The following is a 56122-nucleotide window of genomic DNA, read 5'->3' as shown; positions in this document are numbered from 1 at the left end:
GTTCGCACCCGCCCCGGGAGTTGTGCACAGCTGTGGACGGTGTCGCGGCACACGGTTATCCACAGGCTGTGGGGACTTTTCCCCAGTGTGGATAACCATGTGGATAAGCCTGACGGTCCGATGGTGGGACCGTCGGATGATGGGCGGGCCGATGGCGTCGCGACCGGTCGCGGGCACGCCGAACCGCCGCTCCGGGACCGTGGTCCCGGAGCGGCGGGAGGACTCGGGACCGAGCCTCAGGACGCGCGGAGCGTCACTTCCACTGGGTGGAGACGCCGAATCCGGCCGCGATGAACCCGAAGCCGACCAGGATGTTCCAGTTCCGCCAGCTCTCCACCGGGTAGCTGCCGCTGGTCACGTAGTAGGTGACGATCCACACCAGGCCGATCAGGAACAGTGCCAGCATCAGCGGTGCGACCCAACTACGGCCCGAGCTGATCTTCACCGCGGTCGTCGCCGGCGGGGTGTAGTCGGACTTCTTGCGGAGTCGAGACTTCGGCACGAGGAGCTCTCCTGTCGATGCGCTGTGAGACCGCGCAGGGGGTGCAGCGGGCGAGACGCCGACGGACGGTCGAGGAGAGTGCTCTGGGACCACTCCCACGCCTGCCACCGGCGTCCGTTAGCGTAGTGGCTCGGCGGGTCTCAAGGAGATAAGGGTACGGTGACTAATTTGTCGATTCCCCCCGGGAAGGCCGTCACCCCCCGTTCCGGCATCCGAATTGTCGGACGTGCCCTGACCTGCACCGTGTTCGCGCTCGCCGGTCTGCTCTTCTACATCAGCGCGCAGACCGCCCGCGGCACCGACCTGCGGACCGACAACTCGCTGCTGAGCCTCGGCGACGTGATCCGCCAGCGCAGCGCGCAGAACCAGCAGGCGCAGTCCCAACTGGCCGACCTCCAGTCCCGGGCGCAGGACCTCACCGAGCAGCAGGGCCACGACCCCGCCGACTCGGCCCGGCTGGACGGCCTGCGGCTCGGCGCGGCCCTGGAGCCGCTCCAGGGCGGCGGGTTGACCGTCACCCTCAACGACGCCCCGCCGAACGCCACCGCGCGCATCCCCGGAGTCCCGGAGCCCGGCGTCAACGACCTGGTCATCCACCAGCAGGACATCCAGGCCGTGGTCAACGCGCTGTGGCGGGGCGGCGCGGCCGGCGTCCAGGTGATGGACCAGCGGCTGATCTCCACCAGCGCCGTCCGCTGCGTCGGCAACACCCTGCTGCTCCAGGGCCGGGTCTACTCCCCGCCGTACGTGGTCAAGGCGGTGGGCCGGACCGACGCCCTGCGGTCGGCCGTCGACGGGGACCCGACGATCCGCAACTACCTGCAGTACGTCCAGGCGTACGGCCTGGGCTGGAAGGTCCAGGAGAGCGGTGACCTCACGCTGCCCGGGTACTCCGGCACGACCGAGCTCCGGTCGGCGGGCGGCCAGCCGTAGCACGGCGACAGGAGGGGTGGACCGGCCTCACGGCCGTGGATACCGGGTCTACTCTTGAGCCCAGTCCGCTACCTAGAGGGAGCACCATGTACGGCTTCATCTGGCGTCACCTCCCGGGGAACGCCCTGGTCAAGGCCGTCATCTCGGTGCTCCTGATCCTGGGGATCGTCTACCTCCTCTTCACCTACGTCTTCCCGTGGGCGGAACCGTTGCTCCCCTTCGGTGACGTCACAGTGGACGGCGGCGACGGCGCCCCGGCCGGCTGACCCGGCCGGCCCGGAACTTCCCCCTAGCACCGCATCCCACGGAGAGCACGCGCGCATGACCACCCAGTCGACCCCGCCCCGCATCCTGGTCGTGGACAACTACGACAGCTTCGTGTTCAACCTGGTCCAGTACCTGTACCAGCTCGGTGCCACCTGCGAGGTGGTGCGCAACGACGAGGTGACCGTCGAGCACGCCGTCCGCCGGGCCGGGGAGGAGGGCTTCGACGGGGTGCTGCTCTCCCCCGGGCCCGGGTCGCCCGAGGAGGCCGGGGTCTGCATCGCGATGGTGCACCACTGCGCGGCGATCGGGCTGCCGGTGTTCGGCGTCTGCCTGGGCCTCCAGTCGATCGCGGTGGCGTACGGCGCGGTGGTCGGCCGGGCGCCCGAACTGCTGCACGGCAAGACCTCACCGGTCGAGCACGAGGACGGCGGGGTGTTCGAGGGCCTGCCCTCGCCGCTGACCGCGACCCGCTACCACTCGCTGGCCGTCGACCCGGCCACCGTGCCGGACGAGCTGGTGGTCACCGCCCGGACCGGCAGCGGCGTGATCATGGGCCTGCGGCACCGCGAACTGCCGGTCGAGGGCGTGCAGTTCCACCCCGAGTCGGTGCTGACCGAGGGCGGGCACCGGATGCTCGCCAACTGGCTGGCGGAGTGCGGCTTCCCGCAGGCCGTGGACCGGTCGGCCGGGCTCGCCCCGGTGATCGGCCGGGGCTGAGCGGCGTGACCGCGGTACGTCCGGAGGGGCGTTACCAGCCGGAGCCGGGCCCGTACGGCGGCCCGCCGCAGTACGCCGACGGCCCGTACCGGGGCGCGGAGCCCGGTGCCCCGCAGTACGGTGCCCCGCGGTACGGCGAGGCGGCCCAGGCCCGGCCGTACCCCGGGGAGCACGCCGCCCCGGGCGCGCCCGAGGACGGCTGGGGCGTCTACGAGCAGGCCGAGCGGCCCGTCGAGGGCGGGCCCGAGTACCCGTGGCTGCCCGACCAGACCCTCCAACTGCGGTTGCCCGTCGAGGACGGGGAGCCGGCGGCAGAGCCCGTCGCGCCCACCGGCGGCCGGGCCGAGCGCCGGCGGGCCGCCCAGGGCCGGACCGCCGTCCGCACCGGCGGCGGCCGGCGCCGGGCCAAGGGCCGGTCGGCCGCGGGCTCCCGCCCCAAGGAGTCCGCGGTCGTGGTGGCGGCCCGCCTCGTCGGCGAACTGTGCATCACCCTCGGCGTGGTGATGCTGCTGTTCGTCGCCTACCAGCTCTGGTGGACCAACGTGCAGGCCGACGCGGCCGCCAACAGCGCCCGGGACCAGCTGGAGCAGCAGTTCGATGCCCAGCCGTCCGGTCCCGGGCAGCCCGCCGCCGATCCGAACAAGCCCGAGGCGTTCGCGCCCGGCAAGGGCTTCGCCATCGTCTACCTGCCCAAGCTGGGGTTGAAGTTCCCGATCGCCGAGGGCACCGACAAGGCGGCGGTGCTCGACAAGGGCCTGGTCGGCCACTACCCCGGCACCGCGATGCCGGGCGACCAGACGGGCAACTTCGCGCTGGCCGCGCACCGCAACACCCACGGCGAGCCGTTCCGGTACATCAACGAGCTGAGCAAGGGTGACAAGGTCGTGGTGGAGACGGCCACCGGGTACTACACCTACGAGATCACCGGGGGGATCCCGCAGACCTCCCCCAGCAACGTGAGCGTGATCAAGCCGGTGCCGAACGGCTCCGGGTACGCCGGGCCCGGCCGCTACATCACGCTGACCACCTGCACCCCGGAGTTCACCTCCAAGTTCCGGCTCATCGTCTTTGGCAAGATGATCGAGGAGCGACCGCGCAGCCAGGGCAAGCCGGCCGCGATCACGGGCGGGTAGCCGCCCGCCGACCGGCTTCGGAGGGGGAACACCACAGATGCAGGACGACGGGACCGCGCGGCCGACGGGTACGGCGGAGGAGGCCTTCCCCCCACCCGGGCGGGACGGCCGGAAGGGCCGCGGCCGGGCACTGGCCGCGCTCGGGGTGTTCGGCGAACTGCTGATCACCGTGGGCCTGGTGCTCGGCCTGTTCGTGGCCTACTCGCTCTGGTGGACCAACGTGCAGGCGGACGCCTCCGCCGCGCACGCCGCGGACCGGCTGCGCGGCTCCTGGGCGGCCGGTCCGACCGCCGGCCGCCCGGGCGGCAGCGACACGGCGCCCGCGCCCGCCGCCGTCCCCGCGATCGGGAACGACGTGGGCTTCCTGCACGTCCCGGCGATGGGCCGGGGCTTCCAGGTGCTGATCCGGATGGGCACCTCCACGGCCGTCCTGGACGAGGGCGTGGCGGGCGTCTACGAGCAGCCCTACCGGTCCGCGATGCCCTGGGACCAGGCGGGCAACTTCGCGCTGGCCGCCCACCGGGACGGGCACGGTGCCAAGTTCCACGACCTGGACGCCGTCCACCGGGGCGACGCGGTCGTGGTGGAGACCAAGGACGAGTGGTACGTCTACAAGGTCGACAACACCCTGCCGGAGACCTCCAAGTACGACACTGGCATCGTCGCGCCCGTCCCGGTGAGCTCCGGGTACACCGGCCCCGGCCGGTACATTACCCTGACCACCTGCACGCCGGTGTACACCTCGCGCTACCGGATGGCCGTCTGGGGGAGCCTGGTGCGGGTGGACCCCATGGACGCCAAGCGCACCCCGCCGCCGGAGCTGCGCTGATCCGACGGCCCGGCCGAACGGAACGCCGGAACGGAACGCCGGAATCGGAACGCCCGAGGGCCCGTCGCGGAGATCGCGACGGGCCCTCGGGCGTTTCACCGTTCCCGCTCCCCGGCGTCAGAACCAGGGGAAGAAGGGCGGCTTAGTTGTTGCCCCCTTTGCCGGGGGGTGTGGTGTTGGGGTCCCCCCCTTTGGCCGGATCGGCCGGGCGGGTGATCAGCTGCACCTGGGTGTTCGGGTCCACCTGGCTGCCGGCGCCCGGGTTGCTCTGCACCACGACCGCGTTCGGGTCCTGCGGGCCCGCGATCACGGTGTAGGTCAGGCCGAGCTTCGCCAGCTTGTCGCCGGCGTCCGACAGCTTGACGTTCTGCAGCGGCGGGATCTGGGGCTTGTCCGGCGTCTTGAAGATCGTCAGGGTGATCTTGGTGCCGGCCGGGACCTTGGTGTTGGGCGCGACCGACTGCTGGGCCACGGTGTTGGCCTTGGTCGGGTCGTTGGTCGTGGTGGTCTTCGAGGCGTCGACCTGGAAGCCGGCGGCCTGCAGCGTGTTTTGCGCGTCGTCCTTCTGCGCGTTGACCACGTTCGGGACGGTCTGCTTGGTCTTGCCCTGGGAGATCGTGAGCTTGACCGGGGCGCTCGGGTCGGCGGAGGCGCCGGCCGCCGGGTCCTGGGAGAGCACGGTGTCCTGCGGCGCGGTGTCGTCGTCCTTGTAGTCAGGCGTGCCGACGTTGGTGAAGCCGGCCGCCGTCAGGGCCTGCATCGCCTGGTCCTTGGTCTTGCCGGTCAGGGCCGGCATCTGGGCCTTGGCCGGACCGGAGGAGACCTGGACGGTGATGTGGGCGTCCTCGGAGACCGAGGTGCCCGCCGTCGGGTTCTGGGTGCAGACCTGGTCCTTCTTGACGTTGGTGTCCGGGCAGGCGATCTTGTCGCCCTCGGTGACCACCAGCTTGGAGCCGGCCGCGGCCGCGGCGGTCTTGGCGTCCGCCAGGCTCTTGCCGACCAGGTTCGGCGCCGTGACCTTCGGGGCGTCCTTGGTGCCCTTGTCGCTGAACATCGCCTGGGCCACGAAGAAGGTGCCGACCAGGACCAGCACGGCGGCCACCGCCAGGACGATCCAGGAGGTGTTGCTCTTCTTCTGCCGGTCGTCGCCGCGCCGGCCGCCGCCCTGGCCGTAGCCGTCGTCGTAGCCGTCGCGGCCGCCCGCGCCACCGGCGGAGGTCCGGCCGTAGCCGTCGTCCTGGTAGCCGGAGGCCTGCGGCAGCATGGTGGTCGGGCCGCCGTGCTGCTGCGGCAGCACGTTGGTCTGGCCGTACGGGTCGTGCTGCTGCGGGTAGCCGTTCTGGTCGTAGCCGTACCCGGCGGCGCCCATGCCGTAGGCGGCCTGCTGGGCGGCGGCGACCGGGAGGCCGTCGAGGAAGCGCTCGATGTCGTCGCGCATCTCGTCGGCGCTCTGGTACCGGTAGTCGCGCTCCTTGGCGAGCGCCTTGAGCACGATCGCGTCGATCTCCGGGCGGACCTCGGGGTCGAAGACCGACGGCGGCTGCGGCTCCTCCCGGACGTGCTGGTAGGCCACCGCGACCGGGGAGTCGCCGACGAACGGCGGCCGGACGGTCAGCAGCTCGTAGAGCAGGCAGCCGGTGGAGTAGAGGTCGGAGCGGGCGTCGACCTGCTCGCCCTTGGCCTGCTCGGGGGAGAGGTACTGGGCGGTGCCGATCACGGCCGAGGTCTGGGTCATGGTCATCCCGGCGTCGCCCATCGCGCGGGCGATACCGAAGTCCATGACCTTGACGTTGCCCTGCCGGGTCAGCATCACGTTGGCCGGCTTGATGTCGCGGTGCACGATCCCGGCCCGGTGCGAGTACTCCAGGGCCTGGAGGATGCCGATGGTCATCTCCAGCGCCCGCTCGGGCAGCAGCCGGCGGCCGGAGTGCAGCAGCTCGCGCAGCGTGGACCCCTCGACGTACTCCATCACGATGTACGGGATGGAGATGCCGTCGATGTAGTCCTCGCCGGTGTCGTACACGGCGACGATCGCGGGGTGGTTCAGGGACGCCGCCGACTGTGCCTCGCGGCGGAAACGGGCCTGGAACGACGGATCCCGCGCCATGTCGGCCCGGAGCGTCTTCACTGCGACGGAACGGCCGAGCCGGGTGTCATGGCCGAGGTACACCTCGGCCATGCCGCCGCGTCCGAGGACGCCGCCGAGCTCGTACCTGCCGCCGAGGCGACGAGGCTCTTCCATAGTTCCGACCCTCTCCCTCACCCGCCGGTGAGGTTGTGACGTAGGTGTCCCCGCACGCTCTGGGTGACGCCGCGCGGGCCGATACCGGTTCTCCGGCCGGGCCGTGCACCGCCTCGCGGGCGGCAACGGGCACACCCGCTGCTGGCGGATACGCTACCGGTCGCACCGCACCGGACCGGAGTCAGCCGTCGGCCGATATCAGACCGGTATCCGGACGGGGGTGCCGATCGTGACTTTCGCCTCACCGCCGCTCTACTTGCCGAGCGCGGCCTGCATCACCGCCTTGGCGATCGGGGCCGCGAGGCGGCCGCCGCTGATGCCGTCGCGGTTCTGGGAGCCGTCCTCGACCACCACCGCGACCGCGACCGACTGGCCGTCCTGGGTCTTGGCCCAGGAGGTGAACCAGGCGAACGGCAGGCCGGCGTTGTCCTCGCCGTGCTGGGCGGTGCCGGTCTTGCCGCCGACCTGGAGGCCGGGGATCTTGGCGTTGGTGCCGGTGCCGTTCTCGACCACCGAGACCATCAGGTCCTGCATCTTCTGCGCGGTGGCCGGGCTCATCGCCTGGGAGAACTGCTTCTCGGTGTGCTTGGAGATGGTGGTCAGCGAGGCCGAGCGCTCCTGGTCGACCAGGTACGGCTGCATCAGGCTGCCGTTGTTGGCGATCGCCGCGGAGACCATGGCCATCTGCAGCGGGGTGGCGCGGGTGTCGTGCTGGCCGATCGAGTCCTGGGCGGTGCCGTCCAGGCTGGGGCTGTCCGGGAAGATGCTCTTCTCGGAGCGGACCGGGGTGTCCACCGTGCTGTTGAAGCCGAACTTCTCGGCCTGCGCCCGCATCTTGTCCTTGCCGAGGTCGGCGCCCATCTTGGCGAAGACCGTGTTGCAGGACTGGTCCATCCCGGACTCGACGGTGGCGTTCTCGCAGCGCTCGTTGGGGCTCTCGTTCTTGAGCACCGTCTGGGTGCCGGGCAGGGTGTACGGGTCCGGCGTCTTGGTGGCGTCGTTGACGCCCTGGTAGAGGCCGTTCTCGAACGCGGCGGTGGCGGTGACCAGCTTGAAGGTCGAGCCGGGCGGGTAGGTCTCGCGCAGCGCCCGGTTGAGCATCGGCTTGTTCGGGTCCGCGTTGAGGTCCTGCCAGGCCTTGGTGTCGCCGCTCTCGCCGCCGGCGAAGGTGCCCGGGTCGTAGGACGGGGTGGAGACCAGGGCCAGGATCGCGCCGGTCTTCGGGTCGAGCGCGACCACCGCGCCCTTCTTGTCGCCCAGGCCGTCGAAGGCCGCCTTCTGCACCTTGGCGTTGATCGTGGTGACGACGTCGCCGCCGCGCTTCTGCTCGCCGGTCAGCATGTCCAGGGTGTTGCGGAAGAACAGCCGGTCGTCGGTGCCCGAGAGGATGCCGTCCTCCAGGTTCTCCAGCCCGCTGGAGCCGTAGGCCTGCGAGGAGTAGCCGGTGACCGGCGCGTACATCGCGCCGTCCTTCCAGGAGCGCTTGTACTTGTAGCGCAGGCCGTTCACGAAGTCGGAGTTGGTGACCGGCTGGCCGCTGACGATGATGTTGCCGCGCGGGTGGGCGTAGCGGTCGTACAGCTGGCGCTTGTTGTTCTTGTTGGAGGCCAGCGCGTCGGCCTGGACGCCCTGTACCCAGTTGGTGCGCACCATCAGTGCCAGGATCAGCACCAGGCAGAAGATCGAGACCCGTCGGATCGGCTTGTTCATCGGGCGGGTCCTCCCTGGCCCTCGGGGACCGGGGCCGGTTCGACCCCGGGACGGCGGGCGCTGTCGCTGATCTTGAGCAGGATCGCGACCAGCGCCCAGTTGGCGACCACGGACGAACCGCCCTGCGCGAGGAACGGCATGGTCATCCCGGTCAGCGGGATCAGCCCGGTGACCCCGCCGGCCACCACGAAGACCTGCAGCGCCATCGCCGAGGCCAGCCCGACGGCGAACAGCTTGCCGAAGGGGTCGCGGGCGGCGAGGGCGGTGCGCAGGCCGCGCTGCACCAGCAGGGCGTACAGCAGGAAGATCGCCATCAGGCCGGTCAGCCCGAGCTCCTCGCCGAAGGAGCCCAGGATGAAGTCGCTCTTGGCGGCGAAGTTGATCAGCCAGGAGCGGCCCTGGCCGAGCCCGGAGCCGGTCACCCCGCCGGAGCCGAGCGCCATCAGCGACTGGCCGATCTGCTCGGTGGCGCCCTTGGGCGGGGTCGGCGAGAAGGCGGCCATCGGGTCCAGCCAGGCGTCGATGCGGACCTTGACGTGGCTGGTGGTCATGGCCACCGCGACCGCGCCGCCGACCGACATCAGCAGGCCGAACAGGATCCAGCTGGTCCGCTCGGTGGCGACGTAGAGCATCACCACGAACAGGCCGAAGAACAGGAAGGACGTGCCGAGGTCGTTCTCGAAGACCAGGATCAGCAGGCTGAGCAGCCAGATCACGACGATCGGGCCCAGGTCGCGGCCGCGCGGCAGGTACAGGCCCATGAAGCGGCGGCTGGCCAGCGCCAGGGCGTCCCGCTTGACCATCAGGTAGCCGGCGAAGAACACGGTCAGGACGATCTTGGCGAACTCGCCGGGCTGGATGGAGAAGCTGCCCATCCGGATCCAGATCTTCGCGCCGAAGTCCTCCGCCCGGGCCGGGAAGAAGGCCGGTGCGGCCAGCAGCACCAGCGCCACCACCATCGAGATGTAGGTGTAGCGCTGCAGTACCCGGTGGTCCTTGAGGAAGACCATCACGCCGATGAACAGGGTGACCCCGAGGGCCGACCACATCAGCTGGTTGCGGGCCGCCGGGAAGTTGCCGCTGAGCAGGTGGCCCGCCTTGTCCAGGCGCCAGATCATCACCACGCCCAGCCCGTTCAGCAGGGTGGCGATCGGCAGCATCAGCGGGTCCGCGTACGGCGCGAAGCGGCGCACCAGCAGGTGCGCGACCAGGGCCAGCGAGCCCATCCCGAGGCCGTAGCCGAGCATCCCGGCCGGGAGCTGGGAGTCCATCGCCAGGCCCACGTTGGCGTACGCCAGGATCGGCAGCAGCACGGCGAAGACCAGCAGGGCCAGTTCGGTGTTGCGGCGGTTCGGTGCGCCCTGGAGCGAGATGGTGGTGTTGCCGCGGCGTCGCGGCACGACACGCCCGCCCGCCGCCCGGCGTCGGGAGCCGGTGCGGCCGGTGTCGCCGCTCAGGTCGAAGCTGCTCACGTGGTGACCGCTCCCTGACGGCCGGCGGGCCCGTTCCGGGCGGACCTATGTCGGATCACGGACGTCACGGCTTCGGGCAGGCTTCGGCCCGGCTGCGCTCGTCGTCGGACAGGGCTGGTTGCTGGGGCTGCTCGCTCGGGGCGGTCGCCGGGGGGGTGGCGTTCGGCGTCGGGGCGGCGGTGCCGGGGGCGGACGGGGTCGTCGTGGCGGACGGTGCGGCCGCGCCCGGGGAGCGGGGCTTCTCCCGCTCGCCGGGGGTGGTCGGGGTGGCGGTCACGAACGCGGTCTTGGCGGCCGTGGTGCCCTGCGGGGCCGCGGCGTTCGCGGTGGCGGCCTTCTGGCACAGCTTGGCCCAGCCCACGAGGTCGTTCATGGTCTTCTGGGCATCGGGCAGGCTGCCGACCGAGATGGTCCGGTTCACCTGGGCGCGCTGGTCCTGCGGCAGCCACTTGAGCGGGGCGTCGCTGTGCGACTCGTGCACCGAGGACAGGCTCAGCCCGGCCAGGTTCTGGTTGACGCCCTGGAAGATGGCGACGTGGTCGCCGTCCTCGCCGATGTAGTACTGGTCCTGGGTCCACTGGTAGCCGAAGTACCCGGCACCGCCGAGCAGGCCGAGCGTGACCAGGACGGCCAGCGAGACGGTCAGGCCCCGGCGCTTGCGCTTGGGGGGCTGCTCCTCGTCGAACTCCTCGGTGCCGTACACCGAGGGCTCGGTCGGGTAGCCGTGGCCGCCGTCGCCCTCGTAGCCCTCGGCGGGGCCGAAGCCGTTCCCGGCCGGGTCGTAGCCCTCGGCCGGGCCGAAGGCGCCCTGCGGGCCGCGGCCCAGCCCGGCGGCCCGGCCGGCCGGGGTGTCCGCGATCGAGCGGTCGGCGGCGGTCGAGGACGGCGGGGTCTCGGCGACCGCGCCGACGACCACCGGGACGTCGTTGAACTGGCCGCTCATGGTGTCCGTGGCGCCGACGTCGATGACGTCCGCCACGATGCAGGTGATGTTGTCCGGACCGCCGCCGCGCAGCGCGAGCTGGATCAGCTCCTGCACGGTCTGCTCGGGCGAGTAGTAGCTGCCCAGGGTGTCCTGGAGGGTCTGGTGGCTGACCGGGCCGGAGAGTCCGTCCGAGCAGATCAGGTAGCGGTCGCCGGCCCGGACCTCGCGGATCGAGAGGTCCGGCTCGACCTGGCCGCGGCCGTCCAGGGCCCGCATCAGCAGCGAGCGCTGCGGGTGGGTCTCGGCCTCCTCGGGCGTGATCCGGCCCTCGTCGACCAGGCGCTGCACCCAGGTGTGGTCCTGGGTGATCTGCACCAGCGAGCCGTCGCGCAGCAGGTAGGCGCGGGAGTCGCCGACGTGCACCAGGCCCATCCGCTGGCCGGTCCAGAGCATGGCCGTCAGGGTGCAGCCCATGCCCTCCAGCTGCGGGTCCTCCTCGACCATCTGCCGGAGCCGGTCGTTGGCGCCCTGGACGGCGTCGCCCAGGAGGGTCAGCAGGTCCGCGCCCGGCACGTCCTCGTCCAACCGGACGATCGAGCCGAGCACCTCGGAGGAAGCGACCTCGCCGGCCGCGGCGCCGCCCATGCCGTCGGCCACGGCCAGCAGCCGCGGCCCGGCGTAGCCGGAGTCCTCGTTCCCCTCCCGGATCAGTCCCTTGTGGGAGCCGGCGGCGAAGCGCAGCACCAGGGTCATGCGACCTGTGCCCCCCTCTGGGTCTTGGACGGGATGCTGTCCCTCATGCGCTACTACTTCCGCAGTTCGATGACGGTCCTGCCGATACGGATCGGCGTGCCCGGCTGGAGCGGAGTGGGCGCGGTCAGGCGCTGCCGGTCCAGATAGGTGCCGTTGGTGGAGCCTAGATCCTCGACCGTCCACTGCCCAGTCTGATCCGGATAGATCCTGGCATGCCGGGAGGACGCGTAGTCGTCGTCCAGCACGATGGTCGAGTCGTGCGCGCGGCCCAGTGTGATGGTCTGGCCCTGCAGCGCGACCGTCGTCCCGGCCAGCGAGCCCTGGACGACCACCAGCTGGGTCGGGGCGCCGCGGCGGCGGCCGCCGCCGCCCTGGGTCGGGGCCGCCGGGGCGCTGTTGCCGGGGGCGGGGGCCGCGGGACGTCCGGGTGCCGTGGCGGTCGCCGCCGCGGCACCGGACGCGGGGGCGGCACCGCCGCCGCGACGGGAGCTGCGGGGGTTCACCTTGGTACCGAACAGGTCGCTGCGGATCACCTGGATCGCGACGATGACGAACAGCCACAGCACGGCCAGGAAGCCCAGCCGCATGACCGTGAGGGTCAGTTCTGACATGGCCGTCCCGCCAGTCGGTGAGCGAGGCGCGCGAACAACTCGGACACTACCCTTCGACCTGCCGGTAGACGATGGTGGTGGAGCCCACGACGATTCGGGAGCCGTCGCGGAGCGTAGCGCGCTGGGTGTGCTGCCCGTCCACCACGATGCCGTTGGTGGAGCCCAGGTCGAGGACCATCGAAGGGGTGCCCGGGCGGATCTCGGCGTGCTTGCGGGAGACCCCGGGGTCGTCGATCCGCACGTCCGCCTCGGTCGAGCGGCCGAGCACGCAGGCCGCGCCGGTGATCTGGTGGCGGGCGCCGTTCACCTCGATCCAGCGGCGGACCGAGGTGCCGTGGCCGGCTCCGGGGAAGGCGCGGACGTTGCCGCCGGCCGGCGGGCCCGGGGGCATCGCGGGGGGCGCGGCCGGCGGCGGGGGCGCGTTGTACTGCCCGGCGCCGCCCTGCTGCCACGGTGCGCCGGGGGCCGGTGCGGCCGGCTGGCGGTCGTAGCCGGGCTGCTGCGGGGCGAACTGCTGGGGCTCCTCGGAGGCCAGGGTGCGGCTGCGCACCCGGTAGAGGCCGGTGTCCAGGTCGTCGGCCTTCTCCAGGTTCACCTGGAGCGGGCCCATGAAGGAGTACCGCTGGGCCTCGGCGTACTCGCGGACCATGCCGGCCAGCTCGGTGCCGAGCTGCCCCGAGTAGGGGCTCAGCCGCTCGTGGTCGTGCGGGCTGAGCTCGACGATGAAGTCGTTCGGCACGACGGTGCGGTCGCGGTTCCAGATGCTCGCGTTGTTGTCGCACTCGCGCTGCAGAGCGCCGGCGATCTCCACGGGCTGGACCTCGGACTTGAACACCTTGGCGAAGGTGCCGTTGACGAGACCCTCCAGCCGCTGCTCGAACTTCTTCATCATCCCCATGGGGCACCCCCTTCCAGGGTTCGTTCGCCTGCCTGCCGACCGGGGCCCGCCGGGGAGGTGTCCTCGGGGGAGTCGGTCGTGCCTACTTGCGGTACTTCCGTACTGATCGTATCCACGCCGGGCCCTTCCGTACGGTTCCCGGACCGCGTGGTGCCGGGGGGTGGGCTCGGACACACAGGGTGACGCATTTCGGGTACGGCACGCCAGGTCTGCCCGTCGGAGCCGTGCACCGCGCTTCGCTCGCCCGTTCGTCGCGCGACCGTTCGGACGTGGTCGGTCTCCCCGGGAAACGGATTCGGAGCAGCCCCCCAGGTCGTGCTACTGTTTTCCACGTCGGAAGGGCCGCCCGGAAGGGAGCCGGACCGGGGAAACGCGAAGACCACATGGTACCGAGCGGTTCCGCGGAACGGACGGCAGTGAAGACAACACCCATGCGCGGGTGGCGGAATAGGCAGACGCGCTGGATTCAGGTTCCAGTGCCCGAAAGGGCGTGGGGGTTCAACTCCCCCCTCGCGCACAGCGAAGCCCCGCAGATCTTCGGATCTGCGGGGCTTTTTGTTGTCCCGTCCCGCCCCGCCCCGGAGGGCCCGGCCGGGGCGGGACGGTCAGGACTGGCCGGCCGGGAGGTCGGCGCGGACCTCGAAGCCGCCGTCCTGGGTCGGACCGGCGGTGAGGGTGCCGCCCAGCAGCTGGGCGCGCTCGCGCAGCCCGACCAGGCCGTGGCCGCCGCCCGGCAGGGTCTCGGCCGGGCGGACCGGCGGCGCCTCGTTGCGGACCTCGACCCGCAGCCGGCGGCCCTTCGCCCGCACCCGCACGTGCACCACCGCCTCCGGGGCGTACTTGGTGATGTTGGTGAGCGCCTCCTGGACGGTGCGGTAGGCCGCCCGTTCGACCGCCTCCGGCCACGGGCGGTCACCGGGGTTCAGCTCGGAGTCGGCGGCCAGGCCGCTCTCCGCGATCAGCCGGGGCAGGTCGGCCAGCCGGGGCTGCGGGGCGAGCGGGGCGTCCGGGCGGGGGCCGCCGGTGCTGCGCAGCACGCCGACCATCTGGCGCAGCTCGTCCAGGGTCCGGACGGACAGTTCGCGGATGGTGCGGGCGGTCGTCGCGGCGGCCGGGTCGGCGGTGCTCACCTGGAGCGCGCCGGCCTGGATGCTGATCAGGCTGACCTGGTGCGAGACCACGTCGTGCATCTCCCGGGCCAGCCGGCCGCGCTCGCTGATCAGCACCCGCTCGGCGAGCAGCCGGCTCTCCCGCTCCTGGCCGCGGGTCAGTTCGTCCAGGCGGGCGGCCAGCTCCCGCCGGGTGCGGGAGAGCAGACCGGTGGCGGCCGGGCCGGCGGAGAGCATCACGGCCTGGATGGCGTCCAGGGCGGTGTTCCGGCTGAGTTCGATCAGCGGGGTCGGCAGCGGCCAGTGGAAGAAGTCGACCAGGGTGAACAGGGCCGCGCAGGGGAACAGCACCGCGGCCCTGGGGCGCTCGGTGGCGACCGTGTAGACGGCGGTGATCGGGGCCAGCCAGATCGCCTCCACCCAGGTGCCGGGCATGGTGAGCAGCAGCACCGTCACCGGGAAGCGGCGCCGCCAGAACAGCGCCACGGCGGCCAGCACGGAGAGCGTCACCTGCCACCAGGTGGAGTCCCGGGAGACCAGGGCGGCGTCCATCAGGGAGTAGAGGACGGGCAGCAGCACCATCGGCCAGGGGGCGGTGCACCAGGCCGGCAGCCGTCGGGACGGCAGCTGGTCGGCGGCCGTCATGCTCCGTCGCCGGGCTTGGGCCGCACCAGGCCGGCCCGGTGGGCGAGCACGGCGGCCTGCACCCGGTTGGCGGCACCGAGCTTGCCGAGGATCGCGCTGATGTGGTCCTTGACCGTGCCGGTGCCGAGGAAGAGCCGGTCGGCGATCTCGGCGTTGGACAGGCCCTCGCCGAGCAGGGCGAGCACGTCCAGCTCGCGGCCGGTCAGGGTGCGGGCCAGCGTGGTGGCCTCGGCGTCCGGGCCGCCGCCGTCCACGTAGCCGCCGATCACGGTGCGGGTGACGGTCGGGGAGAGGATGTTGCCGCCTGCGGCGAGCACCCGGACGGCGTGCACCAGCTGCTCGGGGGCGGTGTCCTTGAGCAGGAACCCGGTCGCGCCGGCCCGCAGCGCGGTGCCGATGTACTCGTCGGTGTCGAAGGTGGTGAGCATCGCTACGGCCGGCGGGTCGGGCAGGGCGCGCAGCCGGCGCAGCACCGAGATGCCGTCCAGGTCGGGCATCCGGATGTCGAGCAGCACCACGTGCGGGCGCAGGCGCTGGACGTGCTCCTCGGCCTGTCCGCCGGAGCAGTCGCCGACCACCTCCAGGTCGGGGGCGGAACCGACGATCAGGCCGAGGCCGGAGCGGACCAGGATCTCGTCGTCGACGATCAGCACGCGGGTGGTGGTGATGGGGGCCTCCTCGGTTCGGGCGGCCGGGTTCGGTCGGTCCGCGGGGGTCGCTTTTGAGAGTAGGGGTAGCCGGGGCGGGGCGCCGAACCCATGGGGGGTAAGAACCCCCGCCGTTCGGCGGGGGTGGGAATCCGCTACCCGGTTCACGCAATTTTCAGGAATGGTGCGGAACCATGGAGTTGGCTGCCCTTTTCCGGTCGGCCGCTCGACGCGGGCGGTCGGTGGGCGGGGGTGGCCGGTCAGCCCGTCGGGCCCGTGCCGGCGCCCGGCGCCGGGCCGCGTGCGGATGCGCCCCACCATCTGATCGTTTGGAATTGAGCTGTGTCGTCCACTGTGAAGTCGGAGCCGTCCGCCACCTCCGCCGGGCCCCGGCCCTCCGGACCGCTCGATCGCTGGCGCCCGCGGGCCGCGGCCGCCTCGGTCTGGTACCTCAGGCTGCTGGCGCTGCTGAACGTGGCGACCGTGCTGCTGGTGCCCTGGGGGAACCAGGTCAGCGAGCACAACGAGGGCGAGTACTTCACCCCGTACCTGATGACCTCCGGCCTGGCGGCCGCGGTGCTGTCGGTCTTCCTGGCGGTCGCGATGCGGCGGCGCAAGCGGGCCGCGTGGATCTTCAACGCGGCGCTCAGCAGCGTCTTCGCCCTGCTGTACCTGGCGGTCATGGTGCTGCCCGGCGAGCGCTTCAACAAGCACCCGCTCAACTACGTCTCCACGGTGCTGACCTGCCTGTTCGTGCTGGCGCTGCTGATCGGGCGCAAGGAGTTCACCTCCAAGGGCGACCGCTCCAACCCGAAGACCGCGGCGGCCACCTTCGTCGCCGGGCTGTTCTTCGGAGGTGCCGTCGGCGCGCTGCTGGTCTGGATCACCAACCAGCTGAACGGGGCCGGCTGGTGGGACCTGTTCCGCTACTCGGTCGGCCGGATGATCACCATCAACCCGTCCGAGCACCTGCGCTCCGTGATCGCGGCCCCGACCTGGGTGAACGCGGCGATCAACGCGATGGGCGCGGTGCTGTTCCTGCTGGTGCTGTACGTGGCCTTCCGCAGCCCGCGCGGCAAGGAGCTGCTCAACCCCGAGGACGAGGCGAAGCTGCGCGGCCTGCTGGACAAGCAGGGCGAGCGGGACTCGCTCGGCTACTTCGCGCTGCGCCGGGACAAGGCGGTGATCTTCTCCCCCAGCGGCAAGGCGGCGGTGACCTACCGGGTGATCGGCGGGGTCTCACTGGCCTCGGGCGACCCGATCGGCGACCCGGAGGCCTGGCCGGGCGCGATCGAGGCCTGGCTGTCCGAGGCCCGCGAGCACGCCTGGGCGCCGGCCGTGATGGGTGCCTCCGAGGAGGCCGGGGTGATCTACGCCCGGCACGGGCTGGACGCGCTGGAGCTGGGCGACGAGGCGATCGTCGAGCTGGACGAGTTCTCGCTGGACGGCCGGGCGATGCGGGTGGTCCGGCAGGCGTACAACCGGGTCAAGCGGGCCGGGTACACCGTGCGGATCCGCCGCCACGAGGACATCTCCGAGGAGGAGATGGCGCAGCTGGTGTCCAAGGCCGACGAGTGGCGCGACGGGGCGACCGAGCGGGGCTTCTCGATGGCGCTGGGCCGGCTCGGCGACGCGGGCGACGGCCGCTGCGTGATGCTGGAGTGCAGTGACGGGGACGGCGAGCTCAAGGCGCTGCTGAGCTTCGTCCCGTGGGGCCCGGACGGGCTCTCGCTGGACCTGATGCGCCGGGCCCGGGACACCGAGAACGGCCTGATGGAGTTCATGGTCATCGAGCTGCTGCAGCGCGCCGAGGAGGTCGGGCTCAAGCGGGTCTCGCTGAACTTCGCGATGTTCCGCTCGGTCTTCGAGCGCGGTTCCCGGCTCGGTGCCGGTCCGGTGCTGCGGCTGTGGCGCTCCGTCCTCGGCTTCTTCTCGCGCTGGTGGCAGATCGAGTCGCTGTACCGCGCGAACGCCAAGTACCGGCCGATCTGGGAGCCGCGCTACCTGCTGTTCGAGAAGAGCAGCGAGATTCCGCGGATCGGCATCGCGAGCGCGCGCGCCGAGGGCTTCATCGTCGCGCCGAGCCTGCCCGCCCTGTTCCGGCGCCGGCACGCCGGGCCCGCCGTGGTGGCGCCCCGGGTGCCGGTGGCGGCCCGGGACGGGAAGGGGTAGCCCTCCGTCGGGGGGCGGAGGGGGGCCGGGGGCGGAGAAGGCCATCGGTCGTACGGGGGGTCCGGAGGGGGGATTCGTCTCCCTCCTGAGGATGACCTCGATCCCCATCCATGCCGATGTGGATTTGTTAACAGGCTTCTAATGTGGGAGTAGCTGACAAGTTCGGGGATTCGGGAGAAACGGTTGTGATTCACAGGACCCACGCGGGGGGCGTGCGAAAGGGGCCGCTGGCGTCAGCCAGAAAGGCCGCTGTCGCCGAGTGGGGGACGTTGTACCTGACGGTCCGCGGTGCGGTGGTGCGCAAGAAGTTCGCCGCCTTTCCGCTGGCCACGGCGGCGACGTTTCTGATCCTGCTGTTCAGCATCGTCCAGCACCTGCCGGGCGGTGAGCGGTTCGTCAACCACATCGGGGTGGTGCGGGCCTCGCTGCCGCTGGAGGTCTCGCTGCTGCGGACCCCGCTCTCGCTGTACGTGCCGGCCCTCGACCTGCCGGTGTGGGGAGCGCTGGCCCAGGTCTTCGTGGTCTTCGCGATCGCCGAGGTCGTGCTCGGCCGGCGGATGACGCTGGTGGTCGCCTACGCGTGCACCCTGGCGGGCACGCTGTTCGCCCGGGTCGGCGTGGCGATGGGGCCGGGCCACCTGTTCGGCTTCCCGAAGTGGGTCGCCTACGTGCGGGACACCGGGCCCTCGGCCGCGGTGGTGGCGCTGGCGATCTGCATCGCGTTCCGCACCCGGGCCTGGTTCACCGCCGCCATGGTGGTGGTGCTGATGGTCGGCGAGGCGGTCGTGCTGCCGAACCTGGCGGGCCTGGAGCACGTGGTCGCGGTGATCACCGCGCTGCTGATCGCCGTCTCGGTCGAGGTCTTCGGGGACTTCTGGCCGCGGGTGCTGGCCGGGGTCGGCGCCGCCACCTCGGTGGCCACCTCGGCCTCCCTGGAGGTCGCGGCGGAGGCCCGGCGCCGTTCGGCGGGGGCCGTCATCCCCTGAGTGACCCTCCACCTTCCGTGTCGGCCGCGTACGGGCAACGCCCCGTACGCGGCCGTCACGCGTGCGGGAGGGGCAGCTCGAACCAGACCACCTTGCCCACCGCCTTGCGGGCGGTGCCCCAGTGTTCGGCGAGCTTGGTGACCAGGGTGAGGCCGCGGCCGGTCTCGCCGAGCTGCTCGGCCGGTTCCAGCGAGGGCAGGTTGTGGTTGTCGTCGCTGACCTCGACCAGCAGCTTGTCCACCCGGATCAGCTGGAGCTGCACCCGGTCCCGGGCGACCCGGACGGCGTTCGTGACCAGTTCACTGACCAGCAGCTCGGTGGTGTCGCTGAGCGCCTCCAGGTGCCAGGCGGCCAGCTGCTCGCGGACCAGCGAACGGGCCCGGCGGACCTCGCGCTGGTCCACGGTGAGGTCCCAGGTGGCCACCTCGGACGGGGCGACCCCGTCGAAACGGGCCACCAGCAGGGCGACGTCGTCCTTGCGGTCGTCCGAGTGCAGCCGGCGCAGCACCTCGTCGCAGGCCTGCTCGGGGCTCTGCTGCGGGTCGATCAGATTGCCGCACAGCGCGGCCAGGCCCGCCCCTATGTCCCCGCCCCGGACCTCGACCAGTCCGTCGGTGCACAGCACCAGCATCGAGCCGTCCGAGACGTCGATGGTCTTGGCGACGAACGGCACCCCGCCGACGCCGATCGGCGCGCCGGCCGGGATCTCCAGCAGTTCCCCGCTGCCGTCCGGGTGCACCAGGACGGGTGGGACGTGGCCGGCGCTGGCCAGCTCACAGGTCCGGTTGATCGGGTCGTAGACCGCGTACAGGCAGGTGGCGAGGTGGTCGTCGCCGAGCTTCTGGGCCAGGTTGTCCAGGTGCCGCAGCAGCTGGCCGGGCGGCAGGTCGAGGGCGGCGAGGGTCTGCATCGCGGTGCGGAAGCGGCCCATCGCGGCGGCCGAGTGGATGCCGTGGCCCATCACGTCGCCGACCACCAGGGCGACCCGGCTGCCCGGCAGCTGGATCGCGTCGAACCAGTCGCCGCCGACCTCGGCCTTCGGATCGCCGGGCAGGTAGCGGTGGGCGATCTGCACGCCGGGGATCTGCGGCGGGCGGGTCGGGATCATCGAGCGCTGGAGGGTGGTGGCGACCCTCGCCTCGGCGCGGTGCAGCCGGGCGTTGTCCAGCGACAGCGCGGCCCGTACCGCCAGCTCCTTGAGGGTGGCGGCGTCGCTCTCGTCGAAGGGGGCGCGATCCGGCAGCCGGAGCAGCTTGAGGATGCCCAGTACGGTGCCCCGGGCGGACAGCGGGACCACCAGCATCGAGCGGCCGGAGACCACCGGGGCCAGCCGGGCGCCGCCGAGTGCGATCGCGTAGTCCACCGCGACGTCCGCGCTGACCACCGGGACCAGCACCGGCTGGTTCAGTTGCAGGGCCAGCCCGGGCGGGGTCCGGCGCGGCATGCTGACCAGCGAGCCCTCGGAGAGCACGTGGTCCCAGGCGCCGCCGGTCTGGTTGAAGACCAGGGCGACCCGGCGCAGCATGGTGTCGTCGTCGGGGCGGGAGACCGGCAGCTCGGAGTCCGAGATCAGGCCGTCCACGAGGTCCACGCAGGCGAAGTCGGCGACCCGGGGGACCAGCACCTGGCACAGCTCGTGGGCGGTGAAGCCGAGGTCCAGAGTGGTGCCGACCTTGCCGCCGACCTCGTTCAGCAGGGCCAGCTGTTCGCCGGCCTGGCCGTTGGTGAGGAACGGGCCCAGTCGGCCGCTCGGCAGCCCCTCGGCGCCGGTGGGGGCGGGGACGGCGCCGGGCGGGGCCTGGTCGGGGCGGCGCGGCGGGAGGCCGTGGGCGGACGACTCGACGGCGGCCTGCTGCTCGATGGTGGATCCTCCTCCGGTGCGTGGGGGTGCCTCCCGGTCGGGGGCCGGGAGCGGGGCGTGCGGGGCGGGGTCGCGCCGGGCCGGGCCGTACGGCGCCGGCTCGCGCTGGACCGGCTCGCGCTGGACCGGGTCTCGGGGTGCCGGTTCGCGCTGGCCGGGCAGCGGGCCCGGGGGACGGCGGCCGGGTGCGGACTGGTCGCCCTGCGGCGGCGGGCCGAGCCGGGCCGCGCGCTGCTGGGGCGTCGGGTAGCGGCGGCCCAGGCCCGCGGCCACGTGGGCGGTGCCGGTCTGCGGATCGGAGGGCAGCACCGGCAGCACGGTGGTCGCGTCCAGCCGCAGCGCGGGCAGCCCGCCCAGGGCGGCGGCCTCGCGCAGCGGGGCCCGGAGGGCGGCGGGCAGCAGCCGGGCCAGCGGCTCGGGCAGCTCGGCGGCGGGCGGGGTGAGGGCGGCGGTCAGCCCGTGGAAGCCGCCCCGGGCGCCGGGCGCCGCGGCGAAGGGCAGCAGGCGCTCGCCGAGGGCGAGCCGCGGCCCGGTCGTGCGCAGCGGGCGGGCGTCGGCGGCGAGCGCGAGCAGTCCGCCAGCCGGGCCGGGCAGCGGATAGGCCCACCAGAGCACGTCGCGCAGGTGCTCCTCCCGGTCGGTCACCGTGAGCCGCCCGGCCCAGGGGCGGCCGGCGGAGGTCAGCCCGGCCAGGGTGTCGAGGGCGTCGCAGCGCCGGCGCACCGCGCAGCGGCCGAGCACCCGTGACTCCAGGGCGGGCAGCAAGCCCGAGGCCGGACGGTCGGTGGCGGCCTCGGCGCGGTGCCCGAACAGCTCCTCGGCGGCCCGGCTCCACTGGGAGATCCGGCCGGCCCGGTCGACCACGACGAGGGCGAGCCGGACCAGGGCGGCCACGCCGGTCGGGTGGTCGCCCGGCGCGGTCTCGGCGCCCGCCGGAAGCGGTGTGGAGTTGGACTCGGCCACCATGGATTCGGTCTGCTCCCGCCTGGCCGCCGCGCCCGGGGCGGCCGTTTCTCCGGAGGAAGGCACGCTGTGCGGATACCAGCGAAGCACGGACCGGGCCGGGCCCGACACCGAAACGGGGAGATTCATCAGGATCGGTTGCGTGTCACGCGCCGCGCGCCGGTTCGTACGCCCGCTTCACCCGGACGGCGGCCCGGAACGCGGCGGTAGGGTGGCAGGCCGGGCCGCCCGCGCGGCGGCTCCGCAGGAAGCCGGCCGGACGGACGAGACAGAGGCGAGATCGTGACCGCGCAGAGCCCCGCCCGCTGGACGGACCCGGAGCAGCAGGAGCTGGAGGAGCGGGTCGCCGCCGCCGAGCTGGCCTGGCTCAGCATGGACGTGGACGTACAGACGCTGCGGGTGGAGATCGACAACTTCGCGCTGATCCACCACCAGCTGCTCGGCCCGCTCTACGCCCGGCTGGACGAACTCGACGCGCTGGTCGCCGAGGCCGTCGCGGCCCGCACCGGCCACCCCGACGACCTGCGCCGGGCCGCCGAGGCGCGGCAGCAGGTCGAGGACCTGCCCGATCTGGACGCGCTGTTCGACTCGGTGCGCTCGGAGCGGGAGAAGTCCGGCGAGAGCGCCGACGAGGCCGTCCCGCCGCCGCCCGCGGCGCCGGCCCGGGTGCGGCCCGGGAAGGAGGCCCAGCGGATCTACCGCGAGCTGGTCCGCCGCGCCCACCCGGACCTCACCACCGACCCCGGCGAGCAGCAGCGCCGGGCGGACTTCCTGGTCCGGGTCAACGAGGCCTACGCGTACGGGGACACCGTCGCGCTGGAGGGCCTCGCCGCCGAGTGGTCCACCGCGCCGGAGGCCGCGCCCGCCGTCGACTCCCCCGACCGGCTGGGCTGGCTGCGCCGCCGGCTGGACTGGCTGACCGCCAAGATCACCGAGACCGCCACCGAGCAGGTCCGGCTGGAGCAGACCCCGATGGGCCAGCTGCTCGCCCTCGCCCCGCAGGACCCGGACCGGCTGCTGGAACAGCTCGCCGAGGAGCTGCTCGCCAAGGCCGCCGCCCAGCAGGCCGAACTGGAGCGGCTGCTCGGCACCCCGGATCCGGCCCACCGGCCGACGGCGGTGGGCGACAATGGCACCGGCCCCACCGACTCCACCGACCCGCACCGAGCTCAGGAGAGCCCCACGATGTTCGCGCAGATCCCCTCCACCGACGCCGCCTCCGTGCCGGCCGATGCCGCCCTGCTGGACGTGCGCGAGCAGGACGAGTGGGACGCCGGCCACGTGGACGGCGCGCTGCACATCCCGATCGGCGAGGTGATCGCCCGGATCGGCGAGCTGCCGGAGGAGAAGCTGTACGTGCTCTGCCGGGTCGGCGGCCGCTCCGCGCAGGTCGTCCAGTACCTGGTGCAGCAGGGCCGGGACGCGGTGAACGTGGACGGCGGGATGTACGCCTGGGAGGGGGCCGGCCGTCCGATGGTCAGCAGCACCGGCCAGGCCGCCTTCGTCCTGTAGGACCTCCGGAACCTCCCGGTGCCCGCCCGGTGACGGGTAGGGCAGGATGGGCGCGCGACGCGCCGGTACCGGCCGGCGGCGCGCCGACCGGGCGGGGAGGCCATGACGGGGACCACGGACCGGGCCGCCCCGGGGAGGGTCTGGTCGGCTCCCGCGCAGCTCGTCCTCGGCCTGGCCGCCGCGGTGCTGGTCAGCGGCACCGGGCTGTTCCTCGCCGCGGTGTTCCTGCACGTCGCCCCCGCCAACACGCTGTCCCGGCAGTACCGGGACGAGGTCGACGGGATCGTCTACCCGGAGTTCGAGCAGAACTGGAAGCTGTTCGCCCCCAACCCCTTGCAGCAGAACGTCAGCGTGGACGCCCGGGTGCGCACGGTCGCGGACGGCGGCGCCACCCGCACCCGGGACTGGACCGGGCTGACCGCGCAGGACATCGCGGCGATCCGGGGCAACCCGGCGCCCAGCCACGTCGACCAGAACCTGCTGCGCCGCGCCTGGGACTTCTACGACGGCTCGCACGACGCCCAGGACGGGAAGCCGACCGGCTCGCGCGGCAGGCTCGCCGAGCAGTACCTCAAGCGGATCGCGTTGCAGCGGATCGGCCGGGAGGTGGACGGCGAGCGGGTGCTGGAGATCCAGTTCCGGGCGACCACGGGGACCGTGCCGCCGCCGTCCTGGAGCGGTGAGGCCGCGCCGCCCGCGCCCAGGGTGCGGGAGCTGCCGTGGTGGCCGGTCGGGGACGAGGACTACCGGGGGCTGGGGTGAACGAGGGGGCGGCCGGGGAGGCCGGGGCGGTGGAGGTCGAACCCGTGGAGGTCGAACCCGCGGAGGCCGGGGCGGTGGAGGTCGAACCCGTGGAGGCCGGGGCCGTGGAGCCGCGGCTGCTGGACGGCGTGCCGCGGCAGGGCGGACCGCCCGTCACCCCGGCGGGCCCCGGGCCGGTCGCGGCGGCGCGCGGGCCGGTCGCGGCCCTCGGGCGGGCGATGGAGGCTTTCAGCGGGCGGGCGCTCGGGCGGCACCAGGCCGCGGTGGTGCGGATCGGCTTCGGCCTGGTCTGGCTCGCCTACCTGCTGCGCGAGTGGCCCAACCGGCGGGTGCTGTACGGCGACCGCTCGCCCTGGTCGATGGAGCTCGCCCAGCGGCTGCTGGCCGACGACGGGGCGTTCACCGTGCTGCCCTGGTTCGGCGGGCGGCTCTGGTTCGAGCTGGTCTACCACCTGGCGCTGCTGGCCGCCCTGGCGGTGCTGCTGGGCTGGCGGACCAGGGCGAGCACCGTGCTGTTCCTGGTCACCGTGCTGTCGCTGCAGAACCGCGACGTCCTCCTCGGCGACGGCGGCGACAACGTCGTCCACCTGATGGCCGTCTACCTGGTCTTCACCCGGTGCGCCGAGGTCTGGTCGCTGGACGCGCGCCGGGCCCGGCCCGGGCGGGGCGGGGTGGTGCTCTGGGCACTGCTCGGCGCGGCGCTGGCGGTCTGTCAGGCGGGCGGCTTCTCCGGGGACAGCCTCACCTGGACCGGGCCGGCCTTCCCGTACCTCGGCTGGGCACCGCTGTTCTGGGGGCTCTGGGCGGTCGCCGGGACCTGGTGGGCGCTCGGCCGGCTGCGCCCGGCGGGCGAGCCGCGGGCCGTGCTCGACGCGCTGGCGAACATGGTGCACAACTGCGCGATGCTGGTCATCGCCACCGAGGTGGTGCTGGTCTACGCCACGGCCGGCTGGTACAAGGTGCAGGGCTCGCGCTGGCAGGACGGCACGGCGCTGTACTACCCGCTGCACCTGGACTACTTCGCGCCCTGGCCGGGGCTGTCCGCGCTGGTCGGCTCGGCGCTGCTGCCGGTCTTCCTGATCTCGTACGGCACGGTGATCCTCCAGGTCGCGTTCCCGTTCACGCTGCTCAACCGGCGGGTCAAGAACGTGCTGCTGGCGGTGCTGATGCTGGAACACCTGGGGATCGCGGTGGTGCTCGGGCTGCCGGTGTTCTCGCTCGCGATGGTCGCGGCGGACGCGGTGTTCCTGCCGACGGGGGTCCTGCTGTGGGGGGCGGCGCGGCTGGGGCGGCTCGGGCGGCGGTGGCGGAGGCCGACGGCGGCGTAGGGCCTGTCTAGGATGGCGGTATGTCCTGGTTCGCCGCCCTTCGTGACACCGCGCGGACCGGACTCACCCTCGACCGGGCGCTCACCGACCCCAAGCGCGCGCTGCGCGGGGCGGTCGCCGTGGCGCTGGTGCTCTTCCCCACGCTCGCCCTCGGCGGGGTCGGGCTCGCCACCTCGGCCGCGATGGGCGCGTTCATCGCCGGCTCGGCCACCTTCCAGCGCAGCTTCCGGCCCCGCGCCAGCCTGGCCGTCGCGGCCGGGGTCGGGCTCGGCATCAGCACCTTCCTCGGCTACCTCGCCGCCGGGGTGTACGGGCTCTTCCCGGTGCTGCTCGCGGTGTGGGCCTTCGGCGCGGGACTCGCCTGGGCGATCGGCCCCACCGCCGGAGTGGTCACCGCGAACACCCTCTCGGTGATGCTGATCGTGGTCCAACTCCCGGTCAGCGCGACCGCCGCGCTCGGCCACGGGCTGGTCGCCGCCCTCGGCGGCGTCGCCCAGGCCGTCGTCATCACCCTCTGGCCGATCGGCAGTTGGAGCGCCCAACGGGCCGCTCTCGCCGACACCTACGCCGAACTCGCCGACTACGCCCGCCGGTTGCGCCAGGACCCGACCGCGCACGTGGATCCGGAACCGTTCATGACCGCCCGGCACGCCTCCGCCGTCACCCCCTGGCAGGACCGCCACCGGCCGCCCGAACTGCGCGGCCTGCGCGGCATCGCCGAACGCATCCGCCCCACCCTCGCCGCGCTCGCCGACCCCAAGGTCGGCGCCCCCGAGGAGGGGCCGGAACGCGACCGGGCCCGGGAGGTGCTGGCGGCCGCCGCCGAGGTGATGGACGCCCTCGCCCGGGCCGTCCGCACCGGCGACCCCGTCCGGCTCCCCCGGTCGGCGCCCGCGCTGACCCTGGTCCGGCCGGACCAGGGGGTACAGCTGCAGGGGGCGGCCTGGCGGTCCGCCCGACGGCTCGGCGGGCTGCTGCGCAAGGCCGCGGACACCCTGGACCGCAACGACGAGGACACCATCACCACGCCCGTGGTCGGCGCCGGCGGGGCACTGCACAAGCCGTCGATCTCACGGATGCTGCCCGTCGCGCTGCGGGCCGTACGGCGGCAGCTGCGGCCGCGATCGGCGATCTTCCAGCACGCCGTCCGGCTGGCCGGGGTGGTCACCGCCGCCTATCTGCTGGCCCGGCTGGCCGGGTTCCACCACGGGTACTGGGCGCCGATGACCGCGGCCATGGTGATGCGGCCCGACTTCGCCCAGACCTACAGCCGGGGGGTCGCCCGGCTGGCCGGGACGGTGGTCGGGGTCGCCGTCTCGACGCTGGTGGTGCAGTTGGCGCATCCGGGGGAGTGGGTGCTGGCTTCGCTGGCGGTGCTGTGCATCGGTGGGGCCTATCTGGCGTTCCGGACGGGGTACGCGCTGACCACCGTCGGGATCTCCTCGTACGTGGTGTTCCTGCTGGGGTTGCAGGCGGGGGATCCGCTGGTCACGGCCTTCGAACGGGTCGGGCTGACGCTGCTGGGCGGGTCGTTGGCGCTGCTGACGTACGCGCTGTTCCCGACCTGGCAGACCGCGCGGCTCGGGGAGCGGCTCGCCGAATGGCTGGCGGCGGCCGGGCGGTACGCGGCGGTGGTGGTCGCCTGCTACGAGGATCCGGCGGCGCCGCGCGGGCGGGCGGTGCGGGCGGCGCTGCTGGACTCGCGGGAGGCGCGGTCGGAGCTGTTGCAGGCGATGCAGCGGGCCGATGCGGAGCCGGGGCGGCACGAGTCCGGTCTCACCGGCGTGACCAGGCGGCAGATCGACCGGGCGCGGGCGGCGGTGGGGCACTTGGGGCGGGCGGCGGTGTTGTTGGAGGCGCACGTGCCGGGCGCCGATGCGGAGCCCGTGCCGGGGGCGGCGGAGTACGCGGAGGAGCTGAGGTTGGCGACGGCGTTGGCGGCGGGGGCGTTGTTGACGGGGCGGGCGGTGGAGTTCTCGGCGGTGCGGGAGGCGCAGGCGCGGCTGGAGGAGGGGTTGGGGGAGGGGGGTGCCGGGGTGCAGGGGGATGTGGTGCGGGCGGGGACCCGGTTGGTGGGGGTGGCCTTGCGGGATCTGGAGAGGGCCCTGCGGGGGGCCGGGGTGGGTGGGGGCGCTCGGGAGGGTGGGTGAGGCCGGGGGCGGTTCCCGGGGGTGGGGTGGTGCGGGTTCTGGGGTCTTTGTTGCGGGCGCGCGGGCTTCGGGCCCGCGCGCCCGTCGGGGTCAGGCGGCGGCGTGGGCGGCTCGGAGCCAGTTGGTGAACTCGCAGGCGAAGTGCCACTGGTGGCCGGTGGGGACGTGGTCGGGGGCGGCTTCGGGGAACTGGACGGTGAGGCGGATGCGGAGGCCGGCGGGGGTGTCGGCGAACTCGTGGAGGACGCGGAGGACCTCGGTGCCGTCGGCGAGGGTGCCGGTGCCGGCGATGTGGGTGGGGAAGGTGGTGGGGATGGGGACGTCGTCGTGGAAGCGGAGGAAGAAGCGGGTCGGGGTGGTGCCGAGGGTTTCGATGATCTCGACGCGGTCGGCGGTGGAGTCGGCGAGGTAGTGCTCGGGGTTGGCGGCGAGGAGGGCGGTGCGGTCGCCGGCCTGGAGGCGGCCCTGCCACCAGGTGAGGAACCGGGTGGCGTCGATGCCGGTGGCGGTGAGTTCGGTGACGGCGGTGCGCCAGCGGCCCTGGGAGGCGTGGGCCCAGGTGGTGAGGGCGGTGTCGGCGGTGGTGGTGTCGGGGGTGAGGAGTTCGCGCGTCCGGTCGTCGCCGAGGCGCTGCTTGAGCAGGTGGAGGGCGGCGCGGGCGCGGTCGAGTTCCCAGGCGAGGACGGCTTCGCGGGGCTGGGGGGTGCCGTCGAGCGCGGTGTGGATGGTGAGGGGGGTGGTGGGCATGGTGGCGCTCCTCGGGGAGGGCGATAGACGGAGAGTTTTTCTCCGTTTGCTGACGCTAGCATAGGGGGAGAGTTTTTCTCCGGTTAGGGAGTGGTGGATGAGGGCCGACGCGGAACGCAGCCGGCGCAGGATCCTGGACGCCGCCTGCGAGGTGTTCCTGGAGCGGGGGCCGGACGCCCCGTTGGACGCGGTGGTCCGGCGGGCGGGTGTCGGGCCGGGCACGCTCTACCGGCGCTTTCCCGACCGGGAGGCGTTGGTGCGGGCGCTGGTCACCGATCTGCTGGGCCGGCTCACCGAGGCGGCGGAGCAGGCGCGGCGGGCGGAGGACGATCCGTACCGGGCGCTGTGCCGGTTCGTGCACGCGGCCGCCGATCTGCGGATGGGGGCGGCGATCGTGGTGCTGCTCGAACGGCTGGTGGTGGACGGGGAGTTGGTGGCCGTTCGACGGGGGGCGGTGGCGGCGGTGGAGGAGCTGTTGCGGGCGGCCCGGGACGCCGGGAAGGTGCGGGCGGACGTGGGGATGGGGGATCTGGTGCTGCTCTGCGTCCGGGTCTCCCGGCCGTTGCCGGGGGCGTTGGCGGTGCTGGACGCGGACGGGGCGCTGGTGCACCGGCATCTGGATCTCGCGTTGGCCGGGTTGGCCGCCGAGGGTGGCCCGGTCGGGGTGCCGCTCGGGTTCGACGAGGTGATCGCGGCCGCCGGGCGGCCCGGGGAGCCGGGGGTGGGAGAGTGAGCGGCATGGACGACGAGCTGGTGCGGGACTGGCGGGCGGTCGAGTCGGGCGCGGTGCTGTTGGACGGGTTCCACCCGTTGAAGCACGCGCTGCGGTTCGGGGGTGAGGTCCGCCGGGTGCTGACGGCGGACCGCGGGGCCCTGCTCGCGCTGGCCGGGGAGTTGGCGCCGGATGTGGTTCCGGCGCTGGACGCGCTGGCCGTGGAGGTGGCGCAGGAGAGGTTGCGGGGGCTGGCACCGCGGCTGCATCCGACCGGGGTGGTCGCGCTGGCGGCGCGGCCGTCGGTCGCGGCGAACCGGGCGGCGTTGGGGCGGCTGCCGCGGCGGGCGCCGGTGGTGCTGCTGGAGAATCCGCGGAACCTGGGGAACGTCGGGGCGGTGATCCGGCTGGCGGCCGGGTTCGGGGCGACCGGGGTGGTGACCACGGGCGAGTTGGATCCCTGGCACCCGACGGTGCTGCGGGGCAGCGCCGGGCTGCACTTCGCCACCGCGGTGGAGCGGGTGGACCTGCCGGAGCTGCCGGCCGGGCCGTTGTACGTACTGGACCCGGAGGGTACCGACATCCGGGACCTGCCGTTCCCGGACGACGCGCTGCTCGCCTTCGGCACCGAGCGGCACGGGGTGTCGGCGCAGCTCAAGGAGCGGGCCGACCGGCTGGTCGCGGTGCCGATGCGGCAAGGGGTGTCCAGCTTCAACCTGGCGACGAGTGTGGCGATGGGGCTGTTCCACTGGATGTCGGGCCGGCGCTGAGGCGCCGCGTCAGGGGGACGGCGGCGGGGTGCCGGGGGCGATGTCGCGGCCCTTGTGGTGGACCAGGAAGTCCCAGGTGTCCTTGCCCGGGATGCCGTCGGCCTCGCTGCCGCGCCAGCCCTGGGCGAGCTGGAAGGCCTGGGTGGCCCTGCGGTCGCTCTCCGTCCAGCGGGGGCCGGGGCCCTCGGTGTAGAAGCGGGAGCCGCCGCGCTGCACCAGCAGCCGGCCGAGCCTGGTGACGTAGTCGTTGTTCGCGCCGGGGCCGAACTCGCCCGCGCCGGGGAAGGCGTCGGTGCTGCCGGCGCCGTCGTTGCTGCCGCCGGACAGGCCGGTGTAGCGGTACGGGAGGTAGGAGCCGGAGTTGTTCCAGTAGGCGTACGGGGTGGAGCGCTTCCTGGTGCCCGGGGAGGTCTGCTCGTAGGCGACGTAGCGGGTGCGGGAGGAGTCCGTCCAGCCGCCGAAGATCGTCACGTGCGAGCCGGCCTGGGGGTTGGCCGGGTTGTTGTAGAGCAGCACGTCGCCGGGCTGGAGGTCGTTCCGGTCGATCCGTTCGGCGAAGTTCGGCAGCGTCCAGGTGGTCTGGTTGCTGCCGAGGCCCCAGGCCATCGAGACGAAGCCGGAGCAGTCCTGGCGGTAGCCGTCGGACCAGTAGCGGTCCATGCCGTACGGCACGGCCTGGTCGACCCAGGCCTGGGCGCGCTGGATGACCTGGGCCCGGGTGACGGGCCGGGTGACGGGCCGGGCGGCGGGCTGCGGGGCGGCGGAGCGGGCGCCGGGGTCCTGGCCGTAGAGGCCGCTGACCTCGCCCTGCGGGGTCCGCGGGGGCTGGGCGGTGCTGCTGCCGCCCGGGGTGGGCGCGGGGGCGGCGGCGGTGCCGCCGCCTATCGCGGTGCCGACGGCGGCCACCAGGACGGCGGCCCGGCGGCGGAGGCTGCGGGCCGCGGCGTGCCCGCCCTCGTGGACCGGGGCGGCGTGCAGCCGGGCGCGGCGGCGGGCGCTGCAGCCCCCGCACATGCAGTCCTCCTCGGGGGCGACCTCGGTGAACTCCAGCAGTGGTGAGGGGCTGCCGGTGAGGGTCATGCTCCGCCTCCTTCCTGGTCGGCGCGCCTGACGGCGGGACAGGAGTGGTCCTTCCCGGGCCGACCGTGTGGCATCGGGACCAAAGTCCCAGGGCGGGCGGGGTGCGGCGCGGCGGATTGGACCGGACGGGTGAGGACCCTCCCCCAGCCTTCGGCCGGGAGGTGCCCCCAGGGTCGCCGGGTGTGGCGGACGTCGGCGGGAGCGGGTAGGGCCGGTACGAACCTGATCCGCGGTCAGCGCGGGTTGGCGGGCGAGTACTCGGGATCGGTCCAGGTCAGCGGGGTGGCATCGGCGATCTCCCGGACTCCGGTGACGGTCAGTTCGACCATCCGCTCGGCGCCGGGGGCGGCCCGCCGGGCCTCCTCGGACCAGTCGGTGCGGGCCTCGCCGGTGATCAGCAGGGCCCCGCCGGTCTCCCAGTCGGGCAGCAGCAGTCCGGCCCGCGGGTCCAGCTCCAGGTTCCCGAGGGTCAGGAACATGCTGTTGCCGCGGTACTCGGGCCAGCGCACGGTGTCCGGCGCCACCGCCTCCAGGAAGCCGGGGAAGCCGCCGCGGTGCGAGGCGTCCACCCGGCCGTCGGGCCCGGTGGTGGCGATGAAGAAGGTGTCGGCGGTGGCCGCGGTCAGCCGCTGCGCCGTGGTCAGGACCGGCCCCTCGGCGACCGTGCGGGGCGTGCCCGCGCCCGGGCGGTCCAGCGGGCTGCGGCGCTGGATGTACTTCGGGCAGTTGGACACCACCTCCTCGGCGCGGACCACCAGCCCGCCCCGGCCGTCCGGCACCGAGCGGCCGTTGAGCCGCATCCGGCGGCGGCCGGCCGGGTCCAGGGCGATGGTGCCGAGTTGGGCGGGGCGGGCCAGGGCTCCGGCCAGCGGGTCGGCCTCGGGCGGGTGGGCGGCGATCGTCACGGTGCGCTCGTCCGGGGCCCGGAGGAAGCCGGCCGGGCCGGACAGCTGGGTCGCCCAGACCCGGCCGTCCGGGTCGGCGGCGCCGACCACCAGCGTCCGGCGCTCGGTGAGGAAGCGGGCGGCCACGGCCGGGACGGTGCCGCGGATCGACCGGCCCGCGTGGTCGGCCCGCTCGGTCACTCCGGCGCGGGCCTGGGCCCGCCGCTCGCCGGGGTGGTACGGGGTGCTGGTGGCGGTCATCCCGCTCCTTAGAAGAAGCCGCAGGTCGGGGCGGAGCCGTGGGGGGCCTCGGCGGCGGTTTCGGCCAGCCCGGTGCGGGTGTAGACCTCCAGCCGGATGCCGTCCGGGTCGGTGAAGAAGATGCCGCCGGACGCGGAGCCCTCGTTGTGCGGGACGACGCCGTCGTGGGCGAACTCGGCGCCCAGGGTGCGCAGCAGTTCCTCGGTGGCGCGGACCTCGTCGAGGTCCGCCACCTCGAAGGAGAGGTGGTGCAGGCCGGGGGTGGTGGTGGGGAAGGTGCCGGCGCTCTGCTGCCAGAGGGTGATCACCAGGCGGCCGTCGCGGCCGAGCAGGGCGTAGCGGCGCTCGGGGTCGGTGCCCCGGTGGGTGAGGTCGAGGCCGAGGACGGCCCGGTAGAAGTCGACCGAGCGGTCGAGGTCGGTGACGTTGAGGCCCACGTGGCCGGTCTGCAGGGTGCGGAGTGCGGTGGTGCCGGACATGCCTGGTCCCTCCCGGGTGGGTTCCGGCGGGGCGACTGCCTAACCGGTACTGATGAGATTATGGGTTAGATGATGGGGCGTCAACCACTGTGCTCGCTTGAAGGGGTTAGGTTTTCGGGGTGGCACGCGGAAGCCCCGCCGGACCTGGTGGTGGTCCGACGGGGCTTCGATGGGGCTTCGGTGGGACTTCGGGGGGCGGGGCCTACGGCCATTCCCAGCGGATGCCGATGTGGCCGGGCTGCTGGTCCGGGGCCAGCACGTGGGCGCTCGCCGAGGCGCCGATCCACAGTTGCTCGCGGCGGTGGTCGACGTCCGCGCCCGGCTCGCGGTCGTAGCGCTCGCAGTGCACCGGGACGGCCGCCGGGTCGAAGTGCACCTGGAGCACGTACTCGCGCACCGTGGTGGCGAAGCGGCGGCTGTACTCCATGGTCGGGCCGCCGGGCGGGATCTCCACCTCGTACTCGAAGACCGTGCTGTCGCCGAGCCCGAGCGGGCGGTCCAGCATCAGCTCGGCGACGGTCAGGCCGACCTCCGGGCGGCGGCGGACCCGGCCGAGCCGGCCGTGCCGCACCGAGGTGATCTCCGGGCAGCCGGTGGCCTCCTCGTCGGCCTTGTGCACGACCAGGCAGCGGCCGACGCCGCCGACCGTGGCGCGCACCACCTGGCGCATCCGCAGCAGGTTGGCCCGGCGCTCGGCGTCCACGTAGTACGAGTCGTGGATGCTGAGCCGCTCCAGCTCGCCGGCCGGCGGGGCGTCCAGTTCGGCGAAGATCTCGGCGATCTCCTGCTCGCCCGGCCAGACGTCCTCCAGTCCGAGGTGGAGGGTGTTGGCGGCGGCGGCCCAGCGGCCGCGCGGGCGGGGCGGGCCGAGCAGCGAGGAGAGCGCGCTGTGCGGCAGGCCGAGCAGTTCCTCCAGCAGGTGGACGGCGCGCAGCGAGCTGGCCCGCTCGGGCTGGCTGCGGCCGCGGCGCCAGTAACTGAGCGTCGTGACACTGACCCTGACGCCGCGTTGGGCGAGTGCGGCGCGGATCCGGTCCAGGCTGAGGCCGCTGGCCTCGATGGCCAGGTGCAGGGCGTCCGCGAAGCCGCCGGCCGGGGCGGGGCGGCCGGCGGACGGCGCCGGGGGGCCCGGGCTGGGGGCGGGAGCCGGGACGGGGGGCGGGTCGGGGCGCTCCGTACGCGATCCGACCAGCCGCAGCCGCGCGGCGTCCTGAGGCTGCTGTGCGGCCATGCGGTGAACCTCCCCACCAGGTGACTTCGGTGGCACCGGGGCGGCGCCGGGGCGCGCTGTGAGCGGCTTCACCGAGCTTTGGGGAACCCTACGCACGGTCGAGAGGCTACGTCATCAGTCGTGCGGATGACAGTGGTCACAGCAGGTGGGCCGGATGGTTAGCGATCTTGAAACAGTCCGGAAACACCGCCGGAACGCGGCGCCGGGAACGGTGGGGAAACGGGCGCAAACGGACACCGCCGGGGCGGGCCCTGACGGCTCCGCCCCGGCGGGGGTCTGCGTGCTGCTACCGGCCGGTGATCACTTGACGTTCAGGGCGACGTCGTCGATCACGAAGCTGGTCTGGTTGGAGCCGTCCTCGGTGCCGGTGAACTTGAGGGTCACCGTCCGGCCGGCGAAGGAGGTCAGGTCCACGGTCTGCTGCACGTAGCCGGCGGCCGCGTCCACGTTGGACCAGGTCTTCACGGTGGTGCCGTTCGCCTGGAGGGTCAGGGTGTCGTACGGGGTGGAGCCGGTCTCCGCAGTGTCGACGTGCAGCGCGAAGGTGAGGGTCGCGGCGGCGCAGCCGGCCGGGACGGTGACGGTCTGCGACAGGGTGTCGGTGTGGGCGCTGCCGTAGCCGTCCAGCCAGGCCTTCCAGCTGCCGGAGCGGGCCGGCTCGGAGGTGCCGTTGTCGACGACGCCCGAGGAGGTGGTCCACGGGGCGGCGGTGCCGGTCTCGAAGCCGCCGTTGCCGATCAGCTGGGCGGCGGTGCAGCCCCCGCCGGTCGGCGGGGTGGTGCCACCGCTGCTGCCGCCGCCGAGCAGGGCGGTGGTCAGGGCGTCGGCGACCGGGCTGCCCCAGCCGGTGACCTGGTCGTAGCCGGTCTTGGCGGCGAAGTCCTGGTTGGCGCCGGTGGTCACGTCGTGGAAGGTGGTGCCGTAGCTGCTGCTGTTGGCGACCGCGTACAGCTTCGGGTTCGCCTCGCCGAGGGCGGGCTGACCGGCGGCCTTGGCCTTCTGGTTGACCTGGGCGGCGTAGCCGGCCCACAGCGGCGCGGCCGCGCTGGTGCCGCCGTAGACGTTCCAGCCGCCGCCGGTGTAGATCGCGAAGCCGCTCTGCGGGTCGGCGTTGGAGGCGACGTCCGGGACGGTGCGCATGGTGCCGGCGACGCCGGTGCCGGTCTGCCAGCTCGGCTTGCCGAACACGGTGGAGACGCCGCCGCCGGCGGTGCTCCAGGCGCTCTCCGCGGAGTAGCCGTTGCCGCCGGTGACCTGGAGGTTGGTGCCGCCGACGCCGGTCTGGTGCGGGCTGGAGGCCGGGAAGTCGACCGAGGTGACGCTCGCGCCGCTGGCGGAGCGGGTGCAGTCCTTGGAGCCGTCGTCGCCGGAGGCGGAGAAGACCGAGATGCCCTGGGCGGCGGCCTGCTTGAAGGCGTTGTCGACGGCGGTCATCGAGGAGGCGGTGGTGTCCGGCTCGCAGGTGCCCCAGGAGATCGAGATGACCGAGACCTTGTTGTCGGCCACGATCTTGTTGGCCATGTCGATCTCGCCCTGGTCGCTGTTGGGGGCCTCGTAGAGCAGCTGGGTGGCCTTGGGCGCCGCGCCGCGGACGATCTCGCTGTCCAGCTCGACCTCGCCCTCGCCCTGGCCGGGCGAGGAGTCGTAGTTCGCGCCGTCCACCGGGACGGTGACGACGGCCGGGCCGGTCAGGCCGTACTGCGAGTCGTAGGTGGTCAGGTCCGAGGACCGGTAGCCGTCGAACTCCCAGAGGGCGACCGTGGTGCCGGTGCCGTCGGCGCCGGTCTTGTCCAGGTTGTACGCGCCCCGGTACTGGGCCGGGGCCATGCCCCGCGGGGTGGCGGTGGCGGCGTTCGGGGTCACCGAGTTCGGCTTGGCGATCCGGCCCTTGCGCACCGCGTGGTTGTCCAGGCCGCTCAGGCCCTGGACCACGGAGGCCAGTTCGGCGGGGATCGAGGCGGCGCCGTCGTTGGCGAAGAAGGTGCGCTGCTGCTGCGGGTCGAGGTAGGAGCTCTCGTGGGTGCCGAAGGCCTGCGAGACCTGCGCGGCGGTGCCGTGGGCGTTGACCACCTGGCGGTTGGCGCTGACCTCGCCGACGGTCAGCCCCTGGGCGGTCAGGTAGGCCTTGACCTGGTCGACGGCCTGCTGGGTGGGCGCGTACCGCGCGCTGAACTGCTCCGGCGTCAGGTACGTGCCGTACTCCGGCGTTCCGGGGGTGGCGACCGCGGCGAGGTAGCGGTCCAGCCCGGCGGAGTCGCGCAGCTTGAGGCTGACGGCCACCGAGATCTGCTGTTCGGCCGGGACGTCACCCTTCTTCTCCGAGTGGGCCACCGCGGGGTTCACGGTGTTCGGCAGGGCGACGCGCGGGGCGGCGTGCGGGGTGGCGGCCTGTGCGGTGGCGACGCCGAGCGAGACGGCGGTCAGCGGCAGGACGGCTATCGCGGCGGCGATGGCGAGGGAACGGTGGCGCAACGGATCCTCCTCCGGCCGGCTGTGGGGAGCCGGCAAGGGGCAAGGCGTCCCGAGGGGTTCAGGAACGCTGGCTAGAACATGTCAGAGCGGATCGGTGCGGTGGATCATGGTCCGGCAATTCGTTGCTAAAAAACAGTCAACTGTGGAGGGCCGGAAAGCGGGACGTTCCATACAGTGAATGGCCGGAATTCCGGGGACGGTCCATACCAATTCCCGCTGCGGGAACGGACGTAGAATCGGGCCGAGCCGAGGGAGAGCGATGACTGACCTGATGCCGGACCCGAGGGACCGACGACCGCTGATCGGCGAGCCGCTCGCGCTCGACCTGCTCAACACCCGCTGGTCCGGAACGCCCGTCAACGACGCGCTCACCGACGTCGAGCAGTACGGGATCTGGCTCTCCAGCAACGGGCTGACCGAGCGCTGCACGGCCGACGCGGCCGGGTTGGCGGCGATCCGGCAGACCCGCGAGGCGATCCTGCTCGCCGCCCAGGACGTCGGCGGACAGGGCGAGTTGGGCGAGCGCGCGCGGGGTGGGCTGGACGCGGTGCTGGCGCACGGACGGATCCGGCGGACGGCCGGGCCGACCGGGGCCGAGGAGCGGGTCGAGGCCGACCGGCCGGAGTGGCTGGCACCCTGGCTGGCGGCCGACGACTTCCTCGCGCTGCTCGGGCAGGGCGCCCACCGGGTGAAGCAGTGCGCACACGAGGCATGCATTCTGCATTTCTTCGACGCCTCGCAGAACGGGCGCCGGCGGTGGTGCCGGATGGCGGTCTGCGGGAACCGGGCGAAGGCGGCGCGGCACTACGTGAAGGCGCGGGGTTAACCGACGACCGAACGAAGGGTCGGCGGGTGCGGCGTCCGTGCCGCACCCGCCGACCCTTCGTCGCGGTGCCCCGGTCAGTCCTCGGCGGGAGCGCCCAGCCAGCCGGTGAGGGCCTCGCGCAGCTCGCCCTGACCGGGGTCCACGGCGCCCCAGGCGACGTAGCCGTCCGGGCGGATCAGCAGCACGGTGTCGGCCAGCTTGCCGTGCGGGTCGGCCGGGGCGGCGCAGACCAGGCGGTCCGCCCAGGGCGCGGTGGCGGCCAGCTCGTCATTGCTGACCAGGACGAACTTCCCGGCGCGCAGCGCCTCGTAGAGCCGCTCGGGCCCGGCCGGCTCGCCCTCGGTGGGCTTGCTGAGGGCGGTCAGCCGGAGGTCGGGGACGCGCTTGCCGACCTGGGGGTGGGCGCCCTTGGGGGCGGGGTAGGCGATCTCGATGCCGGAGACCATCCGGGCGCCGCGCTCGGTGAGCAGGTCGAGGTGGCCGCCGATCGCGGTGAGCGCCCCGCGCAGGGCGCGGGTGGGGGCGGACTCGGCGAGGGCGATCCGGATCAGCGTGCCGGAGGTGCGCAGCACCGTCCTGCCCACCGGGTGCCGCTCGGCCTGGTAGGTGTCCAGCAGTGCGTCGGTGGCCCGGCCGCGGAGGGCGGCGGCGAGCTTCCAGGAGAGGTTGGCGGCGTCCTGGAGGCCGGTGTTCATGCCCTGGCCGCCGGCCGGGGAGTGGCAGTGGGCGGCGTCGCCGGCCAGGAAGACCCGGCCGGAGCGGTAGTGGGGGGCCTGGCGCTCGTCGCTGTGGAAGGTGGAGCTCCAGCGCACGTCGTGCAGGCCGTAGTCCTCGCCCTGGGTGGCCTGGACGATCGCGGTGAGCTGCTCGGGGGTGGGGGCGGCGCCGTCGTCCTGCTGCTCGTTGCGGTCCCAGGCGATGACCCGGTACCAGCCGTCGCCGAACGGGGCGACGAAGGAGAAGCCGGCCTTGTTGGCGCCGACGGCGATCGCGTCGGCGGGCTCGCGCTCCAGCCGGACGTCGGCCAGCATCACGGAGTCGACCACGGACTCGCCGGGGAACTCGATGCCGAGCAGCTCGCGGACGACGGAGCGGACGCCGTCGGTGCCGACCGCGTAGCGGGCCCGGTGGCTCTGCCCGTCGCGGGTCTCCAGGGTGACGCCCTCGGCGTCCTGGCGCAGCCCGGTGACCTCGGCACCGCGCAGGATCACGGCGCCGGCCCGCTCGGCGCGCTCCTGGAGCACCCGCTCGACGTTGTACTGCGGGGTGATCAGGACGAACGGGAAGCGGCTGGGCAGCGTGCTGAGGTCGATCCCGACCTTGTTCAGCATCCGGAGCCCGCTGAGCGGGCGGCCGGTGGCGATCAGCTCGTCGGCCAGGCCCCGGGCGTCCAGCAGCTCCAGGCTGCGGGCGTGCACGGCGAAGGCCCGGGTGAGGTTGGACTCGGTGCCGCGCTTCTCCAGGACGGTGACGCCGACCCCGGCGGCGGCGAGGTCGCCGGCCAGCAGCAGTCCGGTCGGTCCGGCACCGACGATGACGACGTCGGTCTCGGTCGGCTTCACGGTCATGTATCAGCTCCCGTTGTTCGGAGGGCGGTTGGACGCCGTTTCCGGCGCTCTCCCAGCCTCCATCATCGCGGGCGCCGGTGGAGCTGTGAACCGCCGGTCCCCCGGTGGCGGGTGGCCGACCGGGGGACCGGGGGTTCGGGCGGGCGCGGTACGGCCCCGCCGGCTCAGCTGTGGCGGCGGATCTCCACGGTGCGGAACCGGTTGGCGACGAAGGCGCCGTCGCAGTACGCGGAGTTGGCGGCCGGGTTGGCGCCGGTGCCGTGGAGGTCGGAGAAGGCGGCGGTCTGGTTGGGGTAGACGCCGCCGGTGAGGTTGAGCGAGAGCGAGACGCCGGAGTCCAGCGCGGCCTCGACCAGCAGGGCCTCCACCTCGGGCGAGGTGGTGTAGCCGGAGGCCGTCATGGCGCCCTTCTCGCGGACCGTGGTGCGCAGCAACTCCACGGCGGCGGGGGTGGATTCGACGGCGACGGCGAAGGAGACCGGGCCGAAGCACTCGGTGCGGAAGACCGAGCGGTCGTCCGGCTTGTCGGCGTCCAGCTTGACCAGCGCCGGGGTGCGGACGGTCGCGCCGGGGAAGTCGGGCGAGACCACCGCGCGCGGGGCGAGGGCGAGTTCGCCGTACTCGCCGCCGGCCGCGGCGGCCGAGCGCTGGAGCACGCCCGGGTTGACCACGGCGCCGAGGATGGCGGCGGCGCGGGCGTCGTCGGAGAGCAGGCCCTCGATGGCGGCGGCGAGGTCGGTGACGACCTGGTCGTAGGACTTGTCGCCCTGGTCGGTGCCGATGCCGCCGCGCGGGATCAGCACGTTCTGCGGGGTGGTGCACATCTGGCCGCTGTACAGCGAGAGCGCGAAGGCCAGGTTGCCCAGCATGCCCTTGTAGTCGTCGGTGGAGTCGATGACGACCGCGTTGACGCCGGCCTTCTCGGTGTAGACCTGGGCCTGCTTGGCGTTCTCCTCCAGCCAGTCGCCGAAGGAGGTGGAGCCGGTGTAGTCGATCATCCGGATCTCGGGACGGACCGCGAGGGTCGCGGCGACGGTGCCGCCCTCGTGCTCGGCGGCCAGGCAGACCAGGTTGGCGTCGAAGCCGGCCTCGGCGAGCACCTCGCGGGCGATCGCGACGGTCAGCGCGAGCGGCAGCACGGCCCGCGGGTGCGGCTTGACCAGCACCGGGTTGCCGGTGGCCAGCGAGGCGAACAGGCCGGGGTAGCCGTTCCAGGTGGGGAAGGTGTTGCAGCCGATCAGCAGCGCGAGGCCGCGCGGGACGACGGTGAACTCCTTGGTCATCACCAGCGGCTCGCGCTTGCCCTGGGGCTTGGTCCAGCCGGCCTGCCGCGGCAGCCGGGTCTGCTCGGCGTACGCGTAGGCGACGGCCTCCAGACCGCGGTCCTGGGCGTGCGGGCCGCCGGCCTGGAAGGCCATCCCGTAGGCCTGGCCGGTGGTGTGCATGACGGCCTGGGCGAACTCGTGGGAGCGGGCGTTGATCCGCCGCAGGATCTCCAGGCAGACGGCGGCGCGCTCCAGCGGGGAGGCGGCGGCCCACCCGGGCCGGGCGGCGGCCAGCGCGGCGATCAGCGCGTCCGGGCCGGCGTGCGGGTAGGTGATGCCCAGCTCGATGCCGTACGGCGAGACCTCGCCGCCGACCTGGTCGCCGTCGCCGGGGTGGCCGTCGAGGACGAAGGGCCTGCCGAGGAGGGCGTCGAAGGCGGCCTTGCCGTCGGCCGGGCCGCTCTCGCCGTAGGCCTTCGGGAACTCGGGGTAGGCGGACCAGTAGTCGCGCTTCGCGGCGGCGGCGAGCGCGGCGTCCAGGGTGGCCTGGTGGCGCTCGACCAGCTCGGCGACGAGGGGGTGGGTGACCGCTGCGGGCATCTGTGCGCTCCTCAGAGGGGAGGACGGGACACGTCACAGAGTAACCGAACGATCGGTCGGCTCAAGAGGGCGTGGGGGACGGATTCCGGCGGGAACGCGAAGGGGCGGGTCCCGTAGGACACCGCCCCTGTGCGATCGGGTGGACCGGTCTACGGCACGCCCAGTTCGAAGATCACGAACCCGGCGTACCAGCCCGAGGCGATCGCCCCCGTCCCCAGGACCGCCGCCAGCACCGGCCAGCTGAGCTTGCGCATCCCCACCGCCAGCGCGATGAACAGCGGGAACGCCGGCAGCAGGTAGCGCGAGACGTTGCCGAAGATGCCCAGGCTGCCGAGCACCGACACGATCGTGGCCAGGGTGTAGGCGGTCAGCACCAGCGGCGGGCGCAGCCGGACCAGCAGCACGATCAGCACCGGCAGGCTGAACACGATCAGGGTGGCCAGCAGGTCCGGCACCGGGAACGCGAAGGGGTAGTCGTTGCGGCCCAGCAGCACCCCGCGGATCGCCTGCCAGGTGCCCTGGCCGCCGTCGAAGTAGTGCAGCCAGGCGTCGTGCTGGATCCGGAAGTAGCCGCCCCACTCGCCGGTCCGCCGGCCCACCCAGGCCACGTAGCCGAGCAGGCCCAGCGGGGCCAGCAGCATCGCCGCCAGCGGGCGCAGCACCCCGCTCTCCCGGCGGTACAGCTCGACCAGCGCGGCCAGGCCGACGGCGCCGATCAGCGCCGCCGAGGTCGGCCGGTTCAGCCCGGCGACCAGGGTGATCGCCCCGGCCGCGACCCACTGCTTGGTCATCGTGAAGTAGCAGGCCCAGGCAGCCAGCGCGACGAACAGCGAGTCCGAGTAGACGGCCCACTCGGCGCCCGAGCCGGGGGCGATCGCCCAGATCCCGGCCGCGATCACACCCGCCCGGGGACCGGACAGCTTCTCCACCACGGCGTAGATCCCGGCCGCCGCGAACAGCGAGGCCAGCACCGAGACCAGCATCCCGGCGCCGTACAGGCCCAGGCCCGTGACGTCCGAGGTGAGCCGCATCAGGCCGGGGTAGAGCGGGAAGAACGCGGCCGAGTTCTGCTCGATGGTGAAGCCCGGCTGGCCGCCCGGGATCGGGATCAGCGCCGGGTGGTAGCCGAACTGGGCGACCTGCTGGTACCACCAGCCGTCCCAGCTGGCCAGTACGTCCCAGGGGTTGGTGCCGCCGCCGAACCGGGCCGGCTTCTTCGCGTAGTCGCCGGAGAAGGAGAGCAGCTTCATGAAGACGGTGAAGCCGACCAGCTTGAGCACCGCGTAGCACCACACGGCCGGTCCGAACCGCACCACCAGTGCCCGGGCGCGGTCCTGCCAGGTGGGGGCGGCGCCCGCCGGGTCCTCGCCGCGCTGGTCGGGCACGTCCTCGGGCAGGTCGGAGGAGACTGCCGGTATTGCGTTCATCAGCTGCGGACCCCAGCCTGCTGGACGTGGACGATCGTCCGCAGATTCTAGGCGGTCCCTCCTCCGGTTGGTGTGGACCAGCTCCGGCTGGTGCGGACCGGCCGGACCCGATCGCGTACCCCGCTCGGCGGCCGGGGATACTCGGAGGATGGCCGATCACACCACGCGCACCGCCTACACCGTCGAGTCACTGCTCGCGGTGACCGTCGACGTGTTCAACGAGCGCGGATACGACGGCACGTCGATGGAGGACCTCTCCCGGGCCGCCGGGATCTCCAAGTCCTCGATCTACCACCACGTCCGTGGCAAGGAGGAGCTGCTGCGGCTGGCCGTCGGGCGGGCGCTGGACGGGCTGTTCGCGATCCTGGCCGAGCCGCAGGCGCTGGCGGGCCCGGCGGTGGAGCGGCTGGAGCACGTGGTGCGGCGCACCGCGGAGGTGCTGCTGGCGGAGCTGCCGTACGTGACGCTGCTGCTGCGGGTGCGCGGCAACACGGCGACCGAGCTGTGGGCGCTGGAGCGGCGGCGGGACTTCGACCACCAGGTGGCGGAGCTGGTGCGGGCGGCCGTCGCGGACGGCGCGCTGCGCGGGGACGTGGAGCCGCGGCTGGCCACCCGGCTGCTGTTCGGGATGATCAACTCGATCGTGGAGTGGTACCGGCCGGGGTTGAAGGCGGCCGACGGGGTCGCGGACGCCGTGGTGCACCTGGCCTTCGACGGGCTGCGGGCCCGGTAGGCGTTCCCTAGTCGGGGGGTACCTGGTCGGTCTCCTCGAACACCAGCATGGTTTGTGTACCGAGCACCTGCGGGATGGACTGGATCCGGTTGAGGACCAAGTCCCGCAGGGCGTGGTTGTCGGCGGTGTGCACCAGCAGCAGGACGTCGAAGTCCCCGCCGACCAGGGCGATGTGGGCGACCCCGGGCAGTGCCAGCAGCTGCTCGCGCACGGTCCGCCAGGAGTTCTGGACGATTTTCAGGGTGATGTACGCGGACGCGCCCTGACCTGCCCGTTCGTGGTCCACCCGGGCGGTGAAGCCGCGGATGATGCCGTCCTCGACCATCCTGGAGATCCGGGCGTACGCGTTCGCCCGGGACACGTGCACCCGCTCGGCCACCGAGCGGATCGAGGCTCGACCGTCCTGCTGCAGCAGCCGCAGGATCGCCCGGTCGACCCGGTCGAGTCTGGACATCTGTTCAGCCGACATGACCCCCCACCCTCGCCGATTGGACACACTGCCACCAGTCGACCGCCGCTCGGGCCGAATGTCCACCACCTTGTCACGCTTCTGGTCAAGATGAACAGACGACCGAACAATCGGTAGGGAGCCCCCGCCACCCATGGAGGTGCCCCGAGATGACCGTTCTCGACCACAGACACCACACCGGTGTGCCCGGCTGGATGCCCGGGGCCACCGCTCCGCGCACCGATCCGGCCCCCCTCCTCCCGGACGTCTCCCCCGTCCGGGTGCTCGGCACCCCCGCCGTGGAGAAGCAGGACCCGGCGCTGCTGCGCGAGCTCTACCGGCGACTCGTCGTCGGCCGGCGCTACAACCAGCAGGCCACCACCCTGACCAAACAGGGCCGCCTCGCCGTCTACCCGGCCTCCACCGGGCAGGAGGCCTGCCAGGTCGCCGCCGCCCTGGTGCTCGGCGAGCGCGACTGGCTGTTCCCCAGCTACCGCGACACCCTCGCCGTGGTCTCCCGCGGGGTCGACCCGCTGGAGGCGCTGACCCTGCTGCGCGGCAACGCCCACACCGGCTACGACCCCCGCGCCAGCCGGACCGCCCCGCTCTGCACCCCGCTCGGCACCCAGGCCCCGCACGCCGTCGGACTGGCGCACGCCGCCCGGCTGCGCGGCGAACCGGTGGTCGCGCTGGCCATGCTCGGCGACGGCGGCACCAGCGAGGGCGACTTCCACGAGGCGCTGAACTTCGCCGCCGTGCTGCGGGCGCCGGTCGTCTTCCTGGTGCAGAACAACGGCTACGCGATCTCCGTCCCGCTCAGCGCGCAGTCCGCCGCACCCAGCCTCGCCCACAAGGCGGTCGGCTACGGCATGCCCGGCCGACTGGTCGACGGCAACGACGCGCCCGCCGTGCACTCGGTGCTCACCGAGGCCGTCGAGCGCGCCCGGGCCGGCGAGGGCCCGACCCTGATCGAGGCCCTCACCTACCGGATCGAGGCCCACACCAACGCCGACGACGCCACCCGCTACCGCACCGAACCCGAGGTGGAGGCCTGGCGGGAGCACGACCCGATCCTGCTGATGGACCGCGCACTGCGCGGACTCGGCGTGCTGGACGACGAACTGGTGCAGGACGCGGCCGACGAGGCGGAGGCGCTGGCGGCCCGGATGCGGGCCGAGTTCCACGCCGACCCGGAGCTCGACCCGATGGCCCTGTTCACCCACGTCTATGCCGAGCCGACCCCGCAACTGCGGGAGCAGGCAGCCCAGTTGGCCGCAGAGCTGGCCGCCGAAGCCGAGGTGCAGCACTGATGCCCACCGCTGTTTCCGCCCGTACCGCCGGTGCCGCCCGCACCTCCTCGATGGCGCAGGCGCTCAACTCCGCGCTGCGGGACGCCCTGCGCGAGGACCCCACCGTCCACGTGCTCGGCGAGGACGTCGGCGCGCTCGGCGGGGTCTTCCGGATCACCGACGGGCTCACCGCCGAGTTCGGCCCCGACCGCTGCCTGGACACCCCGCTCGCCGAGGCCGGCATCCTCGGCACCGCGATCGGCATGGCGATGTACGGGCTGCGCCCGGTGGTCGAGATGCAGTTCGACGCCTTCGCCTACCCGGCGCTGGAGCAGCTGTTCTCGCACGTCGCCAAGATGCGCAACCGCACCGGCGGCAAGCTCCCGCTGCCGATCACCGTGCGCATCCCGTACGGCGGCGGCATCGGCGGCGTCGAGCACCACAGCGACGCCTCCGAGGCGTACTACACCAGCACCCCCGGCCTGCACGTGGTCACCCCCGGGACGGTCGCCGACGCCTACGGGCTGCTGCGCGCCTCGATCGCCTCCGACGACCCGGTGGTCTTCCTGGAGCCCAAGCGGCTCTACTGGGGCAAGGCCGAGTTCGACCCGGCCGCGCCGGTCGAGCCGATCGGCCGGGCCGCGCTGCGCCGTACCGGCACCTCCGCCGTGCTGATCACCTACGGGCCGTCGCTGCCGGTCTGCCTGGAGGCGGCCGAGGCCGCGCAGGCGGAGGGCTGGGACCTCGCGGTGCTCGACCTGCGCACCCTGGTGCCCTTCGACGACGAGACGGTCACCCGGGTGGTGCGCTCGATCGGCCGGGCCGTGGTGGTGCACGAGGCCAGCGGCTTCGGCGGCACCGGCGCGGAGATCGCCGCCCGGGTCACCGAGCGCTGCTTCCACCACCTGGCCGCGCCCGTGCTGCGGGTCACCGGCTTCGACATCCCGTACCCGCCGCCGATGCTGGAGCACCACCACCTGCCCGGGGTGGACCGGATCCTGGACGCGGTCGCCCGGCTGCAGTGGGAGGACCGAGGATGATGCCCGTCGTACGGGAGTTCCGGCTGCCCGACCTCGGTGAGGGACTCACCGGGGCGGAGGTGGTGCGCTGGATGGTCGAGGTCGGCGAGGTGATCGCCGTCGACCAGCCGGTGGTGGAGGTGGAGACGGCCAAGGCCGTGGTGGAGGTGCCCTGCCCGTACGGCGGGGTGGTCACCGCGCGGTACGGCGCGGAGGGCGAGGAGATCGCCGTGGGCGCGCCGCTGGTGACGGTCGCGGTGGCGTCGGAGGGCGCTCCGGAGGGTCCTTCGGGGGCTTCCGGCGGTCGGGCCGCGCTGTCGGCGGAGGTCGAGCGGCCGTTGGTCGGGTACGGGGTCGTCGAGAGCAAGGGCGGGCGGCGGCGTCGGGTGGGGGTTGCTGCTGCTGTTCCGGCTGTTCCGGCTGTTCTTGCTGCTCCGGCTCCGGCTCCGGTTGCTGTCGCTCAGGCTCCGGCGGCGCCGGTGGCTCCGGTCGTGGTGCCGGTGATCTCGCCGTTGGTGCGGAGGCTGGCCCGGGAGCAGGGGGTCGACCTGACCGCGCTCGCCGGGAGCGGGCCGGACGGGCTGATCATGCGGGCGGACGTCGACCGCGCGGTCGCGGCCAAGGTGGCCGGCCCGGTGGGCGGTGCGGTGGCCGGCGCGGCGGTTGCCGCGTCCGTAACGGCCGGTACGGACGCGGTGGTCCCGCTGCGCGGGCTGCGCAAGGCGGTGGCCGAGAAGCTCAGCCGCAGCCACCGGGAGATCCCGGCCGCGACCTGCTGGGTGGATGCGGACGCCACCGAACTGATGGCACTGCGGCGGCAGTTGAACGCCACGCCGGGCCCGAAGGTGAGCGTGCTGGCGCTGCTGGCCCGGATCTGCACGGTCGCACTGGCGCGCTTCCCCGAGCTCAACTCCAGTGTGACGGAGGACGGTTCGGGCATCGTGCGGCACTCGGCGGTGCACCTGGGCTTCGCCGCACAGGGCGAACGCGGACTGGTCGTTCCGGTGGTCCGGGACGCGCAGAGCCGCAGCACCGAGCAACTCGGCGAGGAGCTGGGCCGGTTGACCGAGTCGGCGCGCGCCGGATCGCTGACTCCGGCCGAACTGACCGGTGGCACCTTCACGTTGAACAACTACGGGGTGTTCGGTGTGGACGGTTCCACCCCGATCCTCAACCACCCGGAGGCGGCGATGCTCGGGGTCGGTCGGATCGTGGCCAAACCCTGGGTCCACGGTGGGGAGTTGGCGGTGCGCGAGGTGACGCAGCTGTCCTTCACCTTCGACCACCGGGTCTGCGACGGCGGGACGGCGGGCGGGTTCCTGCGGTTCGTGGCGGATTGCGTCGAGCAACCCGGGATGCTGCTGCGGCAGCTGTGAGCAGGGCGGGGTCGCCCTGGGTGTGCTGCTCGGCACTCAGGGCGACCGCCGATCGAGTGAGAGTAGCGCGTTCTCCGGCCGGGTGTCCGGGCTTCCCGCGATTTGTCGGATGAGCAGTTCGGGCGTGCCACGCTGCCTAGGCGTCAGCAGAGACAACCCAGGTGGTGGCGCAGGCCGGCCGGAGGCGAAACGATTCTCTTGGTTACTCGAAACGTAGCGGTGAAGTCCCGCAGAACACTTCTGATCCGCACCGGGCTCGGCTCGGCCGGGGCCGCGTCCGTCCCGGGCCTGCCGGAGGCGGAGCCCGCGCGGCCGCCGATGCCGCTGGACCCGCCCGACCTGCCGCCCGCGCCGGTGGCGGAGCCCGTACCGGCGGTGGGGCCCGTGGTCGTGGCGGGGCCCGTAGCTGCGGTGGAGCCCGTAGCTGCGGTGGAACCCGCGGCCGTGGCGGAGTACGCGTCGGTGGCGGCCCCGGTGCGGACCGGGCCGGTCGTGCCGCCGCCGCCCACCGAGCCGCCGATCGTCCCCGCGCCGAGCTACCCGCAGACGCCGTCGACCACCGGTACCGCCCCCGCCTTCCAGCCCCTGTTCGTCGATGCTCCCGGCCTCAACTGGGCTGGGCCCGACGACAGTTGGAGTGATGCCTGGGCGGTCCACCAGCACCACCAGCCCCAGCCCCAGTCCCGGCCTCGGGCCCTGACCGCCGCCGCCCCCGGTGTCGACCCGACCGAACTCCCGCTCACCGCCCAGGACATCGGCCTGATCCGGGACAGCCTCGCGCTCGTCGAACCGGTCGCCGACCGGGCCACCGCGCACTTCTACGCCCTGCTCTTCCTGCAGCACCCCGAGGTCCGCCCGCTCTTCCCCGCCGCCATGGACGTCCAGCGCGACCGGCTGTTCCGCGCCCTGCTGGCCGCCGCCCGGGGCGCCGAGGACCCGGCCGCGCTGCGCACCCGGCTGAGCGAACTGGGCCGCGGCCACCGCCGCTACGGCACCCTGACCGGCCACTACGCCCCGGTGGGGGAGTGCCTGGTGCAGGCGCTGGCCCGGTACGCGGGCAGCCGTTGGGACGCGGCGACCGAACTGGCCTGGCGCCGCGCCTACCGGCTGATCTCCACGATCATGATCGAGGCCGCCGAGGAGGCCGCCCGCACCTCGCCGCCGTGGTGGCAGGGCGAGGTGGTCCGGCACGAGCAGCGCACCCGGGACATCGCGGTGCTCACCGTCCGCCCCGACCAGGCGTACCCGTTCCGGGCCGGCCAGTACTGCAGCCTGGAGACGCCCTGGTGGCCGCGGGTCTGGCGGCACTACTCCTTCGCCTCCGCCCCCCGCCCGGACGGGCTGCTGGTCTTCCACGTCAAGGCCGTCCAGGCGGGCTGGGTGAGCAACGCGCTGGTGCGCCGGGCCGCCCCCGGGGACGTGCTGCGACTGGGCCCGGCGGCCGGCGGGATGACCGTCGACCACGCCTCCGGTGCCGATCTGCTCTGCCTCGGCGGCGGCACCGGCATCGCGCCGATCCGCGCGCTGGTCGAGGAGGCGGCCGAGCACGGCGCCTGCGGCCGCAGCGTCGAGGTGTTCTACGGGGCCCGCAGCGCCGCCGAGTTGTACGACCTGGACGGGCTGCGCGAGCTGGCCGGGCGGCTGCCCTGGCTGACCGTCCGGCCGGTGCTCTCCGGCACCGGCCCGGCCGGCGGCGCGCTGACCGGTGAACTGCCCGAGGTGGTGGGCCGGTTCGGCCCGTGGGACGGTCGGGAGGCGGTGCTCAGCGGTCCGCCCGCGATGGTCCGACGCGGGGTCGGGGTGCTGCTGCGGGCGGGGCTGCCGGCCGAGCGGATCCGGCACGACCTGGTCGGCGAGCTGGCGGCCGGGTAGCGCCGGGTCGGGCGGGGATCGGCTTCGGGGATCGGCCTCGGCGATCGGCCTCGGCGATCGGTCTCGGCGATCGGTCTCGGTGATCGGTCTCGGGGATCAGCTTCGGGGATCAGCCGAGGTCGGGTGCGAGGAGCGCGCGGATGCCCTCGATGTTGGCCGCGAGGTACGCCCGGAGCCGGGGCGGGACGACGTTCACCGAGGTCACGCCCTCGCGGGTGAACGGCAGCCGGACCACCTCGTACTCGCCGTTCGGGTCCGTCACCTCGGGGCCGTGCCGTCGGCTGAGGTCCATCGAGGCCAGCCGGCAGACGAAGAAGTGCTGCACCTTGACCCCGTGCGGGTGCAGCAGGGTGCCGTCGTCGTGGTGGGTGTGGCTGATGGTGTCGACGAAGGCGGGCACCACGTCCACGACCTTGCCGCCCAGTTCCTCGTCCACCTCGCGGTGCAGCGCCTCGACCACGGTGCGGTCCTCGGGCTCGACGCCGCCGCCCGGGGTGATCCAGTACGGGTGCGGTGCCCCGGGCCGGACCCGCCGGATCAGCACGATCGAGGCCGGGCCGTGCGGATCGTCCGGGTCCAGCTCCAGCAGGATCGCCCGCGCGGTCCGCTTGACCACCGGGCGCGGCGGCGGGGTTCGGTTGTCGGGGCCCATGGTGACCTCCGGGGCTGGAGCGTTGTGCGTGAGTCTCCCCGCGGAGGGAAACGGTCGAAACCCCGGGAAAGGGTCGAAACACCGGCAGAAGAGCAGAAGAGAGGTACCGGCGCCATGCAGCACAGCACTGTCCAGGGGCACCTGGCGATGAACCTCGTGGTCTCGCCCGAGCTGTCCTTCCGCACCGTGGTGGACCTCGCGTACGAGGCGGGCGATCCGTACGCGGTCCGGTTCACCTTCCACCTGCCCGGGGACGCCCCGGTCACCTGGGTGTTCGCGCGCGAGCTGCTGCTGGACGGGCTCGGCGGCCCGTCCGGCGAGGGCGACGTGCGGATCCGGCCGCTCGGCGGGGAGCCCGCCGAGGTCCGCATCGCGCTGTGCTCCCCCAACGGGCACGCCGTGCTGCACGCCCCGGCGGCGCCGCTGACCGCCTTCCTGGCACGGGCCGACCGGCTGGTGCCGGTGGGCGGGGAGTCCATCGGGAAGGAGCTCGACGCCGAGCTCGCGGACATCCTGCGGGGGTGCGACGCGGGGTGAGCGGGTCGCACCGGGCGACGTCCGGGGGCGACCCCCGGGGACGACGAAGGGGCCCGTACCCCGGTGGACCACCCACCCGGGCGCGGGCCCCTTCCCGAGGCCGCGTGCGACACCGCGCACGACGGATCAGTCGTCGTCCAGGGCCAGGTGCAGGCCCCAGGAGACCAGGCTGATGATCAGTGAACCGACCAGCGCGGAACCGAAGGTGGACACGTGGAAGTCCAACTCCAGCTTGGTGGAAGCCCACGAGGTGAGCAGCAGCATCAGGGCGTTGATCACGAAGGTGATCAGCCCCAGCGTGAGGATGAACAACGGGAACGAGAACAGCTTCACCACCGGCTTGATCAGCCAGTTGATGAGGCCGAACACGACGGCGACGCCGAGCACCGTGAGCGCCTTGTGCTGCCAGTCGGCCTTGCCCTCGGCGAGTTGGATGCCGCTGACGATCCAGGCGGCGACCCAGATGGCCGCCGCGTTGATCAGTGTCTTGATGACGAAACCCTTCATGCCGCCCAAGCCTGACAGGCGGCCCGCTCCGGGGGAAGCTCCCACCGGACGAGTTCGTGCCGTCGCCCCTGGTCCCGGAGGCGGACGGGGCGGAGCCGAAGGGCGGGGCGGAGGCGGGGCCCGCGGGCGGGGGCGCGGCCGTCGTAGGGTCGTTCGCATGACCCGTAGCCTCACCGAGGAGCTCTGGGCGTCGATCGAGCCGATCTACGCCGAGATCCTCGCCCACCCGTTCATCGGCGGCCTCACCGACGGCACCCTGCCGCGCGAGGCCTTCCGTCACTTCGTCGTCCAGGACTCGCACTACCTGCGCGACTACGCCCGCGCCCTCGCCGTCTGCGCCGCCAAGGCCCCCGGCGAGGCCGAGGTGCGGGCCTTCGCCGACGACGCGGTCGGCGCGCTCGCCGCCGAGCAGGGCATGCACGCCGAGTTCCTGACCGCCTTCGGCGGCACCGCCGAGGAGGCCGCCGCCGAACCGGTGCTGCCGACCACCCGCGCCTACACCAGCTACCTGCTGGCCACCGTGTACGGCGGGTCCTTCGCGGAGGCGCTCGGCGCGGTGCTGCCCTGCTACTGGATCTACGCCCGGGTCGGCGAGGCGCTGCTCGCCCAGGGCTCCCCCGACCCGCTGTACGCCAAGTGGATCGCCACCTACGGCGACGAGGCCTTCCAGTCCGTGGTCCGCCGGGTGCTGGCGCTCACCGACCGGCTCGGCGAGGAGCTCTCAGCGGCCGAACGCCGCCGGGTGGTCGAGCACTTCACGACCACCTCGCGCTACGAGTGGATGTTCTGGGACGCCGCCTGGCGCGGCGAGCGCTGGCCGGTCTGACCCGGTGCCCCCGCCGTTTCTCGGGGGTCGTCCCGGGGGGTCGGATCGGGGTGATCTAGGGGTTCTCTCCGGGCCGAAGGCCCTCGTTCCGCCGCTTCCACCACCGTACGATCGAAGCATCGAAAGCAAGCGGGATGCGGTTACCGGACGGCGGCCGACCCGAGGGGAGAAGAGGAACCGACATGGCTGAGCTCTGGAAGTCGCTGCCCTCCTGGGTGCGCAACATCGTCATCCCGGTGCTGGTCCTGGTGCTGGCCTGGAACATCATCGCCTTCGTGTTCGGCGTGGTCGGCGCCCTGCTGAGCATCGTGATCAAGCTGCTGGTGGTCGTCGGCATCGCCGCCGCCGTGGTGATCCTGGTCAAGAAGGCCGCCAAGAGCTGACCCCGCTCCGCGCGCCGCGCGGAGCGCTTCCGGAGGCCCGGCACCCCGTTCGCGGGGGCCGGGCCTCGGCCTTTCCCCGCGCGGATCCGTTTCGGGGACCGTCTGGACCTGCGGCGATCGGCTCGCTACCGTGTTGGCGTCACGTGCAGGCAACACCGCCTGCGACGCGGGAGCTCGGAGCACCGGGCTGAGAGGACGCTGACCGGACCGTCGACGGACGGACCGACGGCTGCGTCGACCGCAGGAACCTGGACCGGGTAATGCCGGCGTAGGGAGTAGAGGTCAGATGACCACGTTCGAAGCACAGCCGCAGCCTGCCCGCAGCACCCCCAGCAGCGCGCGCACCGGCTACCCCACCCCGGCCTGGCGCAAGGCCTACCGCGACGGATCCCGCCCCGACCTGCGGGTCCCGTACCGCGAGGTGCAGCTCACCAACGGCCGGACCGTGCCGCTGTACGACACCTCCGGCCCGTACACCGACCCGGCGTACGAGCCCGACGTGCGGCGCGGGCTGCCGGCCCTGCGCGACGCCTGGATCCGCCAGCGCGGCGACGTCGAGGAGTACGACGGCCGCGAGGCGCGCCCCGAGGACGACGGGATCAAGCACACCTCCCCGCGCGGCGGCGACCTGCGCAACCTGGACGCGGTCTTCCCCGGCCGCCCGCGCCGCCCGCTGCGTGGCCGCGGCGGTGTCGCCGTCACCCAACTCGCCTACGCCAAGCGGGGCGTGGTGACGCCGGAGATGGAGTTCGTGGCGCTGCGCGAGGGCCTGGAGCCGGAGTTCGTGCGGGACGAGGTGGCCCGCGGCCGCGCCGTCATCCCGGTCAACGTGAACCACCCCGAGGTGGAGCCGGCCATCATCGGCACCAACTTCCTGGTGAAGATCAACGCCAACATCGGCAACTCCGCCGTCACCTCCTCGATCGAGGAGGAGGTGGAGAAGATGACCTGGGCCACCCGCTGGGGCGCCGACACCGTCATGGACCTCTCCACCGGCCGCAACATCCACACCACCCGCGAGTGGATCCTGCGCAACTCCCCCGTGCCGATCGGCACCGTGCCGCTCTACCAGGCGCTGGAGAAGGTCGACGGCCGGGCCGAGGAGCTCAGTTGGGAGGTCTACCGCGACACCGTCATCGAGCAGTGCGAGCAGGGCGTGGACTACATGACCGTCCACGCGGGCGTGCTGCTGCGGTACGTCCCGCTCACCGCGCGCCGCAAGACCGGCATCGTCTCCCGCGGCGGCTCGATCATGGCGGCCTGGTGCCTGGCGCACCACCAGGAGAACTTCCTCTACACCAACTTCGAGGAACTCTGCTCCATTCTGGCCTCCTACGACGTCACCTTCTCGCTCGGTGACGGCCTGCGGCCCGGCTCCATCGCCGACGCCAACGACGAGGCCCAGTTCGCCGAACTGCAGACCCTCGGCGAGCTCGGCCGGATCGCCCGCGAGCACGGCGTCCAGGTGATGATCGAGGGCCCGGGCCACGTCCCGATGAACAAGATCAAGGAGAACATGGATCTCCAGAAGGAGATCTGCGACGAGGCGCCGTTCTACACCCTCGGACCCCTCACCACCGACGTCGCCCCCGGCTACGACCACATCACCTCGGGCATCGGCGCGGCCATGATCGCCTGGTGGGGCACCGCGATGCTGTGCTACGTCACGCCCAAGGAGCACCTGGGCCTGCCCAACCGGGACGACGTCAAGACCGGCGTGATCACCTACAAGATCGCCGCCCACGCCGCCGACCTCGCCAAGGGCCACCCCGGTGCCCAGGCCTGGGACGACGCCCTCTCCGACGCCCGCTTCGAGTTCCGCTGGGAGGACCAGTTCAACCTGGCCCTCGACCCGGAGACCGCCCGCGACTTCCACGACGAGACCCTGCCCGCCGAGCCGGCCAAGACCGCGCACTTCTGCTCCATGTGCGGCCCGAAGTTCTGCTCGATGAAGATCTCGCAGAAGATCCGCGACGAGCACGGCGACGGCTCCACCGCCGTCACCACCGACTTCGACGCCGAGGCGCTGGCCGGCATGGCCGAGAAGTCCGCCGAGTTCGCCGCCCAGGGCAACCGGGTCTACCTCCCGCTGGCCGACTGACGGCAGGTGCTGGGGCGCTGCGCCGGGATCCCGACAGGGGCGTCCGGCGCAGCGCCGCGAACCTCGGGGCGTGCAGGTGGAATCCGGCCGGTGGATTGCTCCGGGTGTGCGTCAGAGCCCGAGGATTTCGCGAATGAGGCCGAGCTTGCGCTCCGGGGAGAGGTTCTGGGGACGGCCGGCGAGCAGGTCGTTCAGGACCGTGGGGACGTCGGAGCTGTCGGGGGCCTGGATGGCGTCGATGACCTGGCAGCGCAGGCCGCCGTCCCGGAGGAACACCCACACGTCGTGATCCTGCCGCGGTTCGCTGTTCTCCGTCGGGGAGAGCCGCCACGTCGGGAACCAGCCGAGTCCTTCTTCGGTGAGACGTTCGGCGAGTTCCTCCAGGACGTACTTGCCGAGTCTTCGGTAGCCGACTTCTGCGCGCAGGTCACCGAGGGTGACTTTGAGCAGGCCCCCTGCGGCGCGGCAGCGCGCGGCCACGGTGCCGGCGTCGCTGTCGGCCGCCGCGATCACGTTGTCCTGCGGATTCGTCAGATCGTTCATGATCGGGCCAACGATTGGAATCACGGGGGCGATACGTTATTCACCGGCCCGGACGCGGCCAAGAGGAAAAACGGTACTGCTATGGCCCCGGTGGTGGCCTGAGCGGCCGGCAGGGATAGCGGATGCGGGGATGACCGCGCCATTTGATCGTGTGCGAACGACATGTCGGGGCGAGGGGGCCCTCCCCGATCGGCGCCAGTGCGTCACTCCGTTGCATCTTTATCAGTCTCTTCTTTCTATGTTGTTGTTGCACGGTGTAGTGAGTCGGTGACTCCCCATCACCTCGCCTGGCTGGCAGCCACTCCTTGGCGCCCCGGCGCGAGTGCGAGGGCGTGTGGCCGGACCGGAAACTCACCAGCGGCGCTCCGAATCGCCCCTTCGGGTGATGGAGTTCAGCGGCGACAAGAAAGGTCTTTGTCCTATGGCAGTCGATGCCATGTTGTCCGCTCCACCAGAACGAGGGCGTAGACGCACTCGACTCGCGGGGGCGGTCGTCCTGCTGTCCGGATTGACGTTGTTCGCGTCGGCCGGTCTGGCCACGAGTCCCGCGAATGCCGCAACGGCACCGGTGGGGCTGGGGACCGACACCAGCTATGCGGTCCTGGCGGGCTCAACCGTCACCAACACCGGCCCCAGCGTCATCAACGGGGACCTCGGGCTCTTCCCGGGCACCAGCGTGACGGGCTTCCCGCCCGGAGCCGTGAACGGGGTCCAGCACGTCAACGACGCCCAGGCGTCGCAGGCCCAGTCCGACCTGGTCACCGCCTACAACGACGCCGCCGGCCGGGCCCCCACGGCCATCCTGACCTCGCCCGGCGACATCGGCGGGCTGACGCTGACGCCCGGGGTCTACAAGGCGAGCTCGTCGCTGAACCTCACCGGGACCGTCACCCTCGACGCGATGGGCGACCCGAACGCCGTCTTCATCTTCCAGATCGGCTCCACCCTCATCACGGCTCCGTCGAGCGTCGTCAGCCTGGTCAACGGAGCGCAGCCCTGCAATGTGTTCTGGCAGGTCGGCAGCTCCGCCACCATCGACGTCGACTCCTTCTTCAAGGGCAACATCCTGGCCCTCACCTCCATCAGCGTGAACCACGCCTCGGTGATCGAAGGCCGTGCCCTGGCGCGCAACGGTGCCGTCACCTTGGACGACAACACCATCACGAGGGCGGCCTGCACCGTCGGTCCGCCCGGACCGAGTGGCCCGCCCGGGCCGAGTGGCCCGCCCGGGCCGAGTGGTCCGCCCGGACCGAGTGGGCCCGCCGGCCCTCCCGGTGCTGCCGGCTCTCCGGGTGCTCCCGGTCCCAACGGGGCACCTGGTCCCAACGGTTCACCGGGTGCCCCGGGTGCTCCCGGCCCCAACGGTGCGCCCGGGCCGAATGGTTCGCCGGGTGCTCCGGGCGCTCCCGGCCCCAATGGCGCTCCGGGTGCTCCGGGTGCCAATGGCTCGCCTGGTGCCAACGGTGCTCCGGGTGCGCCTGGTCCTAATGGTGCGCCCGGGCCGAATGGTTCGCCGGGTGCTCCGGGCGCTCCCGGCCCCAACGGCGCTCCGGGTGCACCTGGTGCCCCCGGTGGACCTGGTCCCAACGGTTCGCCGGGTGCTCCGGGCGCTCCCGGTCCCAACGGCGCTCCGGGTGCCCCCGGCCCCAACGGGGCGCCTGGGCCCAACGGTTCGCCGGGCGCTCCAGGTGCTCCCGGTCCCAACGGCGCGCCTGGTGCTCCTGGTCCCAACGGCTTGCCGGGCGCGAACGGTTCGCCCGGTGCCAACGGCTTGCCAGGTGTCAACGGTTCGCCCGGTGCCAACGGCTTGCCAGGTGTCAACGGTTCGCCCGGTGCCAACGGCTTGCCTGGTGCCAACGGTTCGCCAGGTGCCAACGGTTCGCCCGGGCCGGCTGGGCCCGCTGGGCCTGCTGGGCCTGCCGGGCCTGCTGGACCTGCCGGGCCGCCTCAGCATCCAGGCGGTCACGGCGGTCAGGAGCACGGTGGCCATGAGCATGGTGATCACGGCCATGACCAGGGCAGCCACGGCAACGGCCAGGGCGGTCACGAACAGGGTGGACCGGCCGGTCATCCGAAGGGGGAGGGGCAATCACTCGCCGCCACTGGCTCCGGCACATCGATCGGCATCGCGGTTGGCTCGGCGGCCGCCATCGCCCTGGGAGGCTCGCTCCTCATCCTCGTGAGGCGTAGCGGACGGGCCGCCGCCCGCCGCCGGCACTAGCTGTTCCGAGAAGTCGGCCATTCCGGTCGGGCAGCCAGGTCCACCTGACGCCGGCGGACCGACCTCGGTCATGGCTGTGGGGGGGGGGGGGGGGGGGGGGGGGGGGGGGGGGAGGGGGGGGGGGGGAGGGGGAGGGGGGGGGGGGGGGGGGGGAGGCAGAGAAAAA

Annotated in this window: 47 protein-coding genes and 1 tRNA gene; 25 read left to right on the top strand and 23 right to left on the bottom strand. The window is 73.1% G+C overall.

The window, feature by feature from the left end; translation table 11 throughout:
* Window positions 1–253 precede the first annotated feature (253 nt).
* Complete coding sequence (gene crgA, locus ACZ58X_RS23995) at window positions 254–502, bottom strand: cell division protein CrgA (RefSeq protein WP_360242861.1); 249 nt, start codon at window positions 500–502, stop codon at window positions 254–256.
* Window positions 503–670: 168 nt separating this feature from the next.
* Here crgA and ACZ58X_RS23990 point away from each other — a divergent pair, with 168 nt between their 5' ends.
* From ACZ58X_RS23990 to ACZ58X_RS23970, 5 genes are all read left to right on the top strand, one after another.
* Window positions 671–1435 carry a DUF881 domain-containing protein gene (locus ACZ58X_RS23990; RefSeq protein WP_470335650.1) on the top strand — a complete coding sequence of 255 codons (765 nt, stop codon included), beginning with the start codon at window positions 671–673 and terminating at the stop codon, window positions 1433–1435.
* Between the two features lie 86 nt (window positions 1436–1521).
* Window positions 1522–1701 (top strand): hypothetical protein, encoded by a 180-nt coding sequence (locus ACZ58X_RS23985; RefSeq protein WP_375891861.1) that lies wholly within the window; start codon window positions 1522–1524, stop codon window positions 1699–1701.
* 55 nt (window positions 1702–1756) lie between these two features.
* On the top strand, window positions 1757–2419 hold the full coding sequence (locus ACZ58X_RS23980) for an aminodeoxychorismate/anthranilate synthase component II (RefSeq protein WP_380400917.1): 663 nt from the start codon (window positions 1757–1759) through the stop codon (window positions 2417–2419).
* Between the two features lie 5 nt (window positions 2420–2424).
* Window positions 2425–3552 (top strand): class E sortase, encoded by a 1128-nt coding sequence (locus tag ACZ58X_RS23975; RefSeq protein ID WP_470335649.1) that lies wholly within the window; start codon window positions 2425–2427, stop codon window positions 3550–3552.
* Between the two features lie 37 nt (window positions 3553–3589).
* Window positions 3590–4381, top strand: a complete 792-nt coding sequence (locus tag ACZ58X_RS23970; RefSeq protein WP_470335648.1) for a class E sortase — start codon at window positions 3590–3592, stop codon at window positions 4379–4381.
* Window positions 4382–4523: 142 nt separating this feature from the next.
* Here ACZ58X_RS23970 and pknB read toward each other — a convergent pair whose 3' ends face one another.
* The 6 genes from pknB to ACZ58X_RS23940 all read right to left on the bottom strand — a co-directional run bounded on the left by pknB (window position 4524) and on the right by ACZ58X_RS23940 (window position 12992).
* Window positions 4524–6623: a Stk1 family PASTA domain-containing Ser/Thr kinase gene (gene pknB, locus ACZ58X_RS23965; protein WP_470335647.1), complete on the bottom strand. Its 2100-nt coding sequence runs from the start codon at window positions 6621–6623 to the stop codon at window positions 4524–4526.
* A 252-nt stretch (window positions 6624–6875) separates the two neighbouring features.
* Window positions 6876–8333, bottom strand: a complete 1458-nt coding sequence (locus tag ACZ58X_RS23960) for a peptidoglycan D,D-transpeptidase FtsI family protein (RefSeq protein ID WP_470335646.1) — start codon at window positions 8331–8333, stop codon at window positions 6876–6878.
* Complete coding sequence (locus tag ACZ58X_RS23955) at window positions 8330–9733, bottom strand: FtsW/RodA/SpoVE family cell cycle protein (protein ID WP_470335672.1); 1404 nt, start codon at window positions 9731–9733, stop codon at window positions 8330–8332. The genes ACZ58X_RS23960 and ACZ58X_RS23955 overlap by 4 nt, the downstream gene beginning before the upstream one ends.
* Before the next feature lie 136 nt (window positions 9734–9869).
* Complete coding sequence (locus ACZ58X_RS23950; protein ID WP_470335645.1) at window positions 9870–11483, bottom strand: PP2C family protein-serine/threonine phosphatase; 1614 nt, start codon at window positions 11481–11483, stop codon at window positions 9870–9872.
* A 53-nt stretch (window positions 11484–11536) separates the two neighbouring features.
* Window positions 11537–12094: an FHA domain-containing protein FhaB/FipA gene (locus ACZ58X_RS23945; RefSeq protein WP_470335644.1), complete on the bottom strand. Its 558-nt coding sequence runs from the start codon at window positions 12092–12094 to the stop codon at window positions 11537–11539.
* 46 nt (window positions 12095–12140) lie between these two features.
* The gene (locus ACZ58X_RS23940; protein ID WP_360242891.1) at window positions 12141–12992 is read right to left on the bottom strand and encodes a DUF3662 and FHA domain-containing protein; all 852 of its coding nucleotides are present in this window, start codon (window positions 12990–12992) and stop codon (window positions 12141–12143) included.
* A 433-nt stretch (window positions 12993–13425) separates the two neighbouring features.
* On the opposite strand from ACZ58X_RS23940, the gene ACZ58X_RS23935 reads away from it, so the two are divergent.
* Window positions 13426–13509: transfer RNA gene (locus ACZ58X_RS23935), tRNA-Leu, on the top strand.
* A gap of 88 nt (window positions 13510–13597) precedes the next feature.
* Here ACZ58X_RS23935 and ACZ58X_RS23930 read toward each other — a convergent pair.
* Complete coding sequence (locus ACZ58X_RS23930; RefSeq protein WP_470335643.1) at window positions 13598–14746, bottom strand: sensor histidine kinase; 1149 nt, start codon at window positions 14744–14746, stop codon at window positions 13598–13600.
* Window positions 14743–15393, bottom strand: a complete 651-nt coding sequence (locus ACZ58X_RS23925; RefSeq protein WP_459647961.1) for a response regulator — start codon at window positions 15391–15393, stop codon at window positions 14743–14745. Before ACZ58X_RS23925 ends, ACZ58X_RS23930 begins: the two co-directional genes overlap by 4 nt.
* 342 nt (window positions 15394–15735) lie before the next feature.
* On the opposite strand from ACZ58X_RS23925, the gene ACZ58X_RS23920 reads away from it, so the two are divergent.
* Window positions 15736–17565, top strand: a complete 1830-nt coding sequence (locus ACZ58X_RS23920) for a phosphatidylglycerol lysyltransferase domain-containing protein (RefSeq protein WP_470335642.1) — start codon at window positions 15736–15738, stop codon at window positions 17563–17565.
* A 296-nt stretch (window positions 17566–17861) separates the two neighbouring features.
* Entirely contained in the window at window positions 17862–18551 is a 690-nt protein-coding gene (locus ACZ58X_RS23915; protein ID WP_470335641.1) for a hypothetical protein, read from the top strand.
* Window positions 18552–18606: 55 nt separating this feature from the next.
* Here ACZ58X_RS23915 and ACZ58X_RS23910 read toward each other — a convergent pair whose 3' ends face one another.
* Complete coding sequence (locus ACZ58X_RS23910) at window positions 18607–21441, bottom strand: ATP-binding SpoIIE family protein phosphatase (protein WP_470335640.1); 2835 nt, start codon at window positions 21439–21441, stop codon at window positions 18607–18609.
* Window positions 21442–21657: 216 nt separating this feature from the next.
* Between ACZ58X_RS23910 and ACZ58X_RS23905 the strand changes: the two genes are divergently transcribed.
* From ACZ58X_RS23905 to ACZ58X_RS23890, 4 genes are all read left to right on the top strand, one after another.
* On the top strand, window positions 21658–22887 hold the full coding sequence (locus tag ACZ58X_RS23905; RefSeq protein WP_470335639.1) for a rhodanese-like domain-containing protein: 1230 nt from the start codon (window positions 21658–21660) through the stop codon (window positions 22885–22887).
* 102 nt (window positions 22888–22989) lie between these two features.
* On the top strand, window positions 22990–23649 hold the full coding sequence (locus tag ACZ58X_RS23900) for a DUF5819 family protein (protein WP_470335638.1): 660 nt from the start codon (window positions 22990–22992) through the stop codon (window positions 23647–23649).
* 218 nt (window positions 23650–23867) lie between these two features.
* Complete coding sequence (locus tag ACZ58X_RS23895; RefSeq protein ID WP_470335671.1) at window positions 23868–24977, top strand: HTTM domain-containing protein; 1110 nt, start codon at window positions 23868–23870, stop codon at window positions 24975–24977.
* Window positions 24978–24997: 20 nt separating this feature from the next.
* On the top strand, window positions 24998–27127 hold the full coding sequence (locus ACZ58X_RS23890; RefSeq protein ID WP_470335637.1) for an FUSC family protein: 2130 nt from the start codon (window positions 24998–25000) through the stop codon (window positions 27125–27127).
* 90 nt (window positions 27128–27217) lie between these two features.
* Here ACZ58X_RS23890 and ACZ58X_RS23885 read toward each other — a convergent pair whose 3' ends face one another.
* Window positions 27218–27874: a hypothetical protein gene (locus ACZ58X_RS23885; RefSeq protein WP_470335636.1), complete on the bottom strand. Its 657-nt coding sequence runs from the start codon at window positions 27872–27874 to the stop codon at window positions 27218–27220.
* A gap of 97 nt (window positions 27875–27971) precedes the next feature.
* Here ACZ58X_RS23885 and ACZ58X_RS23880 point away from each other — a divergent pair, with 97 nt between their 5' ends.
* Both ACZ58X_RS23880 and ACZ58X_RS23875 read left to right on the top strand, forming a co-directional pair.
* Window positions 27972–28607: a TetR family transcriptional regulator gene (locus tag ACZ58X_RS23880; protein ID WP_470335635.1), complete on the top strand. Its 636-nt coding sequence runs from the start codon at window positions 27972–27974 to the stop codon at window positions 28605–28607.
* 5 nt (window positions 28608–28612) lie between these two features.
* Entirely contained in the window at window positions 28613–29356 is a 744-nt protein-coding gene (locus ACZ58X_RS23875) for a TrmH family RNA methyltransferase (protein WP_470335634.1), read from the top strand.
* Between the two features lie 9 nt (window positions 29357–29365).
* Here the strand turns inward: ACZ58X_RS23875 and ACZ58X_RS23870 are convergent, their stop codons facing one another.
* The 5 genes from ACZ58X_RS23870 to ACZ58X_RS23850 form a co-directional block, all read right to left on the bottom strand.
* Window positions 29366–30436: a peptidoglycan-binding protein gene (locus tag ACZ58X_RS23870; RefSeq protein WP_470335633.1), complete on the bottom strand. Its 1071-nt coding sequence runs from the start codon at window positions 30434–30436 to the stop codon at window positions 29366–29368.
* A 233-nt stretch (window positions 30437–30669) separates the two neighbouring features.
* The gene (locus ACZ58X_RS23865) at window positions 30670–31581 is read right to left on the bottom strand and encodes a pyridoxamine 5'-phosphate oxidase family protein (RefSeq protein WP_470335632.1); all 912 of its coding nucleotides are present in this window, start codon (window positions 31579–31581) and stop codon (window positions 30670–30672) included.
* Window positions 31582–31589: 8 nt separating this feature from the next.
* Entirely contained in the window at window positions 31590–32060 is a 471-nt protein-coding gene (locus tag ACZ58X_RS23860; protein WP_470335631.1) for a VOC family protein, read from the bottom strand.
* A 202-nt stretch (window positions 32061–32262) separates the two neighbouring features.
* Window positions 32263–33291 (bottom strand): XRE family transcriptional regulator, encoded by a 1029-nt coding sequence (locus tag ACZ58X_RS23855; protein WP_470335630.1) that lies wholly within the window; start codon window positions 33289–33291, stop codon window positions 32263–32265.
* A gap of 300 nt (window positions 33292–33591) precedes the next feature.
* A complete protein-coding gene (locus tag ACZ58X_RS23850; protein ID WP_470335629.1) occupies window positions 33592–35763 on the bottom strand; it encodes a protease pro-enzyme activation domain-containing protein in 2172 nt (723 codons plus the stop codon).
* A gap of 259 nt (window positions 35764–36022) precedes the next feature.
* On the opposite strand from ACZ58X_RS23850, the gene ACZ58X_RS23845 reads away from it, so the two are divergent.
* Window positions 36023–36589 carry a CGNR zinc finger domain-containing protein gene (locus ACZ58X_RS23845; protein WP_470335628.1) on the top strand — a complete coding sequence of 189 codons (567 nt, stop codon included), beginning with the start codon at window positions 36023–36025 and terminating at the stop codon, window positions 36587–36589.
* A 74-nt stretch (window positions 36590–36663) separates the two neighbouring features.
* On the opposite strand, the gene ACZ58X_RS23840 is transcribed toward ACZ58X_RS23845, so the two are convergent.
* The 3 genes from ACZ58X_RS23840 to ACZ58X_RS23830 form a co-directional block, all read right to left on the bottom strand.
* Window positions 36664–38157 carry an FAD-dependent monooxygenase gene (locus ACZ58X_RS23840; RefSeq protein WP_470335627.1) on the bottom strand — a complete coding sequence of 498 codons (1494 nt, stop codon included), beginning with the start codon at window positions 38155–38157 and terminating at the stop codon, window positions 36664–36666.
* A 164-nt stretch (window positions 38158–38321) separates the two neighbouring features.
* Window positions 38322–40022 carry a phenylacetic acid degradation protein PaaN gene (gene paaN, locus ACZ58X_RS23835; RefSeq protein ID WP_470335626.1) on the bottom strand — a complete coding sequence of 567 codons (1701 nt, stop codon included), beginning with the start codon at window positions 40020–40022 and terminating at the stop codon, window positions 38322–38324.
* A 149-nt stretch (window positions 40023–40171) separates the two neighbouring features.
* Window positions 40172–41449 carry a hypothetical protein gene (locus tag ACZ58X_RS23830; RefSeq protein WP_470335625.1) on the bottom strand — a complete coding sequence of 426 codons (1278 nt, stop codon included), beginning with the start codon at window positions 41447–41449 and terminating at the stop codon, window positions 40172–40174.
* A 148-nt stretch (window positions 41450–41597) separates the two neighbouring features.
* On the opposite strand from ACZ58X_RS23830, the gene ACZ58X_RS23825 reads away from it, so the two are divergent.
* Complete coding sequence (locus ACZ58X_RS23825; RefSeq protein WP_470335624.1) at window positions 41598–42182, top strand: TetR/AcrR family transcriptional regulator; 585 nt, start codon at window positions 41598–41600, stop codon at window positions 42180–42182.
* Window positions 42183–42189: 7 nt separating this feature from the next.
* Here the strand turns inward: ACZ58X_RS23825 and ACZ58X_RS23820 are convergent, their stop codons facing one another.
* Window positions 42190–42651, bottom strand: a complete 462-nt coding sequence (locus tag ACZ58X_RS23820; RefSeq protein ID WP_375891912.1) for an Lrp/AsnC family transcriptional regulator — start codon at window positions 42649–42651, stop codon at window positions 42190–42192.
* Window positions 42652–42800: 149 nt separating this feature from the next.
* On the opposite strand from ACZ58X_RS23820, the gene pdhA reads away from it, so the two are divergent.
* The 4 genes from pdhA to ACZ58X_RS23800 all read left to right on the top strand — a co-directional run bounded on the left by pdhA (window position 42801) and on the right by ACZ58X_RS23800 (window position 48186).
* Window positions 42801–43940, top strand: a complete 1140-nt coding sequence (gene pdhA, locus ACZ58X_RS23815; protein ID WP_470335623.1) for a pyruvate dehydrogenase (acetyl-transferring) E1 component subunit alpha — start codon at window positions 42801–42803, stop codon at window positions 43938–43940.
* Complete coding sequence (locus ACZ58X_RS23810) at window positions 43940–44959, top strand: alpha-ketoacid dehydrogenase subunit beta (protein ID WP_470335622.1); 1020 nt, start codon at window positions 43940–43942, stop codon at window positions 44957–44959. The genes pdhA and ACZ58X_RS23810 overlap by 1 nt, the downstream gene beginning before the upstream one ends.
* The gene (locus ACZ58X_RS23805) at window positions 44959–46314 is read left to right on the top strand and encodes a dihydrolipoamide acetyltransferase family protein (RefSeq protein ID WP_470335670.1); all 1356 of its coding nucleotides are present in this window, start codon (window positions 44959–44961) and stop codon (window positions 46312–46314) included. The genes ACZ58X_RS23810 and ACZ58X_RS23805 overlap by 1 nt, the downstream gene beginning before the upstream one ends.
* A gap of 219 nt (window positions 46315–46533) precedes the next feature.
* Window positions 46534–48186 (top strand): globin domain-containing protein, encoded by a 1653-nt coding sequence (locus tag ACZ58X_RS23800; RefSeq protein WP_470335621.1) that lies wholly within the window; start codon window positions 46534–46536, stop codon window positions 48184–48186.
* A gap of 109 nt (window positions 48187–48295) precedes the next feature.
* Here ACZ58X_RS23800 and ACZ58X_RS23795 read toward each other — a convergent pair whose 3' ends face one another.
* A complete protein-coding gene (locus ACZ58X_RS23795) occupies window positions 48296–48838 on the bottom strand; it encodes an NUDIX domain-containing protein (protein ID WP_470335620.1) in 543 nt (180 codons plus the stop codon).
* A gap of 114 nt (window positions 48839–48952) precedes the next feature.
* On the opposite strand from ACZ58X_RS23795, the gene ACZ58X_RS23790 reads away from it, so the two are divergent.
* Window positions 48953–49375 (top strand): SsgA family sporulation/cell division regulator, encoded by a 423-nt coding sequence (locus ACZ58X_RS23790; protein ID WP_470335619.1) that lies wholly within the window; start codon window positions 48953–48955, stop codon window positions 49373–49375.
* A 126-nt stretch (window positions 49376–49501) separates the two neighbouring features.
* Here the strand turns inward: ACZ58X_RS23790 and ACZ58X_RS23785 are convergent, their stop codons facing one another.
* Window positions 49502–49882, bottom strand: coding sequence for a phage holin family protein (locus tag ACZ58X_RS23785; protein ID WP_380400979.1), 381 nt, complete (start codon window positions 49880–49882; stop codon window positions 49502–49504).
* A gap of 157 nt (window positions 49883–50039) precedes the next feature.
* Between ACZ58X_RS23785 and tenA the strand changes: the two genes are divergently transcribed.
* The 3 genes from tenA (at window position 50040) to thiC (ending at window position 53192) form a co-directional block, all read left to right on the top strand.
* Window positions 50040–50708 carry a thiaminase II gene (gene tenA, locus ACZ58X_RS23780; protein WP_470335618.1) on the top strand — a complete coding sequence of 223 codons (669 nt, stop codon included), beginning with the start codon at window positions 50040–50042 and terminating at the stop codon, window positions 50706–50708.
* A gap of 182 nt (window positions 50709–50890) precedes the next feature.
* Window positions 50891–51091: a DUF5326 family protein gene (locus ACZ58X_RS23775; RefSeq protein ID WP_188305823.1), complete on the top strand. Its 201-nt coding sequence runs from the start codon at window positions 50891–50893 to the stop codon at window positions 51089–51091.
* A gap of 286 nt (window positions 51092–51377) precedes the next feature.
* A complete protein-coding gene (gene thiC / locus ACZ58X_RS23770; protein WP_470335617.1) occupies window positions 51378–53192 on the top strand; it encodes a phosphomethylpyrimidine synthase ThiC in 1815 nt (604 codons plus the stop codon).
* 111 nt (window positions 53193–53303) lie between these two features.
* On the opposite strand, the gene ACZ58X_RS23765 is transcribed toward thiC, so the two are convergent.
* Window positions 53304–53735 carry a hypothetical protein gene (locus tag ACZ58X_RS23765; RefSeq protein ID WP_470335616.1) on the bottom strand — a complete coding sequence of 144 codons (432 nt, stop codon included), beginning with the start codon at window positions 53733–53735 and terminating at the stop codon, window positions 53304–53306.
* A 385-nt stretch (window positions 53736–54120) separates the two neighbouring features.
* Here ACZ58X_RS23765 and ACZ58X_RS23760 point away from each other — a divergent pair, with 385 nt between their 5' ends.
* Window positions 54121–55956 (top strand): ice-binding family protein, encoded by a 1836-nt coding sequence (locus tag ACZ58X_RS23760; RefSeq protein ID WP_470335615.1) that lies wholly within the window; start codon window positions 54121–54123, stop codon window positions 55954–55956.
* The last annotated feature ends 166 nt before the right edge of the window (window positions 55957–56122 follow it).

This window comes from Kitasatospora sp. NPDC040550 (assembly GCF_055594965.1).
Note: the sequence above shows the minus strand (reverse complement) of the source record. Positions and strands in the feature narration are given on the sequence as shown.

Excerpts from the sequence above, each read along its gene's own strand:
- ACZ58X_RS23980 (WP_380400917.1), top strand. The coding sequence starts at position 1,757 with ATGACCACCCAGTCGACCCCGCCCCGCATCCTGGTCGTGGACAACTAC.
- pdhA (WP_470335623.1), top strand. The coding sequence starts at position 42,801 with ATGACCGTTCTCGACCACAGACACCACACCGGTGTGCCCGGCTGGATG.
- ACZ58X_RS23865 (WP_470335632.1), bottom strand. The coding sequence starts at position 31,581 with ATGACCGCCACCAGCACCCCGTACCACCCCGGCGAGCGGCGGGCCCAG.
- ACZ58X_RS23885 (WP_470335636.1), bottom strand. The coding sequence starts at position 27,874 with ATGCCCACCACCCCCCTCACCATCCACACCGCGCTCGACGGCACCCCC.
- ACZ58X_RS23875 (WP_470335634.1), top strand. The coding sequence starts at position 28,613 with ATGGACGACGAGCTGGTGCGGGACTGGCGGGCGGTCGAGTCGGGCGCG.
- ACZ58X_RS23890 (WP_470335637.1), top strand. The coding sequence starts at position 24,998 with ATGTCCTGGTTCGCCGCCCTTCGTGACACCGCGCGGACCGGACTCACC.
- ACZ58X_RS23785 (WP_380400979.1), bottom strand. The coding sequence starts at position 49,882 with ATGAAGGGTTTCGTCATCAAGACACTGATCAACGCGGCGGCCATCTGG.
- ACZ58X_RS23945 (WP_470335644.1), bottom strand. The coding sequence starts at position 12,094 with ATGTCAGAACTGACCCTCACGGTCATGCGGCTGGGCTTCCTGGCCGTG.
- ACZ58X_RS23825 (WP_470335624.1), top strand. The coding sequence starts at position 41,598 with ATGGCCGATCACACCACGCGCACCGCCTACACCGTCGAGTCACTGCTC.
- ACZ58X_RS23940 (WP_360242891.1), bottom strand. The coding sequence starts at position 12,992 with ATGGGGATGATGAAGAAGTTCGAGCAGCGGCTGGAGGGTCTCGTCAAC.
- ACZ58X_RS23855 (WP_470335630.1), bottom strand. The coding sequence starts at position 33,291 with ATGGCCGCACAGCAGCCTCAGGACGCCGCGCGGCTGCGGCTGGTCGGA.
- ACZ58X_RS23790 (WP_470335619.1), top strand. The coding sequence starts at position 48,953 with ATGCAGCACAGCACTGTCCAGGGGCACCTGGCGATGAACCTCGTGGTC.
- ACZ58X_RS23840 (WP_470335627.1), bottom strand. The coding sequence starts at position 38,157 with ATGACCGTGAAGCCGACCGAGACCGACGTCGTCATCGTCGGTGCCGGA.
- ACZ58X_RS23985 (WP_375891861.1), top strand. The coding sequence starts at position 1,522 with ATGTACGGCTTCATCTGGCGTCACCTCCCGGGGAACGCCCTGGTCAAG.
- ACZ58X_RS23765 (WP_470335616.1), bottom strand. The coding sequence starts at position 53,735 with ATGAACGATCTGACGAATCCGCAGGACAACGTGATCGCGGCGGCCGAC.
- pknB (WP_470335647.1), bottom strand. The coding sequence starts at position 6,623 with ATGGAAGAGCCTCGTCGCCTCGGCGGCAGGTACGAGCTCGGCGGCGTC.
- ACZ58X_RS23775 (WP_188305823.1), top strand. The coding sequence starts at position 50,891 with ATGGCTGAGCTCTGGAAGTCGCTGCCCTCCTGGGTGCGCAACATCGTC.
- paaN (WP_470335626.1), bottom strand. The coding sequence starts at position 40,022 with ATGCCCGCAGCGGTCACCCACCCCCTCGTCGCCGAGCTGGTCGAGCGC.
- ACZ58X_RS23845 (WP_470335628.1), top strand. The coding sequence starts at position 36,023 with ATGACTGACCTGATGCCGGACCCGAGGGACCGACGACCGCTGATCGGC.
- ACZ58X_RS23810 (WP_470335622.1), top strand. The coding sequence starts at position 43,940 with ATGCCCACCGCTGTTTCCGCCCGTACCGCCGGTGCCGCCCGCACCTCC.
- ACZ58X_RS23860 (WP_470335631.1), bottom strand. The coding sequence starts at position 32,060 with ATGTCCGGCACCACCGCACTCCGCACCCTGCAGACCGGCCACGTGGGC.
- ACZ58X_RS23870 (WP_470335633.1), bottom strand. The coding sequence starts at position 30,436 with ATGACCCTCACCGGCAGCCCCTCACCACTGCTGGAGTTCACCGAGGTC.
- ACZ58X_RS23805 (WP_470335670.1), top strand. The coding sequence starts at position 44,959 with ATGCCCGTCGTACGGGAGTTCCGGCTGCCCGACCTCGGTGAGGGACTC.
- ACZ58X_RS23795 (WP_470335620.1), bottom strand. The coding sequence starts at position 48,838 with ATGGGCCCCGACAACCGAACCCCGCCGCCGCGCCCGGTGGTCAAGCGG.
- ACZ58X_RS23760 (WP_470335615.1), top strand. The coding sequence starts at position 54,121 with ATGGAGTTCAGCGGCGACAAGAAAGGTCTTTGTCCTATGGCAGTCGAT.
- ACZ58X_RS23895 (WP_470335671.1), top strand. The coding sequence starts at position 23,868 with ATGGAGGCTTTCAGCGGGCGGGCGCTCGGGCGGCACCAGGCCGCGGTG.
- thiC (WP_470335617.1), top strand. The coding sequence starts at position 51,378 with ATGACCACGTTCGAAGCACAGCCGCAGCCTGCCCGCAGCACCCCCAGC.
- ACZ58X_RS23960 (WP_470335646.1), bottom strand. The coding sequence starts at position 8,333 with ATGAACAAGCCGATCCGACGGGTCTCGATCTTCTGCCTGGTGCTGATC.
- tenA (WP_470335618.1), top strand. The coding sequence starts at position 50,040 with ATGACCCGTAGCCTCACCGAGGAGCTCTGGGCGTCGATCGAGCCGATC.
- ACZ58X_RS23930 (WP_470335643.1), bottom strand. The coding sequence starts at position 14,746 with ATGACGGCCGCCGACCAGCTGCCGTCCCGACGGCTGCCGGCCTGGTGC.
- ACZ58X_RS23820 (WP_375891912.1), bottom strand. The coding sequence starts at position 42,651 with ATGTCGGCTGAACAGATGTCCAGACTCGACCGGGTCGACCGGGCGATC.
- ACZ58X_RS23950 (WP_470335645.1), bottom strand. The coding sequence starts at position 11,483 with ATGACCCTGGTGCTGCGCTTCGCCGCCGGCTCCCACAAGGGACTGATC.
- ACZ58X_RS23900 (WP_470335638.1), top strand. The coding sequence starts at position 22,990 with ATGACGGGGACCACGGACCGGGCCGCCCCGGGGAGGGTCTGGTCGGCT.
- ACZ58X_RS23880 (WP_470335635.1), top strand. The coding sequence starts at position 27,972 with ATGAGGGCCGACGCGGAACGCAGCCGGCGCAGGATCCTGGACGCCGCC.
- ACZ58X_RS23970 (WP_470335648.1), top strand. The coding sequence starts at position 3,590 with ATGCAGGACGACGGGACCGCGCGGCCGACGGGTACGGCGGAGGAGGCC.
- ACZ58X_RS23830 (WP_470335625.1), bottom strand. The coding sequence starts at position 41,449 with ATGAACGCAATACCGGCAGTCTCCTCCGACCTGCCCGAGGACGTGCCC.